This window comes from Saccharopolyspora sp. NPDC045941 (assembly GCF_056431445.1).
The window spans coordinates 1-56,236 of sequence record NZ_JBWKKU010000060.1; the positions used below are offsets into that span (position 1 = coordinate 1).

Consider the following 56,236-nt stretch of genomic DNA (forward strand, 5'->3'; position numbering starts at 1 on the left):
TTTCTCCCACACCTGCTTGTGGGTGTTCCCTTCCGCGATGGTATGTTTTTCTTTCTCTGTTCCTTTTTGGTGGGGGGGGGGGGGGGGGCCCCCCCCCCCCCCCCCCCCACCACCGTCAGCGAGCCGTGAACACGAATCCCTCGTAGCCGTCGGCCTTGATCGCCTCGCAGCGCTCGCGGTAGACGCCCAGTCCTGCCACGTAGGGCATGAACCGGCGCGGCTTGCCCTCGATGTTCGCGCCGAGGTACCAGGAGTTGGCCCGGGGGAACAGCGTGGCGTCCGCGGCCTGCTGGACGTGATCGGTCCACTTCACCGCGGCGTCGTCGCGCACTTCCACCTGGGCCGCCCCGGTCTCGTCGGCGTGCCGGATCAGCTCGGCCAGCCAGTCGACCTGCTGCTCCGCCGTCAGCACCATGTTGGACAGCACCGACGGCGCGCCGGGGCCGTTGACGGTGAAGAGGTTGGGGAAGCCGGGGATCTGCACGCCGAGGTAGGTGACCGGCCCCTCGGCCCACGCGTCCCGGATCCGGTCGCCGCGCGGGCCGGTGATGTCGATCCGGGTGAGCGCACCGGTCATCGCGTCGAACCCGGTGGCGTACACCAGCACGTCCAGTTCGTGGAATCCCGCGCTGGTCTCGATGCCCGCGCCGGTGATCCGCGTGATGGGTTCCCGGCGCAGGTTGACCAGCGCGACCTTGTCCAGGTTGAACGTCTCGAAGTACCCGGAGTCGGTGCAGATCCGCTTGGTCCCGATGGGGTGGTCGGTGGGGATCAGGTCCTCGGCGGTGCGCTGGTCCGCAACGATCTGCCGGATCTTCCGCTCCGCGAACTCGCGCGCGAAGTCGTTCGCCTCGATGTCGGTGAACTGGTCGGGGAAGGTCTTGCCGAACAGCACACCACCGTTGCGCCACCCCGCCTCCAGCGCGGCCTCGCGCTCTTCCGGGGTGCATTCGGCCGCGCGCTTCGGGTGCGGTTGGTGCGGCGATCCGCCGCCGCTCATGCGCGCCTTCGCCCGCCGCGCCGGGTATTCCTCGCGGATGCGGCGCTGGTCGGCGTCGGTGAGCTGCCGGTTCAGCGCGGGCACGCTGTAGTTCGGCGTGCGCTGGAAAACGGTGAGCGAGTCGGCCTCCCCGGCGAGGATCGGCACCGACTGGACCGACGACGAGCCCGTGCCGATGATGCCGACGCGCTTGCCCTGCAGCGACGGGCCGGGCTCCGGCCAGCGCGCGGTGAAGTACGTCTCGCCGGCGAAGGTGTCGGCGCCGGGGATGTCCGGCTTGTTCGGGGCCGACAGCGAGCCGGTGGCGAACAGGACGTACCGCGCGAGGTGCTCGTCCCCGTCCTCGGTGCGCACCGCCCACCGCGACGCGCTCTCGTCGAAGTCCGCGGCCACGACCCGCTTGTTCAACTCGACGTGCGACCGCAGGTCGAACCGGTCCGCGACGTGGTGGATGTAGGAGAGGATCTCCGGCTGGGTCGCGTAGCGCTCGCTCCACACCCAGTCGCGCTGCAGGTCTTCGTCGAACGAGTAGGAGTAGTCGATGCTCTCCACGTCGCAGCGGGCACCGGGATAGCGGTTGAAGAACCACGTGCCGCCGATGTCCTCGCCTGCTTCGAGGCAGATCACGTCGAGCCCGGCTCGCCGGAACGCGTGCACGGCGTACAGACCGGCGAATCCGGCGCCGACGACCAGGACGTCGCGCACCGCGCTGTGAGCTCCGATGGTCAAGACGTTGCTCCTTGCTTCGTAGCTGCGCACAGGTCGTGCCACAGCAGATCGCGGGCCGACCGGGCGGCCTGCAGGGACATGATGGTCAGGAACCCGTGGAACAGGCCCGGATAGTGCCGGTGCGTCACCGGAACCCCGTCCCGGGCCAGCGCGGCCGCGTACGCCCTTCCCTCGTCGGACAGCGGGTCCAGGCCCGCGGTGACGACGACGGCGGGCGGCAGGCCGCGCAAGGTGTCCGCGGCGGGCGGGACGACCTGGTGCCGGGGCCCGGCCACGTCGTCCGCCGGCAGGTACTGGCGCCAGTACCACTCCATGGCGGCCCTGGTGTTCCCGTAACCGGTGCCGTACTCGCGGTAGCTGCCGGTGTCGCACGACGGGTCGAGCACGGGGTAGAGCAGCACTTGGCCGGCCACCGCGGGCCCTCCGCCGTCCCGGGCCATCAGGCAGGCGGCAGCGGCGAGGTTCCCGCCCGCGCTGTCGCCGGCGATCAGCAGCCGGCCCGGGTCGCCACCGAACGCGCGGGCGTTCTCGGCGGCCCAGGTCAGTGCGGCATAGGCGTCGAGGACGGCGGCCGGCGCCTTGTGCTCGGGCGCGAGCCGGTAGTCCACCGAGACCACCACCGACGACGTCCGTCCCGACAGCTCGCGGCAGAACGCGTCGTGCGACTCGATGTCGCAGAACACGAACCCGCCGCCGTGGCAGAAGACGACGACCGGCAACGGTTCGTCACCGCGCCGGTGCGGGAAGTACAGGCGGACGGGCACACCGCCCCCGGGTCCGGGGATCTCGCGGTCTTCGGTGCGCGCCACATCGTCCCGGTTTCGCACCGGTTGCCGCCGCGCCGCGATCGCCGCCCGCGCCTCCGCCCCCGTCATCTCCTCGACCTTCGGGAATCCCGCGTCGAGCGACCGGATGACCGCCGCGACCTCTGCGTCGAACACGTTCGCCTCCTCAGATCGTCTGGCCGCCGTCGATCACGAAGTCCTGCCCGGTGCAGTAGCTGCTCGCGTCGCCGGCCAGGAACGCCACGAGCGCGGACACCTCCGCGGGCGCACCGACCCGCGGGATCGGCTGGTTCGCCACCGCGCCGCCGCCCGCTCTGGTCTCGTCGGAGATCATCGCGGTGTCGATCGCGCCGGGGCAGATGCAGTTGACCCGGATCCCGGACTCGCCGAGCTCCTTGGCCGCCGACTTGCTCGCCCCGCGCAGCCCCCACTTCGAGGCGCCGTAGCCGATCCCACCGGCGAACCCCGTGAGCCCCGCGGTCGAGGCGACGTTGATGATCGAGCCACCCCGGTCGCGCATCAGCGGGAGCACGGCCTGCATCCCGAGGATCGGCCCGACCAGGTTGACGTCCAGCGCCCGCACGAGGTGGTCCTCCTCGAGCGCCGCCAGCGGGGCCAAGCCGTAGAACCCCGCGTTGTTGACGAGCACGTCGACCCGGCCGAACTCGGCCCGAGTGCGCCGCATCGCTTCGTCCCACGCGCTCTTGCTCCGCACGTCCAGTTCCAGTGCGAGGGTCTTCGCGTCGATCTCCGCAGCGACCGCAGCGACCGCGCCCTCATCGAGGTCGGCAAGCACCACGTCGGCCCCGAACCGCGCCAGCGTTCTGGCGTGCTCGGCGCCCTGCCCCTGCGCGGCACCGGTGATGAACGCGACCTTGTCCCGCAAATCCACCAGCTGCTCCGTCACATCCCACATCCCTCATGATCACCGAGCAAGCGCTTGGTGCGGTGGACCATACACTCTCCCGGGGGATGGAGCGAGATCGTCCGACCAATCCACGGCGTCGCCCCGGCTCACTTCCCCACTGCCGTCCAACCTCCGTCGACCGGCAGGCAGACCCCGGTGACGAAAGGAGAGTCCAGGAGCAGGAACTCGATGGCGCGGGCCTGTTCGTCCGGGTCGGCCAGCCGGCCCAGCGGAGTGCGGGCCCGGGTGGCCCCGGTGTCGTAGCCCCGGTCGACCATCTCCTGGACCATGGGGGTCAGCGTGTGCCCGGGCGCGACGGCGTTCACCCGGACGCCGCGATCCGCCCATTCGACCGCGAGGTTCTCGGTGAGCTGCCGGACGGCCGCTTTCGCGACGCCGTAATCGGCCTGGTCGACCCAGCCCCGGTAGGCGGTGGTCGACGCCACGGTCACGATGGACGCGTCCGCGCGGCGGGCATCCATCGCCCGGACCAGCTCGCGGGCCGCCACCAGGGTTCCGACCACGTGCACGTCCAGCACGCGCCGGTACTTCTCCAGGTCGAGGTCGAGCGCAGGCACGAACTCGCCGCGGATCCCGTGGCTGGTGACGAGCCGCGTCGCGATGCCCGCCCGCCGGGCAGCCTCCGCGAGCGCGTCGCGCACCTCGTCCTCCCGGGTCACGTCCACGCAGAACGCCTGGAGCAGCCCGGGGAATTCGTCACCGGCAGGAGCCGCCGGTTGCCGGTCGAGCACGGTGACGTGCAGACCGCGTACCAGCAGCCGCTGGACCACGGCGAGCCCGATCCCGCTGTTTCCGCCCGTGACCACCGCGCGTTCTCGTTGTCCCATCAAACCAACCTAGCAATTGCTTGCTTGATTCGACAGGTGTGCCCGAGGCGGCCGGCGAGAACGCGGGCGCCGGCCTGAGCGCATCGGCGGAACCGACACCGGTGGCCGCCCACCAACGCAGAACCGCGGAGCTGACTGAGACCGTCAGCCCCGCGGGCAACTGCAGCTACAGGTGCGGACCTAGCTCGAGAGGAGGCCGCCGTAGAGGACGTGGAGGTACTGCTTGGCGATGGCCTCCGGCTTGTACTTGCCGCGCGGGCGGTACCAGCGCACGGACGACCAGACGGTGTCGCGGATGAACCGGTAGGTGATGTTCATGTCGACGTCGGCGCGGAAGATCCCGGCCTTCTGCCCGGCGACCAGCAACCGCAGCCAGATCTTCTCGATCTCCCGGCTGAACTCGCCGACGTATTCGAAGCCGGGCTGGCGGGCGAGCGCCACCACCTGGGCCTGGTAGAGCGCGACCGCGTGCGGGGTCGCGGAGATGGCCTCGAAGGACGCGACGATCAGCTCGTCGAGCGCCGCGCGGGGGTCGACGCTGTCCTGCTCGATCTGGCGGAACCGGTCGCGCAGGGCGGACAGGAAGCCCCGCAGGATCTCGTCGAGCATCGCCTCCTTCGAGCTGAAGTGGTGGTAGAGGCTGCCCGAGAGGATGCCCGCCTCGTCGGCGATGTCCCGGACGGTGGTCTCGGCGTACCCTCTCGTGGCGAACAGCGTCGCGGCGATGCTCAGCAGCTGGCTCCGCCGGTCGGAGCCGCTGCCGCCTCCTGCCGAGGCCGCACCGCGCTTGGCCGACCCCGACCGGGTCCTCGTCGCCATCTCGCCTTCCTTCCCGCAGACCGCGAATCCCCCACAACAACAAGCGTTTGGTCGACAGTCTGCCACAGCCGCGCCCGCGCACCCGCCACCGGCCCCCGCGGCACGCCGGTCCCGCACCGCGCAAGGCCTGGTCTGCGGGCGCACCCGCCGCTAGGATCACCTAGCAAGCATTTGGTCGTCTCGAAGGAGAGCGTGGGCACGGTGAACACCCCGATGACGATCCCCCTCCTCGTCGCGGAGGCCGCACGGCGGCATCCCGACCAACCCGCCGTCGTCGACGGGGACATCCGGGTCACCTACGAACAGCTGGCCGGGCTCGTGACCGAGACGGCGCGCGCGTACGCGGCGCGCGGCCTGCGCCGGGGCGACCGCGCGGCCATCTGGGCGCCGAACCGGCTGGAGTTCATCCTCGCGCTCCTGGGCGCGCAGTCCATCGGCGCCATCGTCGTCCCGCTCAACAGCCGCTACCGGGGCCACGAGGCGGCGGCCGTCCTGGCCCGCTCCCGCGCCTCGACGCTCGTCCTCGCCAACGGGTTCCTGGGCATCGACTTCCTCGAGATGCTCCGCACCGCCGCCGCGGAATCGCCTGGTCAGGCCGGGGACGGCCCCATTCTAGGGCTGCCCCACCTGCACACCGTGGTGGACCTGGGCGGGCAGCCCGCCGACGGCGTGCTCAGCTGGCCGGACTTCATCTCCGGCGGCCGCTCGGTGGACCACGACCGGTTCGAGGCGATGGTCGCCGCGGTGACGCCCGACGACATCTGCGACATCATGTTCACCTCGGGCACCACGGGCATCCCCAAGGGCGTGCTCACGGCGCACCGGCAGACGATCGACGTCGCGCGGGTCTGGGCCGAGCGGGCCGAGCTGAGCACGGCCGACCGCTACGCCATCGTCAACCCGTTCTTCCACGGCTTCGGCTACAAGGCCGGCATGATCACCGCGATCACCGCGGGGAGCACGATCTACCCGGTCGCCACCTTCCAGGCCGACGATCTGCTCGAACTCATCCAGGCGGAGCGGATCTCGGTGCTACCCGGCGCGCCGACCCTGTTCACGTCCCTGCTCAACCACCCCCGGCTGGCGGAGTACGACCTCTCGTCGCTGCGGTTCTCCGTCGCCGGGGCCGCGACGGTGCCGAAGTCGCTGTTCCAGCGGATGCGCGACGAGCTGGGTTTCACGTCCGTGAGCCAGGCCTACGGCCTGACCGAGGCGGTCGTGGTGACCCAGTCCCTCCCGGACGACGACCCGGTGCACATCGCGGAGACGACCGGCCCGCCCGTCGACGGGATGGAGCTCCGCATCGTGGACCCCGCGGGCGACGACGTGCCCGCCGGCGACGAGGGCGAGATCCTGATCCGGGGCCGCAACGTCATGCTCGGCTACTTCGAGGACGAGCAGGCCACCGCCGAGACCATCGACGCCGACGGATGGCTCCGCACCGGCGACGTGGGCCGCCTCGACGAGCACGGTTGCCTGCAGGTCACCGACCGGATCAAGGACATGTTCACCGTCGGCGGGTTCAACGTCTACCCGGCCGAGGTGGAGAACGTCCTCGCCACGCACCCGGACGTGTCGGAGTCGGCCGTCGTGGCGAAGCCCGACCCGCGGATGGGCTCGGTCGCCCTCGCGTTCGTGGTGCCGCGCGGCGGGAGCAGGCCGACGGAGGGCTCTCTGATCGAGTACTGCCGGGCCCGGCTCGCGAACTTCAAGGTGCCGAGGGAGATCGTCGTCCGGGACGAGCTGCCGAAGAACGCCAGCGGCAAGATCCTCAAGACCAAGCTCCGCCCCGCGGCGAAGGAAGCGTGACGCGCCGGGTCGGCGGCGGTCACCCGCCGCCGACCCGGCGTCTGAACCCCGCCGACGGCACGAACGCGATTTCACGGGGAATTGCGCCACCCCAGGATGGTTACACCCTTCGCTCCCCATGGCCGCACCGCACCGTTTCCGCAGGTAGTGCGCGATTCCGCGAGAAATGCACCCTCCGCCCGGGGGGACGTCGAACTCCCGCGAAGCCGACAGCGGTGATTTGCACTCGGCGGCTCACCGCGCGCAGGTGAGCGCCGCAGGAATACGGCCACTTCCCATCACTGTCCACATTGGGCATCGCACGCGTGATGCGCGCGGCGATGCCGGAGCGCGCGCCATCGTAACCAGATAAACAAGCAAACGCTAGGTTTGTATTCTCGTCTCGCTCTCGTAGGATTCCGTTATGAGATACGCCGTAATGGCTCCGGTGGCGGCCGGCGTCACCGCCCGGCCCGATTGGATGGGCGAATTCGCCCGGCACGCCGAGGCATGCGGGTTCGAATCGATCGTCGCGGTCGAGCACGCCGTCGTGGTCAGCCGGTACTCCAGCGTCTACCCCTACGCGAGTTCCGGGAAGATGGAGCTGGCCGACGACTGCGACATCCCGGATCCGCTGGACCTGCTGATGTTCCTCGCCGCGCACACGACCCGCATCGAGCTGGCCACGGGCGTGCTCGTGCTGCCCAACCACCATCCGGTGGTGCTGGCCAAGCGAGCGGCCACCATCGACGCGCTCTCCGGCGGCCGGCTGCGCCTGTGCGTCGGCATGGGCTGGATGCGGGAGGAGATCGAGGCGTGCGGGGCCGAGTTCGAGACCCGCGGGCGGCGGGCCGACGAGCAGATCGACGTGCTGCGCAAGCTGTGGGCCGACCGGTCGTCGACCGGTGTCGACCACGACGGCCGGTTCTTCTCCTTCGCCGGGGCGATGACCTACCCGAAGCCGGTCCGGCCCGGCGGGGTCCCCATCGACATCGGCGGGCACAGCCGGGCTGCCGCGCGGCGCGCGGGACGCCGCGGTGACGGCCTGCAGCCGCTCGGTGTCGGCGGCGCCGAGCTGCAGGAGCTCATCGACCTGATGCGGCAGGAGGCCGAAGCGGCGGACCGGGATCCCGACGCGCTGGAGGTCACGCTCGGGCACCTCGTCTCGGCGATCACCACCGAGAAGGCCGAGTCGCTGGCCGCGCGGGGCGCGAGCCGGATCGTACTGCAGCCCACGCCGACCACCGACCTGGCCGCCGTCAAGGACGAACTGTCCGCGTGCGCGCAGCGGGTCGGCCTGGCCGGGCGATGACGCTCACCACGGCCGACCGGGTCGAGCTCGCCGACCTGGTCGCCCGCTACGCGGCCGCCGTGGACGACCGCGCGTTCGCCGTGGCTGCGGCCCTGTTCACCGAGGGCGCCGTGCTGGCGATGCCGTCCCCGCCCGCCGAACTCGGCCCGTCCGATGTCCACAGTGGCCGATCGGCGATCGCCGGCGCCCTGCGCGCCGTCGAGGCTTTCGAACTCACCCAGCACGCGATCGTCGGCCAGGTCTTCGACGGCGACGGGCGGACCGCGACCGGCCGCATCGCGTGCATCGCCCACCACCTGGGCAAGCGGTCGTCGGGCGAGCCGATCAACCTCGTGTGGCACCTGCGCTACGCCGACGGCTACCGCAGGCAGGACGGCGCGTGGCGGTTCGCGCGCCGGGAGCTGTCCATCGACTGGATCGAGACCCGAACACCACGCCGCTCGCGCGTCCCCTCCTGGAGCGAAGATGACTGACCGACCACGGATCTGCGTCGTGACCGGAGGTGCGCTGGGCATCGGCGGCGCCATCAGCCGCCGGTTCGCCCGTGCCGGGGATCTCGTCGTGCTCAACGACGTGGACGGCGACGCCGCCCGCGCCGCGCAACTGGAGATCGAGGCCGCCGGCGGTCGCTGCGTGGTCGTCGTCGGCGACATCACCGACGACGACGTGGTGGCCGAGACCGCCGGGGCGGCGCTGTCCGCGGGAGACGGCCGGGTCGACGTGCTGGTCAACAACGTCGGGGACTTCCGCCCGACGTCGTGGACGTTCGTGCGGTCGACGCCGGAGCAGTGGCGCCGGCTCTACGAGCTGAACCTGCACCACGTGTTCACCATGACCCACGCGCTGCTGCCGGCGATGATCGAGCAGCGTCGCGGTGCCATCGTGAACAACTCGACCGTCGAGGCCTTCCGCGGCATTCCGGGCAAGGCCGCCTACTCGGCGTTCAACGCCGGGGTCTCGGCGTTCACGAAGAGCCTGGCGGTGGAGGTCGGGCAGCACGGCGTCAGGGTGAACGCCATCGCGCCCGATCTCGCGGACACCCCGCAGACCCCCGCCGCCGCGATGCTGCGTGACCGCGATCCCGAGCTGATCCGGACCTGGGTCCCGCTCGGCCGCTTTGGCGACGCGGACGACTACGCCGCGGCCGTGCAGTTCCTCGCCTCGGACGAGGCCTGCTACATCACCGGCCACACCCTGCCGGTCGACGGAGGCACGCTCGCCGCCTCGGGCTGGTACGGCCGCGCCGACGGCAAGGGCTGGACCAACTTCCCGAACAATCCTTAGGCACCACAACGGAAAGGGCGATCGTGACGGATTTCCAGGACAGGCGCGGCGTCGCGGTGGTGACCGGCGGGACCGGCGGTCTCGGCACCGCGATCTGCCGGATGCTCGCCGAACGCGGCGCCAGCGTCGCCCTGACCTACCGCAGCGACCAGCGGGCCGCCGAGCGCCTGGTCGCGGAGCTCGGCGGGGTGACCGCAGCGGACCGGCTCGACCTCACCGATGCCGAGCAGAGCAAGGTCTACCTGGACAGCGTCGTCGAACGCTTCGGCGCGATCCACACGCTCGTCCACGCGGCAGGTCCGCTGATCCCGCAGGTCCACCTCTCCAAGGTCGAACCGGCCGACTTCGCCAAGCACCTCGCCGCCGAGGCCGAGGCGTTCTTCAACGTCGTGCACGCCGCGCTGCCCGCGCTGCGCGCCAGCCGGGGCTCGATCGTCGCGATCACCACCGCGGCCACCCACCGCTACCCGGTCCGCGACGGGCTGTCCGCGGGCCCCAAGGGCGCCGTCGAGGCGACGGCCCGAGCTCTCGCCGCCGAGGAGGGCCGGTTCGGGATCCGCGTGAACTGCGTCGGCCCCGGCATGCTGACCGACGGCATGGCCGCCGAGCTGATGGCCAGCGGCGACCTCGACGAGCGGGCGCTGGAGGTCACCAAGCGCAACATCCCGCTGCGCGCCTTCGGCAGCGCCCAGGACATCGCGGAAGCCGCGTGCTTCCTCGCGTCGGACCGCGCGAAGTTCATCACCGGGCAGAAGCTCGACGTGGACGGCGGATACGGCGTCTGACCACCGACTACCCCTTCGAGGAGCACCCGTGCCGAACACCGCTCAGCCCACCATCGACCTCGGTTTCACCCCTGGAGACGTCCTGCTGGTCAGCGGCGCCGGGAGCGGGATCGGCGGGGCCGTCGCCCTCCGCGCCGCGGAGCTGGGGCTCGCCGTCGCCGCCTGGGATCTCGACGAGAGCGCCGTCGCCGCCACCGTCGACCGGATCACCGCGTCCGGCGGCAAGGCCCTCGCGGTCACGGCCGACGTCTCCGCGCCGGCCGAGGTCGAGCGGGGCTTCGCCGAGAGCCGTCGCCTCGGTGACATCCGCTACCTGGTGAACAACGCCGGGCCTTCCTCCGCCGGGAACCTCGACTTCGACGAGGGCGTCCGGATCGCGGTCGGCAGCGTCCGGTTGATGACCGAGACCTGGCTCGCCCGGCGGGGTCCCCGAGGGTGCCGCGCTGGTGAACGTCTCGTCGCTGGCCGGCAACCTCATCGGCACGGACTCGCCCTGGTACTGCGCCGCCAAGGCGGGGATCGCCGGCTACACCAGGCATCTCGCCACCTACCGGAACGCCGAGGTGCGCAGCAACGCGGTCGCCCCGGGCATGACCGATACCCCGCGGCTGCGGGGCTTCGTGCAAAGCGAGGTCGGGCAGCGGTCGTTGGAGAAGAACCCGATGAAGCGGATGGCGACCGGTGACGACATCGCGTGGGCCGCGCTGTTCCTGCTCTGCCCGCTCGCCTCCTACATCAACGGCGTCCTGCTGCCGGTGGACGGCGGCTGGACGGTGACCCAGTGACCGATCCGCTGACCGAACTGCTGGACGGGCAGCGGATCCGCGAGGTCGTGCTGCGCTACTGCCGCGGGATCGACCGGCTCGACTTCGACCTGGTGCGCTCGGCCTACCACCCCGGCGGCATCGACCACCACACCGGATTCGACGGCACGGTGGACGAATACGTCGAGTGGGTGCGTCCCCTGCTCGGCGGCTTCACCGGCACCACGCACATCGTCGGCAACCACCTCTGCGAGCTGCACGGTGACCAGGCGGTCGCCGAGACCTACGGGACCGCCGTCCACTGGGGATCGCCGGAATCCGATCCGCGGCGCAACTTCATCAGCGGCTTCCGCTACGTCGATCACATGGCCAAGCGCGACGGGCGGTGGGCGATCGTCGAGCGGTTCGCGGTGCGCGAGTGGACGCACTCGACGGTGGGCGCACAACTCGCCCCGGAAGGCGACGGACCGCGCGGGAGCCGGGACGCGGACGATCCGTACTACGTGCTGGCCCGGCGCATCCAGGAGGGCTGACGCCGGACGGCGCATCGGCATCACACGCGTCTTTAGGCTGCAGGCGTGAACCTCGACGAGTTGGTCAACAAGGTCGAAGCCGTGTCGGCGAACTACGCGCGCAAGTACGGCGTCGAACGGGACGCGACGTGGTTCCTGCTGAAGCTCCACGAAGAGCTCGGCGAGCTGACGCAGGCGTTCCTCATGATGACCGGACAAGCGCGGGACAAGGGGAAGAGCCCGGAAGAGCTGGGGACCGACTTCCGCGCGGAGGTGGCCGACGTGCTGTGCCAGGTGCTGCTCCTCGCCCACCACCACGACGTCGATCTGGCAGCGGAGATCGCACGAAAGTGGCTGGTGTGGAACCCCGCACCCCCGTCCTGATCAAGGGCCGCCGCGGCTTCGGCGGGCCGTGGCGTCATTACCATCACCGTCACGCCCGGGCGTTGGCTCGGGGTTGGGATACCTTGGACCGGCTGGTCGTCGACGACCACTGCGTGGTCACCGAGGGGTACCTGAAGCAGATCTACCCGGGTTCGTACGCCGCCCAGAGCGGAATCCCGGTCGACGACGAGTCGGCCGACTACCTCGTCGTCCACCGGCAACTGATCTTGTGGCCGGTGGACGAGAACGGCCTCGTGCAAAGCGAGGACTCCTACAGCACCGGACCCGCCAGCGTCACCAAGCTGTCGTTCGACCAGCTGCCGCAGGAGTACATCGATCTCGTGCACCCCGCCAGCGACCGAGCCGCGCTCCTGAGAGTCCCGGCACCGCCCGCACGTGAGGCCGGGGCAGTCCGCCTCGGTCCCGCGGCCGGCAGGACGGTCAGATCTCCATCCCTCCCGCAACCAGCGCCGGACCCGGTACGGCAGCCGATTGTCGGGGTGCGCTCGTAGGCTCCTGAACATGACCACAAAGCCGGTCGACGATCCACGTCCGCTCTTCGCCCGGTCACTGGACCAGACCGAGCAACAGATCGCGGCGGTACGCCCCGACGAGCTGAGCAACCGAACTCCCTGCGCCGACTACGACGTTCGCGCCCTTCTCGGGCATGTGGTCGCTGTGCTGCACAAGCTCGCCCGCGTCGGCGCCGGAGTCGACGCGCGCGATGTCCCGGACGTGATCGTCGGCATCGACGATGACGGCTGGTCCGGCGCATTCACCCGGGCCCGTGGCGAGGCCGAGCGGGTCTGGGCCGACGACGAGAAGCTCGACCGCATGGTCACCCTGCCGTGGGCCACGCTGCCTGGCCGGACCGCTCTCGACGCCTACACCCACGAGTTCACGGTCCATTCCTGGGACCTCGCGCACGCCACTGATCGGCTCGCCGAACTCGATCCCGACCTCGCCGCACAGGCACTCGAAGCATTCCCGAAGTTCGCGCCGCCGGAGGCGCGCAGCGGACAGGGCCCATTCGGGCCGGTCGTGCCAGCGCCCGACGATGCCGACGTTTACACGCGACTCGCCTCCTACCTGGGCCGCCGGCCATAGTCGGCAGCGGCGATGATGGGCGGGCCCAGTCCGTCGCCGCGATCGAAGTACGCAGATCCGGTATTGGGCGCACTCGACTGCTCGGGCAGTTTGGTTCCTCCTCATCGAAGATCCGCACTGGCGCCGACCGTGCGAGGTTCTTCCCGTCGGTCGATCACCTGAGCGGGCGCGCACCAGCCCGGCATTTCGTCGGGGTTGTTCAGCATTCGCCAGATTCGGTCGCGCGAGAACGGTGTCTCGCGCGGGCGGATGCCGACCGCTCGGCGGATGGCGTTGCCCAGGGCCGCCGGAACGGGGTTGAACGGGCTCTCGCTCATCGACTTCGCCCCGAACGGCCCGAGGTCGTCGAAGGTCTTGGCGAAGTGCACCTCGGTCTCCGGGACGTCGGCCACCTGCGGGATCCGGTAGGTGGCGCAGCACCGGGGTCAGCAGATTCCCCTGGACCCGGACCGCGGCCGCCATGCACCTGCACGTCAACACCGTCCACTACCGGATCGAACGGGTCGAAGCTCTCACCGGTCGCCGGGTGGCGAACCTGCACGACCGGATCGACCTGCAGGCCGCCCTCATCCTCCACCGGCAGTCGGACACGACCAGCCCGTAGGGGGGCTTCCGCAGATGCGGAACGGAACCATCCGATGATCACGGACGCGGCCGCACCTCCCTGGCGGGGAATCAGTGCGGGGTGCGGGCGATGAGGGCGGCTCGCAGGTGCGCCGCGTCCGTTGGGTCCGCGGGGTTCAGGCCCGTGAGTTCGGCGACCTTGCGCATCCGGTAATCGACCGTGTTCGGGTGGACGTGCAGTCTGCGGGCGGTGCGGCGCCGGTTCAGGCCCGTGCCGAGGTGGGTGCACAGCGTTTCCAGCAGGTCTGGTTCGTCCTCGATCGCGCGGAGCTTTCCCGCCAGCACGTCGCGGGCCGGGCCGGGGCGGGTGAGCTGGTAGTCCAGCGCTAGTTCGTCGAGCGTGTAGATCCCCGGTGGACGCCCGGCCACCGCGAGCCGGCGCAACTCGTGCGCGGTCCGCGCGGCTTCGGGGATACCGGGGACGGACGCCGGTACCGCGCCCACCGTCACGTCGGCGCCCGCAGCCGCGCCCGCGGCCAGGACCAGGTCGTGGACGCGCCGGTCCGGATCGGCCGCGTCGTCGCGGGCCAGCAGCACCACCCCGCCGTGCTTGTTGAGCCGGGACAGCAGCGGTTGCGGCGACCGGCGTTCCAGTTCCGCGCGGAACCGGCGGAGCTTCCGCCACCGCGCCACGTCCGCGTTGGTACCCGGCGCGGACTCGTCCGGATGCGCGGCGATCTCCACGTCGAGCACCGCGTAGCTGCCGGCCAACCGGATCCCCAGCCGGGCCGCCGCGTCGATCGAATCGCCCCCGGTCAGCAACGCCGCCAGCAGGTCTTGCTTCGCGGCGTGCGCATCGGCCAGGAAGGTGTCCCGCTCCTGGAAGTACACGGACGAGGCCACCGAGGTGATCTCGCGCAGGTAGCGGAGCACGAGGTCCACCACCCCGACCAGGGCGTGCATGTCCTCCGGCCGGGCCTGCGCGCTGAAGTGCTCCCACGCCACCCGGACACCCACGTTGTGCGCGTTGAGCACCGCCTCGATCGGCACGCCCTCTTCGGCCCGGTGCAGGATGTCCTCGCGCAGGTCGGTCAGCGACTTCGGGTCGGGGGCGCCGCCGTTGCGCAACATCCGCCCGACCATCGCCATGCCCCGCTCGATGATCCGGGTGATGTCCCCGCGCAGCTCCTCCTCCGGCAGTTCGGCGTACGCGGGCAACTCGGCGATCACCTGCGCGAGCACGGCGGGCACCAGCGCGGGCGCGGCGGCGGCGAGCACCTGGTGGAGCGGTTCGCCGCGCCAGCGGAGTTCGACCGCGTTGGATTCGATCACAACGATGACCTCCCAAGACTGGAGAACTCACCACCACCACTCCCCTCGTGCGGGGTCCAGCATGGTGACCAGAACCTTACCCAGAGGTAACTTGCGGTCGGCCGCACGTCGTCAGGGAAGATCGAACGGCAACAGGGGATGCTATGAACTCTCGCGGGAACGGCCGGATCAGCCGGCGCTCCGTGCTCATCACCGGCGGTGCGGCCGCAGTGAGCGCGGCCTTGCCCACAGCTGCCGCAGCCGCCGCACCGCACCCCGCCTCGGGTGCCGATGCCGACGCGATCGTCGTGGGCGGCGGCCTGGCAGGGCTGGTGGCCACCGCGGAGCTGGCGGCCGCGGGCCGCAAGGTCCTGCTCCTGGACCAGGAACCCGAAGCCAGCCTCGGCGGGCAGGCGTTCTGGTCGCTCGGCGGGCTGTTCTTCATCGACTCCGCGGAGCAGCGGCTGGCGGGGATCCGCGACTCGCTGGAACTGGCCCGCGCGGACTGGTTCGGCAACGCCGGTTTCGACCGCGGCACCGAGGACCCGCTGGGCGAGGACTACTGGGCTGCCCGCTGGGCCGAGGCGTACCTGGAATTCGCCGTGACGGAGAAGCGGTCCTGGCTGCACGGGATGGGTGTGCGGTGGGTGCCCATCGTCGGCTGGGCCGAGCGGGGCGGCCAGCTCGCGGACGGGCCGGGCAATTCGGTCCCCCGCTTCCACCTCACGCTCGGCACCGGCCCCGGCGTCATGGAGCCGTTCGAGAAGAAGGTGCGCGAGGCCGCCGCGCAGGGCCTGGTCTCCTTCCGGTTCCGCCACCAGGTGGACGAGCTCACGATCACCAACGGCGTCGTCGACGGCGTGCGGGGCGGTGTCCTGGAGCCCAGCGACGCGCCACGCGGCACGCCGAGTTCCCGCACCAGGGTCGGCGATTTCGAACTGCACGCGCCGGTGGTGATCGTCACCTCCGGCGGGATCGGCGGCAACCAGGACCTCGTCCGGCAGAACTGGCCGGACCGGCTGGGCGCACCGCCGAAGCGCATGGTGACCGGCGTGCCGGCCCACGTGGACGGCCGGATGCTGGCCATCAGCGAGCGGGCCGGTGCCCGGCTGGTCAACCGCGACCGCATGTGGCACTACACGGAGGGACTGGCCAACCACAGCCCGATCTGGCCCGACCACGGCATCCGGGTGCTCGCCGCGCCGTCCTCGCTGTGGTTCGACGCGCGCGGCCGCCGGTTCCCGAATCCCGGCATCCCGAGCTACGACACCCTCGGAACGCTCAAGCTGATCAAGGACACCGGCTACGACTACTCGTGGTTCGTGCTGAACCAGCGGATCATCGACAAGGAGTTCGTCCTCTCCGGTTCCGAGCAGAACCCGGAACTGACCAGGAAGGACCTGGCGGGCTACCTGGCGAGCAGGCTGCTGAACTCGACTCCGCCACCGGTCAAGGCGTTCCAGGACCGGGGCGAGGACTTCGTCGTCGCGCGAACCCTGCCGGAGCTGGTGGCCGGGATGAACCGGCTGGCCGGTGCGGACCTCGTGGATCCCGGCGACCTGGAGCGCCAGATCGCCATGCGGGACCGCCAGGTGGACAACAACTTCACCAAGGACGAACAGATCATGGGGATCCGCAACTCGCTGGCCTACTCCGGCGATCTCCTCGCGCGCACCACGCCCCTGCACAAGATCCTGGACCCGGACGCCGGTCCGCTGATCGCCATCAGGATGAACATCCTGACGCGCAAGACGCTCGGCGGCCTCCAGACCGACCTGTCCGGCCGGGTCCTGGACGCGCGAGCCGTCCCGATCCCCGGGCTGTACGCCGCGGGCGAGGTATCGGGCTTCGGCGGCGGCGGGGTCCACGGCTACCGCGCGCTGGAGGGCACTTTCCTCGGCGGCTGCCTGTTCTCCGGCCGCCAAGCGGGCCGGGCCGCAGCCGCGGCAACGGCCTGACCTGCGGAAGCCGAGGTCCCGGGCTCAGGAACCGGGACCTCAGCTATAGATCGGCCTTTTCGGCGTGTGCAACGCACACGCACGTACGTCGGCGACTCTTTCGAACAGCAGGGCTCCGCCACTTCCGCATGTTACGAGACGAACACCGCACGATGCTTGCACAAAGCTTGCCGACGTGGAACAGTCACTGTGCTCGTCAGTTGAGGCTAGGGGTAGGGGCGATCGGTTCGATTCCGACGTGGCTCTGCTTCTTTCTCGCCATCGTTGTTCTCGTGCTTGTAAGGTCTGCAAGTCTGGTCCTAGGAAACAAAAAGCCAGGTGACCACGAGAAGAAGAGCGATGGGGGCGGTTTTATGAGCAAGGTCCGCAGAACGATGTCTGTTGTACTGGAGACGACGTGGGCGGTTGGCGGGAGCATCCTGGCTGGCGTACCACCCCTGACCTGAACTGACGAGCTCGCCAGCTTCTTCCCAACCGCGCGCCCGGCGGAGCTGCTCTTTGCGAAGCACCGCTTAGACGAAGGAATCGGCCCCAGGTGCACAACTGTAGACCCGATCCTTGGCTCGAGCGTCGCGCTCGATCCATGCTTTGCCCTCTGCCGCAATTCCTTCGAGCACGTGCAGCGCGTGAGCGAACCCGGTGGAGTCGAGACTGATCTTTGCGAGTCCGGGTTCGTCCTCGGCGGGCTGTTCGATGTTCCGCTCGGGCTCGGAGACTTCGATGATGCGGGAGGGGCCGTTAGTCAGGGTGAGTTCCAACGTGTAGTCGTACTCCGCCGACTTGATCACGTGTAGCGAGGACACCGCGTCGAAGCGAAAATTACCGCGCTTGTGCCCTCGGAACGAGACGTGTTCGAAGTCGAGTTGCGTGGCGAGCTCGCGGACACCGTCCTTCGTGATCAAGAACAGGTGGAGATCATACTTGGAATAGCGCCAGGGCCCGCCCTTGACACGTGCTCGCTTGCAGGTTTTCGCCGGAGTTTGCACGATGGCGTAGGCAATGATGTCACGCCATGCGAGCCTGTAGTGCCGCAGCGCTTCGTCGACGAGTTTGACCTTGTCCGCTTCCAGCCATGCCTCCATCTCGCTCTCGGCCGGGCATATGGACTCCAGCTTGTCCTTCCATCGCCGGTACTCTGCTTCCCGAGCCTCCAGAGCACGTGCACATTCCCGCGTTTCATCCGCGAATCGCCGGTGTTCGGTGAAGATGTACAACCAGCGGGCCGTGGCGATTCGTCCACTCACAAACGCCAGGATCACGGCGCCCCATGCAGCGAGCGGTCCCGTGCGCATCGCTGCCTCGACGATGGCCGCCGCCGCAAAAGCCGTGATCGCAACGGCGACGAGACACGAGGCCTTTGTGGACAATGACGTCTTGTACTGCGTGCGATACGCGAAAAGCACCCCATTTTTCCAGTCCTTCCTGACCTCACGAATCAGGTACCGGATCAGCCACGTGACCCGGCCGACGGGGATCCTGCTCTCACGGTAGATCTCAACTATCTCGTCACGCAGCAAACGGCGAGTGCTTCTCGTTTCCCCGAGCCAGACGACGGGATCCATGTCGCTCGGTGCGTACTTGTACGAGTAGTACCGGAAATACTCATCGACCCGTTTGGCGAACCCAGGTTCCAGGTCGTCGCGGTCATCGAGACGGGCGAAGTGAGCTTGATCTTTGTCCTTGACTCGTTGCGCACGGTACCGCCACTCGAACCCGGTCTTGGCAGCGACACATCCGGCTGCCAAAGCAGCCAGGTAAGCGATTACCGGTACCGGTTCCGGGTTCTGCATGAGAACCCAGCCGAGGTATCCGACGGCGAGAGAGAGGAATCCCGTTGATATGACGGCGCGGGCGTAATCACCGGGCGTAGCGGCGTTCTCCGCAGCTCGCCGGACGCGCGCGGGGATCGGGCTGGGTTGAAAGTACGCCCACACGCGGCCAGGTCGATCTCCGCTGAGCTGCCCTTGACGAGCGGCGCGGCAGGTCTCCACCCAGAAGCTGTCTTTCATACCGCCGGTCAAGACGAGACCACAGTGGCGCACGATCTTGTCACGCAGCCGCGGCTGCAATGCTTTCAGCTTTTCCAGCGCCGACCCAGGATTTCCCTCAGCGCGGTCGAGATGATCGAGCAGCTCGCCAATCGCTTCCAAAGCGAGTTTCCACTCGCTGTCCCGGTACTTGGCGAGGTGCCTCGGTAGTTCTTCCAGTCCAGTTCGTTCGTCAGGAGAGAGGTCGCGATACGACCGCTTGCTGAGCATGGCCAACACCCAGTGGAACCGCACCTCTGCGGTGTCGTGCCCTCTTGCCATGGCGTCTGCGATCAGCTCGCGAGCGCGCAAGGGCACACCGTCCCTCAGGTAGCGCACACCGATCTGGTACTTCTGTTCAGGGGGATCGTCGGGAAGCACTTGGTACACCGTGGAGTTGTGCACCTGCTCGGCCTGGATGCCCACGGCGGAGCCGGGCTTGGCGGTGTTGTTCGTGGTCGCCTTGTGCTCGCTCATGACAGTCCATTCACCGCCGTGATTAACGTCGCGACCTTTGCCGCCACCTCAGCGGTCTCCTCGATCAATCCCCGGAGCCGCTTGAGCGCGACAACGAACTTGCCCTTGCCCTCGGTTGTGTTCTCTTTCAGCGCCTTCTCAGCGATGTCGAGTTCGTCTTCCGCCGCCGCATAGGTGGCGCCGTCAAGCTTGCCGACCGAACGCGCCCGCGCCAACTCATCACGGACGGCAGCCAGCTCAACGACGAGATCAACCGAGTCCGGCACCGGCGACACCGTACCTATCGAGACGACACTGTTGGTCACCTCCCTGGCCTGGATACCGACTGGCCCGTTCGCGATGTTGGTGGTGCCGTCACCGGCGCTGGCCCTGTGGCTTCGGTACATGGGAACTTGCTCCCGCTCCTTGATCAGCGACTCGGCGAGGCGAGCGGCGAAGGCCGCCGCGCTGTCCGCAGCCAGCGGCTGCCACCGTCCGTCGTCGTCGGTGTTCTTGGTTCCATCTGCTCTATCGCTGATACCCCGCACGACGGCCACCGGGGAACCGTTGAGATGCCCGGCCTGAGCTACGCCGGCAGATTCCATCTCGATCGCGAGCGCATCGTTGTAATGATCACGGATCCACTCCGCCTCGTAGGAGATCCTAGAGTTGTGCACGATCTCGCCTGCCGCGATTGCGCCAAAGTGGACCTTCGGTCGATGCTGTGCCGAAGACACGCCCTCCGCCCAGTCACCGATCCTGGCGACGTGGGACGCGAGCTGACTGATCCCGTGCTCCGCCTCCCAGACCCGGGGCCGAGCTTTGAGCCCGTCATCTTCACTGGTTCCGCCGTGGTAGGCGTACACGTGCGTGGCCACCACCACGTCGCCCAGCGGCGTCGCATCCCAAAGAGCTCCAGCAACACCGACGAACAGCACGGCAGCCGGTTCGAATTCCTGGATCGCCCGCTCGGCCAGTACTGCCGCGGGCTGATTTCCTTTACCCGTCAGCGCAAGTGCCAACCGGCAGCTCGTACCGCGCAAGCTGCCGACCTCGAAGCGGGTGCCCCGTTCATGCAGGCATACCTGCGGATCGACCAGTCTGCGGCGCACCGCTTCGTACTCGAGGTTCAAGGCGGTGAGCACCACCACCAGGTTCTCCGTCATCGCGCTCCCTCACTCGTCGATGATTCGGGCCGGACCAACGGCGGGTGCAACGCTGCCGCCGACCCTGCCCGGAACAACCGCGCGGGCCTGCCCTTCGTGGTCCTGCGCTCCTCCCCCGCTGACTCGATGAACCCTGGAACCTTCTGGACCTTCCGATAGAAGTTCCGCGGATCCAGCTCGACACCCCACACGGCTTCGTAGACCTGCTGCAGCTCCGCGATCGTGAAAGGCTCACCGCAGAACGCGGTCGCCAACGCCGAATGCTCAAGTTTGCCCCGCGCCCGCTCCACCCCATCGGCCACGATCTGACGATGGTCGAAGGCCAAATCCAAACGGCCGGACAAGACCTCCTCAACCGGCTCCCAGCCAGCGCTTGCCGCATCAGTGCCGGCGACCGGCTCCGGAAGCCCTGGAGCGATCGCCAGATACGCCACCGAGATCACCCGGCCACGCGGATCACGGTCAGGAGCTCCGTAGGCACCCAACTGCTCCAAGTGCAGCTGGACGCCATCCAGAGCCGCCTCCTCGCTCAACTCGCGATGAGCAGCATCCAGAACGTCCTCGCCGGCATTGTTCAGAAAACCACCCGGGAGAGCCCGCGCCCCCCGATACGGCTCGACGCCGCGCTCCACGAGCAGCACACGAAGCCCTGCCTCTCGCAGCGTGAGGATTACGAGGTCAACCGTGACCAGAACCTCCGGCGGCGTCCACAACTCTTCGACCACGCCGGGAACAGTACCTTATTGTCAGTTCGACAGGAACCCTTTTGGTCCGCGACCGCATCGGCGTTCCTGACCTACTCGGCGACTGCCGCGTACGGTTCTCGCGGACCAGTCGGGACACCATGCGCTCGACCTGGGCGCCCTGTTATCGGCGTAATCCAGAGCACCGGCGCGGAGGCACACTGCAACCCGGGGCGAGCCGAACGCGACGCCTCGGTCACGCGCTCCAGTTGACCGGCTTGTCGGCCGGGGCGTCGGCCGCCGGACAGAGACCTTCGATATGGGTCGGGCGGGCGGTTTTGGGCTGCGGGTAGGCTCGGCGGAGATCTCTACGAGCTGCGGAGTTGAGCCTCCCCCGATGGCGAAGTCCAAGCGCAGGCGCGATCCGGATGAGCAGCCGCGCCCCCAGGTGAAGCCCGTTGTCTGGGTTTGGGCCGTGCTCGGTGTTCTCGCGCTGGCGCTGGCAGCCGTGGCGGTCCCCGTCAACGCCGTGGTGCTCGGGATGCCGTTGATGTTGGCGTTCTTGCTCAGCATCGCCCAGGCTGGATCGATCGGCCTAGCGCCCTTCTACCCGCGGTCGGCGACCGCCATCTCCTGTTCGGCCGTGTTCCTGCTCGCGATGGCGGCCCGCAGCGACGATCCCGCGGCCATCTGGCCGGTCTCGGTGACGACGCTGATCGGTCACGGGCTGCTGATCAGCGTGCTCGGCGTGCACCAGGCGTGGCCGGCCGGCCTGCGATGCTGGCTCGGTGGCGTCGCGGCAGCTGTCGGGGCTGCCGTGCTCGTGCCGCAGAGCGTGCCGGCGAATGCCGTGGCGGGAAACCTCATCGTGTTCGGCGCGGTCACCGGTGGCGTGTTCGGCGGGGCGCTGGTGGTGCGGCAGTGGCGGCAGATCTCCTCGCAGCTCGTGCAGGAACGCAGGCTCAGCGCCGATGAACACGCCAAGCGCGTGATAGCCGAGGAGAAGACGCGGATCGCCCGCGAACTGCACGACGTGATCGCGCACAGCATGTCGCTGATCAACGTGCAAGCGACCACGGCGCAGTACCGGCACGCGAACCTCGACCCGCGTCTCATCGCGGAGTTCGACGAGATGGCGGCGGCGTCCCGGCAGGCGTTGGGCGAGATGCGCAGCGTACTGGGCGTGCTGCGCAACGGCCAGACCGGCGGCGAGCTGGTTCCGCAACCGGGTTTGGCCCGCATTCCGGAGCTGATCGACAGCGCAGGCCGCGCGGGCGTGGACGTTTCCGCGCACGGCACGGAGTTGCTGGAAGACGGGACGGGCAGCGAGATCGCGGGCATCGCGGCGTTCCGCATCGTGCAGGAAGCGCTGAGCAACGTGACCAGGCACGCCCCCGGCGCGCGCACCGAGGTGCATTTCGCCCGCTCCGGCGGTGAGCTGACGATCACCGTGCGCAACAGCGCCCCGGACCGGGCGGTGACCCCGGTTCAGGGCGGCGGGCACGGTCTCGTCGGCATGCAGGAGCGGGCCGCGATCGTCGGCGGGAACGTCCACTTCAGACATCTCGATGACGGCGGCTACGAAGTACGCGCGGTTCTCCCGCTGCACACGGCCGGAAACGATTCGCAGGAGCGGGAAGACCAATGAGGTTTCTTCATCCTGGTCGGCGACCGTGACCGCGGCGCATGACCTGCTGCGACCGTGCAAGCTGTCGCCAAGCGCCAAAGGCGCTTTCGGGCCCACCTACGCAACCGGCACCGCCGCGGGTTCTCAGAGGTTTCCTGGCGAGGACGGCCCCTCCGCCGTGTATTGGTCATACATCAGGAGGGGCACCCGCAGTCCAGGGAACCTCTGAGGTTCCGCTACCCGCACCGCCACTCAAAACGAGGATGAAAAAGACCAATGACCATCAAGGTGATCGTCGTCGACGACCAGGCCATGGTGCGCGCCGGGTTCGCCGCCCTGCTCGACGCCCAGCCCGACATGGAGGTGGTCGGCGAGGCGGAGAACGGCGCGCGCGCAATCGAGATCAGCCACGCCCGCCACCCGGACGTCGTCGTGATGGACGTGCGGATGCCGGTGCTCAACGGGATCGACACGACGCGGCAGCTGATGCACCCGCCCGCGAGCGTCGGGCACGTGCCCCGCGTGCTGATGCTGACGACCTTCGACATCGACGACTACGTGTACGAGGCGATCCGGGCGGGGGCCAGCGGCTTCCTGCTCAAGGACGCGCTGCCCGCCGACCTGGTTTCGGCGGTGCGCGTGGTCGCCGGCGGCGAGGCGCTGCTGGCACCGACGGTCACGCGCCGGATGATCGAGCACTTCGCCCGGTCCGCCCCGCCGCGCCAGAAGACCGCACCGCGGCTGGCGGCGCTCACCGAACGGGAGCGCGAGGTGCTGCTCCTCGTCGCGCAAGGGCTTTCGAACAACGAGATCGCCGGCGCGTTGTTCATCACCGAGCAGACCGTGAAGAGCCACGTCAGCCGCATCATCGGCAAGCTCGGGGTCCGCGACCGGGTGCAGGCCGTCATCGCCGCCTACGAATGCGGCCTGGTCTCCGCCACCGGCACGTGATGGGCCCAGTACCGGGGAGGTAGTGGGCGCCCCACCCACTACCGCGGTAGGGGTCCTGAATGCGCTCCCGGGACGGACGCGATCAGGCCGCCGAATTCATACGCTTTTCCGGTCCGGAATTCGTCCGGACTCATTCACGGGAGAAGCGACAGTGGCCAATCTGCGCACACCTTTTGCACCGGCACCGGCACCGGCACCGGCGCCGCCCGTCGGCCCAGGACCATCCCGCGACCGGGTCCTCGACCTGGTCCGGTCGGCCTGCCTGGTGGTGGTCGTCGTCCTGCACGCCATGATGGCGGGCATCGAGGTCAGCGCGTCGGGCATCCAGATCACGAACGCCCTGGAGAACCAGCGGTGGTTCACCCCGGTCTCCTGGATCATCCAGGTGATGCCGTTGTTCTTCGTCGTCGGCGGATTCGCGGGCATCACGCAGTGGCGCCGAATGCGCGACGCCGGTGCGGCGCCGGCCGATTTCGTCCGGACCCGCCTCGCCCGGCTCGCGCGGCCCGCGCTGGTCGCGTTCTCGGCGATCGCAGCCGCGCTGGCGCTGGCGAGCGCGGCTGGGGTCTCGCCGGACCTGCTCGCACAGGTCGGGTTCCGGATGGGCCAGCCGATGTGGTTCATCGGCGTCTACCTGGGGACGTCCGCGCTGGTCCCGCTGATGAGCCGGCTGCACGAGCGAGCGCCGCGGGCAACGCTTGCGCTGCTCGTCGCGTTCTCGCTCGGCGTCGACGTGCTGTCGATCGCCACCGCTTCGCCGCAGATCGGGTTCGTCAACCTCGCGTTCGTCTGGCTGGCCATCCAGCAGATCGGGTTCTGGTACGCCGACGGCTGGTTCCGGTTCCGGTCGAACAGCGTGCTGCTGGGTGTGGCGCTCGGCGCGTTCGCGTTGCTGCTGACCAATACGACCACCGGTCCCTACCCAGCCGACATGCTGGCCAACCTCAACCCGCCGACCATCAACCTGATGCTGCTCGGCGTCGTCCAGGTGTGCCTGCTGTCGCTCGTCACCGCTCGCCTGGCGGTCCTCATGGGACGGCCGGGCCTGCGCGCCTCCGTCGACCTGATCGGCAAGCATTCGCTGACCATCTACCTCTGGCACATGCCCGCCGTGGTGCTGCTCGCCGCCGTGCTGCTGGTGCTGGGATTCCCCTGGCCGGAGCCGCTCGGCGCCGCGTGGTGGCTGACCCGGGGCCCGTGGTTGGCCGGGATCGCGCTGGTCCTCATCCCGCTCGCCGGCCGCCTGGGCCGATTCGAGCGCGGGACCGCCGGGCCTCCTCGTCGCACGCCCGGGCTCGCCGCGGCCGGTGTGGTCATCGCCATCGCGGCCATCGTCACGGTGCTGGTCGCGGGATTCACCACCGTTTCGGCAACGACCGCCGCGCTCCTGCTCCTGGTAGCGCTGCGCCTGCAACACTCCTCGAAGCGTTCACCGGTCGTCAGGAACGCGCATGAGCGCGTGCGCGACCGCGATCAGACCGACGCCACCGGACACGTCCATTGTGGACTCGCGCTCGACGTTCCGGCAGCCGGAGGAGTCGGCACTGTCCAATTGCGACGCGGATCCCCGGGACGTGAAAGCCGCTGCAGCGGTTGACCTGCCCGGGTCCGATCACGGTGATCAGCGACTTCCCTGCCGGGCCCGCAGGTAGTCCGTCACGAGCCCTTCGAGTTCCGGCCGCTGCCCCTCCCAGCCCGCCGCGAGCGAGCCCGGGGTGCGCACGAGCGAGCGCTGCTGCCGGCCCGTTCGCCTCGTGTGGATCACCGTGCCGGTGACCGACGATCCGTCGTCGGCCGGGCCGATGACGTCGAGGTGGTCGTCGAGGATCTCCTCGACATCACCGTTGAGCAGCACCTGCCCGGCGTGCAGCAGCATGAGGTGATCGCACACGTCGCGCAGCTCGCCGAGAAAGTGCGAGGACAGCACCACCGTCATCCCGCGCTCGGCGACATCGGTCATCACCAGCCGGAGGAAGTCCTCGCGGGCGAGCGGATCGAGATCCGACATCGGCTCGTCGAGCAGCAGCAGCTTCGGCAGCCGGCCGAGGCAGAGTGCGAGCGCGAGCTGGGTGCGCATGCCCTGCGACAACGAACTGACGCGGCTGCTGCGATCCATCTCCGGGTGCGCGGCCAGGGCCTCCTCCACCCGCTCCGGCGACCACCGCTGGTTCACGGCGCCCACCGTCCGGATCATCTCCGCGATGGTGAAGTCCTTGTACAGCGGGCGGTGCTGCGGCAGGTACGCCGCGTCCGGGTGCAGGCGGCCGCGCACCTCGTCACCGAACACCCGCACCTGCCCGGCAGACGGCCGGATCAGTCCGGCCGCCAGCCCGAGGAAGGTGCTCTTGCCCCCGCCGTTCGCGCCGACCAGCCCGATCACCTTTCCCTCGGGCAGTTCGACGGTGCAGTCCCGGAGCGCCTGCTTCCGGCCGTAGCTCTTGGACAGCCCGGTGGTGCGCAACGCGCTCATGATGCGTTCGGCCCCTCAACGTGGAAATGCTCGTCTCGGACGGCAGTGTAGAGCGCGTCGACGGCCTCCACGGCGAGACCACCGCTCTTCGCGCGGCTCATCCAGTCCTCCAGATCGCGTCGCAGCGGCGCTTCGACGGCGGTCAGCTCGCTCGCCAGCGAACGCGTCACGAAGGTTCCCACCCCTCGCCGGGCCTCGACCAGATCTTCGCGCTCGAGTTCGCGGTACGCCTTGAGCACCGTGTTCGGATTGACCGCCGTCGCCTCCACCACCTCACGCGCAGTGGGCAGCCGGTCACCGGGCCCCAGCAGGCCCAGCCGCATGGCCTGCTTGACCTGCTGGATGATCTGGACGTACGTGGAGACCCCGGAACGACGGTCGATCCGGAACTCGATCATACGGCCCAGCATAATCCGCCCCGCTCATCCGAGCGCGGAACCCGGCGCCGCCGGATCAGTGCTGCCGTTGCAGCGTCCACGCGGTTCCCACCAGCAGCAAGACCGCGACGAGGCCGAACACGGCGAACTCGGCCAGCTGCAGACCCGGCGCCGCGGACGGGTAGATCACGTCGGCGAAGCTCCCGGTCAGACCCTTCTCCGCGTAGCAGGCACCGAAGTCCACACCGATCGGGCAGGAGGTCACGTCCGACGACTCGGGGCGCAGGAGCTGCCCGCCTTTGCCGAGGAAACCGGAGTCCAGCACCATGGCCCCGGGCTCACTGGGCGTCGCGCTGATCGTCGGGTCCGACGTGGTGAGGCGCTGCACCGGCAAGAAGTTCGGGGCGACGTTGGTCACCACGACGCGCAGTACGACCAGCGTGCCGAGCGTGGTGGACAAGGCCATCAGCGAACGCCGCATGGCCGCGCCCAGCAGCGCACCCAGGGCGAAGCTGAACAGCAGGTGCACGACCGGCATCGGCCCGGTGCTGTCGAAGCTCAGCCACTGGAACGGGCCGCTCCGCAACGGGCCCAGCAGCCCGGCGGCCGCCACCCACCGGGCGACGAGCAACTGGAGCACCACCACCACGACGGCGGACGGCAGCAGCAGCACCGCCACCTTGGTGATCATCCAGCGGAGCCGGCTGACGGACTGGGTGAAGGCGAGCACGTGGGTGCCGTGCTCGATCTCCCGGGCGAACAACGGCGCGGCGAAGAACGCACCCAGCAGCACCGGGAGCGCGAAGACCACCCCCTGTCCGACCTTGATCAGATCGAACCACTCCTTCTGGAACTCCACCCGCATCTGCGCGCAGTCGGGGGTCTTCTCGCGGATCGACAGGCACGCCTGCAGGCCGTACTCCTCGATGTCACCGGTCATGCTGGCGTGCAGCACCAGCACGGTCGCGCTGCCGAGCAGCAGCAGGGCGGCCAGGGTGATCAGCTGTGCGCGATGTTGCCGCCAGGCGACCCAGATCATGCCGCCACCTCCGCGTTGTAGTCGTTGTTGCGCATGTAGGCCAGCGCGATGTCGTTCAGCCGGGGCGTGTGCTCCCGCCACCCGGATGCTGCCACCGGCTCGCGGCGCTTGGTGATCAGGATCTGCTCCTGCCCGGAGTGCACGCTGTCGACGACGTCACCCGGCGCAACGGGCAGCTGCCCGGCTCCCCGCAGAACGCGGTGCCGGGCAACGAGATCGGCGACCGACCCATCCAACCGCACCTGGCCGCTGCCCAGCAGCACCAGGTGGTCGCAGACCGCTTCGAGTTCTTCCAGCACGTGCGAGGACAGCAGGATCCCGATGCCGTGCTGCCGGGATTCCTCCTGCAGCGTGCGCAGAGTCGCCTGCCGAGCCAGCGGGTCCAGCTCGGCCAGGGGCTCATCGAGCATCAGCAGCCTGGGGCGCTTCCCCAGCGCCAGCGCGAGCGCCACCCTGGTGCGCTGCCCGCCGGAGAGCTTGCCGACCTTGGCGTCGAACGGCACCTCCGCCGACCGGACGAGCTGCTCCGCGTACGCCTGGTCCCAGCGGGTGTTCATCCGCTCGGCGAAGCGCAGCGTCTCCGACACGGTCAGGCCGGTGTAGAGCGGCTTCTGCTGGGTCACGTAGGCCACTTCCTCGGGCGCACCGGTTCCGCTGGGCCGCCGCTCGAACACCTCGATGTCGCCCTCGGTCGGCTTGAGCAGACCGGCGGTCAGACCCATCAGAGTGCTCTTGCCCGCCCCGTTGTGGCCGACCAGCGCGACCACCCGGTTCGGGGGCAACGACAGCGAACAACCGCGCAGCGCCCACCCGCGGCGATATCTCTTGCCCAGCTGGTGCGTCCGCACCGCGGGCACCTCTCCTGCATTCATGGTCGCCCTTCCCGGTCAAATAATCATTTCACCAGTTATCTAGTGAAAAAGTACACCAGGCGGGAGCGCGTTGTTCGCCGAACCGCCGAATCCCCGACCGGTCCCCGCGGATCGGAAGCGGCAATCCCCTTCGCCACCAGCGGGATCGACGTCCGTGGGGGAAAACCCTCCGCTGCGCGCACCGGCGGGCGCGGCTGCCGGACGGCCCAGAATCGTTGCGCGGCCGGGACGTCTCCCCCAGCGCCCCGGTCGCGTCATTCCTGGACACCGCGCGGCCGGCTCTCCAGCGCACCGCAGGCGGTGGCAGTCGCCGATGGGCGGCTGCCGATCTGGTGACGTCGGCCGACGGCGGGCAGACCTTCACCGCGCGAGCCCCGTTGAGCTGATCGCGGGAACGCCGCAGGCGTTCACGTGCGCACGGGGCGGACCCGTATCCTCGGCCGCAGGAGCAGGAGGTTCGGCATGCAGGGTCTGGGAGAGCTCGAAGGCGCCGTGATGGACGTGCTGTGGCAGTCCGCGGAGCCGATGACCGTTCGCGAAGTCCTCGCGGAACTCAACAACACGCGCGATCTCGCGTACACGACGGTCATGACCGTGCTCGACAACCTCCACAAGAAGGGGTGGGTCGAGCGGGAGCTGCACAACCGCGCATACCTCTACACCCCGGCCGAAGCCCGCGAAGCGGCAGCGGCCCGGGCCATGCGCGAGCTGCTCGAATCCAGCGGTGATCCGGAGGCCGTCCTGCTGCACTTCGCCCAGTCCGCGTCCGAAGACGAAACGGCCGCCCTGCGGCGGGGCCTGCGGCGGCGGTCCCGGCGATGATCCTCGCGTTCGCCCTGCTCCTCGGCGTCGGCATCGTCGTCGGCTACTCCCCCGGCCTGCTGGACCGGATGATGGCGCGGCGAATCGATCCCCAGGTCGTGCTGGCGACCTGGGTTGCGCTGGTGGCGACGACGTTCCTCACGGTCGTAGCCGCCCTGGTCGTGGTCCTGCTGCCCGCCCACGGGCCCACATCCCTGCTCATGGAGTTGGTCCACCACTGCCTGACCGCCGTGCAGCACGGTGCGCTCCCGCAGTTCCACGCGGTGACGGCACTGCTGCTCGTGCTCGGTCTCGCCAGCGTGCTGCTGCTCGTCAGCGTCAGGCTGATGCACCACGTTCGGCGGCAACGCCGGATGCACCAGCGGCAGCTCGAACTGCTGCGGGTCGCCGCGCAGGCCGAGGCCGGCCCGTTCCCCACCATGTGGCTGCCGCACCCGAAGCCCCTGGCCTACAGCGTTGCCGGAACGCCGGCATTCGTGGTCGCCACCGACGGCGTCCGGGAAGAACTCTGCGCGGACGACGCCGCCGCAGTCATCGAGCACGAACGCGCCCACCTCCACGGGCGCCACCACATGCTGGTCGGCCTGGCCGAAGCCCTCGCTCGTTCGGCACCGTGGATCCCGCTGATGCGCCACTCCCCCGCCCTGGTGCGCACGGCCGTCGAACTGGCCGCCGATCGCGCCGCGGCGCGCCTGCACGGTGCCGGCTCCGTGCGCTCGGCCCTGCTGATCATGTCGGGTTGCCACGGCGGTCCGGCCACTCCCCAGCACGCCCTGGGCATGGCCGACAGCGCCGTCGCCCTCCGCCTGCACCACCTCGAATTCCTGGGGCCCTGCGCACCACGAGCCAGGCGCGCGCTGGCCTCCGGCATGGCAGGGCTGACCGCCGCACTCCTCCCGGCGCTCGCGGGCCTGGGCATCCTCGCCAGCCTCGCGATGATCACGTGCCCCATCCTGTTCGAGATGTGAGCCGCACCGGCGGAACCCGCGATTTCTCAAGCCTGGTAGGACATCGTCGTCATCATGCCGGCTTCGCCGTGGTAGGCGTTGTGGCAGTGGATCATCCACTGGCCGGGGTTGTCCGCCTGGAAGTCCACCTCCAGCGTCTCCATCGGGAGCACGATCGAGGTGTCCTTCCGCGGCCCGGCACCCCGCCCGGTCACCACTTGGTACGTGTGCCCGTGCAGGTGCATCGGGTGGAACATCATCGTCCTGTTCACGAAGCGCAGCCGGACGCGCTCGCCCTGGCCGACCGGAAGTGGCCGGCGCTCCTCGAAGGTCTTGCCGTTGATCGTCCACCGGTACGGGACCGACATGTCCATCCCCAGCTCCAGCGCGTGCGTGCGGTCCGGCCCCCGCGCCGGTAGCCGGACCGGCTCCGCAGCGACGAGAGACCCTGCGGTGAGGGGCCGGCCGTCCAGCTCCGCCGGACGCACGTCGGGCGCCGGGGGCGTCCCGGATCCCGTGCGCACCAAGGCGAGCCCTTGCCCCTGCTTGCCCTCCGCGGACGCCACGAGCGGGAAGACGCCATCGCCCGCGGTGATCACGGCGTCGTAGCGCTCACCCATGCCGATCAGCAGCGAGTCGGTCTCCACCGGCTGCACCGGGAATCCGTCGGTGTGGGTGATCACCATCCGGTGGCCGCCGAGCGCCACGCGGAACGCGGTGTCCGACGCCGCGTTGATGATGCGCAACCGCAGCCGCTGACCTGGCCGGGCGCCGATCGTGCTCGGCGCGGTCGGCACCCGCCCGTTGATCAGGTAGTGCGGGTAGTCCACATCGCCGGTGTCCGACCCCAGCGGGCCCGCGTTTCCGTGATCCATACCGCCCATGCCCGGCATCCCGCCGTGGTCCATGCCGCTCATCTGCATGCCCTTGGCCGCCAGCTCGGCTAGCTTCGCATCGGGGTCTCCGGCAACGCCGTCCAGCCAGTCGTCGAGGACGACGACCGCCTCGGCGTCGTACCGCCCGGGCTCGTCGGGATCCTCGACGATCAGCGGCGCGTAGAGCCCGCGGTCGAGCTGCACGCCGACGTGCGGGTGGAAGAAGTAGGTCCCCGGGTCCGGCACGGTGAACTCGTAGTCGAACTTCGTGCCGGGCCGCACGGCTTCCTGGGTCACGCCGGGCACGCCGTCCATGTCGTTGCGCATCGCAATGCCGTGCCAGTGGACGGAGGTGTCCTGCGGGAGCTCGTTGACCAGGCTCGCCCGGAGCACATCGCCTCGCCGGAGCCGGATCTCCCCGCCAGGCAGCCGGTCATCGAAGGTCCAGGTCGCCACCTCGGGACCGCCGAGGTCCACAATGCTCGGTCGCGCACGCAGGTCCACGTTCACGATTCGCGCGTTCGCCGCGCGACGCGCGCGCTCGGATTCCAGCACCTGCGGGCCTGTCGGCGAGACCGGTGCCGGTGCAGCGGGGGTCGAGCAGGCCTGCGCCACGCCGACGGCGGCAAGCCCTGCTCCTAATCCCAGAAAACCCCGCCTGCTCAGGCCACGGGGGCGAAGCACGCCGCCGGGCGAATTCCCACCAACACCACCACCATCATCGATGCGCATTGCGACCTTCCGGAACCACGAGCAGACAACTACTAAGATGGATAGTACATATCGGCCCGGGAGGGCCGACCCGCTCGAAGCCGGCCGCCGTGCGTCCCGTCACATCCCGCCCAATCGGGTACCCCCCGGGGTATGGTCGGCACAGGAGGAGAGAGACATGCAGATGAAACCCGAACTCCTGGGCGACGCCCTGGTCCGCCTTCGGCGCGCGCAGGGCCAGCTGGCCGGCGTCATCGAGGCGATCGAAGAAGGCGACGACTGCGCGGCGGTGCTGACCCAGCTGGCCGCCGTTTCCCGCGCCCTGGACCGCGCCGGTTTCAAGATCGTGGCCAGCGGCATGCGGTACTGCCAGCAGGCGCGGGACAACGGGGACGAACCCCCGATGACCGAGCAGGAGCTCGAACGACTCTTCCTCGCCCTCGCCTGACAACCGGCGCGACCTCGCCCAGCGCACAGGTGCGCCAAACCATACCCCCCGGGGTATCGGAGGTGAATCGAAGTGACAGCAGCGCCCTCACGACTCGCCGGGCTCCGCGTCGAGGTCGTCGAAACCTCGTCGCTGGGCGACCGCAGCTACCTGGCCACCGACGGGCGGCGCGCGGTGGTGATCGACCCCCAGCGCGACGTGGACCGCATCATCGCCCTCGCCGGCCGGCTGGGCACGCGGATCGCGCTGGTCCTGGAAACCCACGTCCACAACGACTACGTCTCCGGCGGCCTGGAGCTCGCCCGGCTGACGGGAGCCGAGTACGGCATCGCCGCGGCCGACGACGCGCCGTTCACCCACCGCCCGCTGCGCGACGGCGACCTGCTGGACGTCGCCGACGGTTTCCGGGTGCGCGTCGTGGCCACGCCCGGCCACACCTTCCACCACCTCTCGTACGTGCTGGAGAGCGACGGCGCACCGGTCGGCGTGTTCACCGGCGGATCCCTGCTCTACGGCACGACCGGGCGCACCGATCTGCTCGGCGAGCAGCACAGCGAAGAACTCGCCCGGCACCAGCACAGGTCGGCCCGGAAGCTCGCCGACCTGCTGCCGGAGGGCACCCAGATCTGGCCCACGCACGGATTCGGCAGCTTCTGCTCGGCGACCCAGGCCGACGGCGACTCGTCGACGATCGGCGAGCAGCGTTCGGCGAACCCGGCGTTCTCGCTGGCCGAGCAGGACTTCGTCGACACCACCCTGGCCGGTTTGGACGCCTACCCCGCCTACTACGCGCACATGGGGACGCGCAACATCGCCGGCCCCGAGCCGCTGGACCTGCGCGCACCCGCCCAAGCGACGCCGGCAGACCTGGCCGAACGCTTGCGGCGCGGTGAATGGGTCATCGACCTGCGGTCCCGCAAGGCCTACGTCGACACGCACCTGGCGGGCACGATCAGCCTCGGCCTGGACGGGCCGATGGCCACCTGGCTGGGCTGGATGATCGACTGGGGCGCGCCGATCACGCTCGTCGGGGAGTCGAGCGAGCAGGTCGCCGACGCGCAGCGGGAGCTCGCCCGCATCGGCATCGACCACTTCGCCGCCGCCGCGACCGGGCAGCCCGCGGAGCTGGCCGCCGACGAGTCCCAGCTGGTGAGCACCCCGACCGCCACGTTCGCCGAACTGGCCGCCGCGTTGGCAGGCGCACCCGCCGAGCTCCCGAGCACCGACGTCGTGCTGGACGTCCGGACCAACAACGAATGGCGCGCCTCGCACGTCGAAGGCGCCGTGCACATCCCGCTCTACGAGCTGGCGGACCGGCTGCCGGAGATCCCGGCCGGATCGGTGTGGGTGCACTGCGGCAGCGGGTACCGGGCGACCGCCGCGGCGTCGCTGCTGGAATCCGCTGGGCGGACCGCCGTCATCGTGGACGACGCGTTCGCCGCCGCGGGCCCGGCCGGGGTTCCCCTGGTCACCGCGGCATGACGACACATCTCGGCAGAAGGAGGACCATGACCGGCCCATTATCATCCACTGTGGACGTTTCCCGCGCTCGCGCGCTGCTCGAAAGCGAGCCCCGGGCGCGGCTGATCGACGTGCGCACGCCCGGCGAGTTCGCCGCCGCGCACATCCCCGGCTCCTACAACGTGCCGCTCGACCTGCTGCGGGAAGCCGACCTGGCAGCCGGGCACGAAGACCCGCTGGTGCTGGTGTGCGGTTCCGGCGTCCGGGCCGAGGACGCCCGCACCCTGCTCGCCGCCGCCGGGCTGGGCCGGCCGACCGTCCTGGCCGGCGGCATCAACGCGTGGGACCAGCAGGGCGCCCCGGTCGCGCGCGGAACCGGCAAGTGGGCGATGGAACGCCAGGTGCGACTGGTCGCCGGATCGCTGGTGCTGACCGGTGTCCTGGGCAGCGTCGTCGCCCCGAAGATGAAGTGGCTGGCCGGATTCATCGGCGGCGGGCTGACGTTCTCCGCGCTGAGCAACACCTGCGCGATGGCGCGGGTGCTCTCGCTGCTGCCGTACAACCGGACCCCGGCGCAGGACGCGCCGATGCTGCTCGCGGCGCTGACCGCGGACGACGCACCGGCCCGCTGAAGCGATGCTGCCTGCCGTCGTCTTCGGCGTCGTGATCGGCCTTTCGGTGGGCCTGCTCGGCGCCGGTGGTTCCATCCTGGCGGTCCCGGCGCTCGTCTACGGCGTCGGGCAGCCGCTGAGCACCGCGATCCCGACCGCGTTGGTGGTGGTGGCCGCGTCGTCGATCGGCGGGTTGTCGTCCCGGACCCGGCTGCGCGCAGTGCAGTGGCCGGTGGCGCTGGTGTTCGGCGCCGCCGGCCTGCCGGGGACCTTCGCAGGCACGGCGCTCGGCCGGGAGTTCCCGCAGCGCAGGCTGCTGTTGGCCTTCGCCGCGCTCATGGTCGTCGTGGCCGTGCGCATGTTCACCGGCAACGACGAGCACACGGGCGCGTGCCGGATGCCGGATGGCGGTATCGATCACCGCCGCTGCCTGCCGAAGTCGGCAGCGGCCGGAGCCGGCGTCGGCGTGCTCACCGGGCTGTTCGGCGTCGGCGGCGGCTTCATCGTCGTCCCGGCGCTGTCCGTGCTGCTCGGCCTGGCCGCGCCGCAAGCCGTGGCCACCTCCCTGGTGGTGGTGCTGATCAACGCGAGCAGCGGGCTGCTCGCGCACATCGGCACCGCGGGCAGCATCGAGGTGGGCGTGCTGATCGCGTTCGCCGGCACTGCGATGCTCGTGTCGGTGGCCGCAGGCAGGTTCGCGGCTCGCCTCCCGGCAACCACCGTCCGCCGCGCGTTCGCCTGCGTCGTGCTGGCCGTCGCGCTGGGAGTGGGCATCTCGTCCGGACTCGGCTGAGGGCCGAGCACGGCACCCGGAGCGGGCTTCACAGCGATGCGGCGCTTTTCGTCCGTGGAACCTCGTCGGCGACTACGAGCAGCTGCGTCGTTCGGCGGACGGGCGATGAACCGTCCGTTGTCGGGCAGGAGCAGGTCTCGCCGAACGGGAGCGCGCGGATCAGGCCGCGGGCTTGCGGGCGACGAGCCTCTCGACGATCCCCAGCTTGAAACGATCATGCTGCTCGATGCTGAACCCGGCGGCCTGCACGTGCTTGATGGGGCGACGCCGGAAGTTCTCCCCGCCCACCGGGATCGTGACGACTTCCAGCAACCGCTGCACAACCCGAGCCGGCCACGACGTGCTCACCACGTGGTCGGCCAGGAGCAACCGTCCGCCCGGCCGCAGAACACGCTTCATCTCCCCGACGGCCACCCGATCGTCCGGAATCGCGCACAGGGAGAACGTGCAGACCACGGTGTCGAACGAGGCGTCCGGGAACTCGAGCCGCTGGGCATCGCCGATGCCCAGCGCGACCTCCCGGCCCGCCTCTTCCGCACGACGGCGCGCGTGGTCGAGCATGCCCGGGCTCAGATCGACCCCGGTGAGCCGCACGTCGTCGGAGTACCAGCCGAGGTTCAGCCCGGTACCGATGGCGACTTCGAGGACCTCCCCTTCGGCTTGCCCGCACAGCCACTGCCTCGTGTCGCCGAAGAACTTCCGATCCATGAACCCCATCTGGCGGTCGTAACCGCGGGAGTGCCGGTCCCAATAGCGCCGCAGCCGATCGAGGTTCGCCTTGCCCGGCATGACAGTCTCCGTCCCGGTCGCACTTGAGCACCGCACTGACACGGCCAAACTACTTCCAACGACCGGGCAGCGCCCACAGGACGACCACGACGAGGTCGTACCCGATCTCCATCCGGGCCGGCGCGAGTTCGCGCGCCCGATCTCCGGAATCCACATCGGACGCACATGGAGCACCGCCTGGACGACCGGGTCAGGTGGGCAGCGTAAAGCGGGCAACCGAACCACTCAGCCACGAGATCAACTCGTTCTACACTACTATGGATCTTAGTAGATACCCCGCTGCCCGGATCAGCCGGCGGGGGCAACCCGTCCGATCGAACAGTCCTCCGCAGACTTGACCCACATACCCCATGGGGGTATAAATCCAATGTCGCCAATACAGCTACCCCCTAGGGGTAGAAGCGACGAACCGGACGACATGACACCGAGGAGCCCCTGATGGCCGAGTCCACCTACACCGTTGTCGGCATGACCTGCGGGCACTGCGTGCAGTCGGTGACCGAGGAGGTCGGCAAGATCGGCGGCGTCTCCGACGTGGCCGTCGACCTGCCCACCGGCTCCGTCACCGTGACCAGCGCCGACGCGATCAGCGACGCCGACGTGCGGGCCGCCGTCGAAGAGGCCGGCTACGAGCTGGCCCCCAGCTGACCTCCACCCCCGACCGGGCCGGGCTCCCGGCCCGGCCACCAGCACAGCGAGGAATCATGAACACAGCAGGCAAGCTCTCCGCCTACGGTGCGGCGCTCGCCCTGGTCGCCGGTGGCGCCTGGGCGACCGGTACCGCCGTCGGTCCCTTCACCGCCATGTCCGCCCCGAGCGGTCACGGCGACATGCCCGGCGGTGAGGTCGCCGGGCACGGGGACACCCACAGCGGCACCGTCGCGGAGACCACCCTGCCCGGCGGACTGACGTCGTCCAGGGGCGGCTACACCCTCGCGCCCACCGACACGACGCAGGCCACCGGCACCACCGAGCCCTTCTCCTTCCGCATCCTCGGCCCGGACGGCAACGCGGTCACCGGGTTCGACGTCGAGCACGACAAGCGGATGCACCTCATCGTGGTGCGCCGCGACACCGCGGGATTCCAGCACCTGCACCCGGAGATGGCCGCGGACGGCACCTGGACCGTCCCGCTGGACCTGCCCGAAGCCGGCAGCTACCGGGTCTTCGCCGACTTCACCCCGACCGGCGCCGCTCCGGCCACCCTCGGCACCGACATCGCCGCCGGCGGGGCCTTCGAACCGCGCGACTTCGCTCCTTCCCGGGTCGCAGAGGTCGACGGCTACCAGGTCCGGCTGGACGGTGAGCTCGTCCCCGGCCAGGCCTCCCCCGTCCGGCTCGCGGTCACCAAGGACGGCCGGCCCGTCACCGACCTGCAGCCGTACCTGTCCGCCTACGGACACCTGGTGGCACTGCGCGAAGGCGACCTGGCCTACCTGCACGTGCACCCCGAGGGAACGCCCGGCGACGGCAGGACGGCACCCGGCCCGGAGATCGACTTCGTCGCGGAAGTGCCCACCGCTGGTACCTACCGGCTGTTCCTGGACTTCCAGCACAACGGCGTCGTGCGCACCGCGGAGTTCACCGTGGACGCCGCGGGCGGCACCACCCCGGAAACCCAGCGCGGTGACGGCCACGCCGGCCACGACGGCTGACCGAAGAGATTGAGCAGCGAGGAGAGAACGGCATGACCGCCACGGAACGACCCCCGCAAGTCACCAGCGAACTCGAACTCTCGATCTCCGGCATGACGTGCTCCTCGTGCGCGGCGCGCATCGAGCGCAAGCTGAACAAGCTCGACGGCGTCGCGGCGACCGTCAACTACGCCACCGAGAAGGCGAAGGTCAGCGTCCCGGAAGGCATCGACCCGCAACAGCTCATCGCGGAGGTCGAGGCCGCGGGGTACGGCGCGACCCTGCCCAGGACCGACCAGGACAGCGGCCCGGCGACCGAGCGGGACGACGAGGAAGCCGACTCGACCCGAACCCTGCGGCAGCGGCTGATCACATCGGTCGTGCTGTCCGTGCCCGTGATCGCGCTGGCGATGGTCCCGGCCCTGCAGTTCACCTACTGGCAGTGGATCTCGCTGACGCTGGCCGCACCGGTGCTGGTGTGGGGCGCCTGGCCGTTCCACAAGGCGGCGTGGACGAACCTGCGCCACGGCGCGGCCACGATGGACACCCTGGTCTCCATGGGCACCATCGCGGCGTTCCTGTGGTCCCTGTACGCGCTGCTGTTCGGCACCGCGGGCACGCCCGGCATGACGCACCCCTTCGAGCTGACCATCCAGCGCACCGATGGCGCGGGCTCGATCTACCTGGAGGTCGCGGCAGGGGTGACGACGTTCATCCTGGCCGGGCGCTACTTCGAGGCGCGGTCGAAGCGGCGCGCAGGTGCGGCGTTGCGGGCTTTGCTGGAGCTCGGTGCGAAGGACGTCGCGGTGCTCCGCGACGGCCGCGAAGTCCGCATCCCCACCGGCGAACTCGCCGTCGGGGACCGGTTCGTCGTCCGGCCCGGCGAGAAGATCGCCACCGACGGCGTGATCGAAGAGGGCAGCTCGGCGGTCGACGCCAGCATGCTCACCGGCGAATCCGTCCCGGTCGAGGTCGGTCCCGGCGACAACGTCGTCGGTGCCACCGTCAACGCCGGCGGTCGGCTGGTGGTGCGGGCGACCCGGGTGGGTTCGGACACCCAGCTCGCCCAGATGGCCAAGCTGGTCGAGGACGCGCAGACCGGCAAGGCCGCCGTGCAGCGGCTCGCGGACCGGATCTCGGCGGTGTTCGTGCCGATCGTGATCGCGCTGTCGGTGGGAACGCTGGCGTTCTGGCTGGGCTCGGGCACCGGACTGGCGGCCGCGTTCACCGCCGCCGTCGCGGTGCTGATCATCGCCTGCCCGTGCGCCCTGGGCCTGGCCACCCCGACCGCGCTGCTGGTCGGCACCGGCCGCGGCGCGCAGCTCGGCATCCTGATCAAGGGCCCGGAAGTGCTGGAGTCCACCCGGCGCATCGACACCGTCGTCCTGGACAAGACCGGCACCGTCACCACCGGCCAGATGGAACTGATCGACGTCCACCTCACCGCCGGCACCGACCGCGACGAGGTCCTGCGGACCGCCGGGGCGCTGGAGAACGCCTCCGAACACCCCATCGCCCGCGCCATCGCACGCGGCGCGGAGCGGGCGGTGGGCGAGCTGCCCGCAGCGGAGGACTTCACCAACGTGGAAGGCCTGGGCGTGCAGGGCATCGTCGACGGGCACGCGGTGCTGGTCGGCCGCTCGGCGCTGCTGGCGGAGTGGAGCCAGCCGCTGACCGCGGAGCTCGCCGCGGCGAAGGCCGCTGCGGAAGCAGAAGGCCGCACCGCGGTGGCGGTCGCCTGGGACGGGCTGGCCCGGGCGGTGCTGGTCGTCGCCGACACGGTCAAGCCCACCTCGGCGCAGGCCATCGCGCAGCTGCGGGAGCTCGGCCTGACGCCGGTGCTGCTCACTGGCGACAACGAGGCCGTCGCCAAGTCCGTGGCCGAGCAGGTCGGCATCGACGAGGTCATCGCCGAGGTGCTGCCGAAGGACAAGGTCGACGTGGTCACGCGCCTGCAGGGCGAGGGCAAGGTCGTGGCGATGGTCGGCGACGGCGTCAACGACGCCGCGGCCCTGGCCAAGGCCGACCTCGGCCTGGCCATGGGCACCGGCACCGACGTCGCCATCGAGGCCAGCGACCTGACGCTGGTCCGCGGCGACCTCCGCGCCGCCGTCGACGCGATCCGGTTGTCCCGCCGCACCCTGCGCACCATCAAGGGCAACCTGTTCTGGGCCTTCGCCTACAACGTGGCCGCCCTCCCGCTGGCCGCAGCGGGACTGCTGAACCCGATGATCGCCGGGGCGGCGATGGCGTTCAGCTCGGTGTTCGTGGTCAGCAACAGCCTGCGGCTGCGCGGCTTCCGCAGCACCGCGGGAGACCCGGCCGACCTCGCCCCGGTCATCGACCGGCGGGAACCGGTGGCCGCGCGCGACTGACCGCCGGAGCAGAACGGGCCATCACGCAGGGCGTGGTGGCCCGTTCACCTTTTCCGGCCCGACAGACACGTCAAAGCCGCCGGCCTTGCCTTGCGCGGAGCCTGGAATGCTGGCCCGTGAGGCGCCGCACGCCAAGGGACGTCTCGTCCTCGTCCGCCACGACCGGAAGAAGGAATCACCCATGAGCAGCACCGTCGCCACTCACCAGGCCGGCGCCCCGGCGAAGGCGGATTCCACCGAGTACGACGTCGTGGTGCTCGGAGCCGGGCCCGTGGGCGAGAACGTCGCCGACCGCACCCGAGCGGCCGGTCTCTCCACCGCGATCGTCGAGAGCGAGCTGATCGGCGGCGAATGCTCGTACTGGGCCTGCATGCCCAGCAAGGCACTGCTGCGCCCGGCCATCGCCCGGGCCGACGCCCGCCGGGTGCCCGGACTGCGCCAACTGGTCCGAGGCGATCTCGACGCCGCCGCGGTCCTCGCCCACCGGGACTACTACGCCTCGCACTGGAAGGACGACGGCCAGGTCGGGTGGCTGGAGAACATCGGCGCCGACATCTACCGCGGCCACGGCCGCTTCTCCGGACCACGCGCGGTGACCGTGACCGGCCCGGACGGCGAGCAGCACACCCTCATCGCCCGGCACGCCGTCGCCGTCTGCACCGGCAGCCGAGCCCAGCTGCCCGACCTGCCCGGACTCGCCGACGTACGCCCCTGGACCAGCCGCGAAGCCACCAGCTCCCCAGCCGTTCCCCGCCGCCTGGTCGTGGTCGGCGGCGGCGTGGTCGCCACCGAGCTGGCCACGGCCTGGCAAGCACTCGGCTCGCAGGTCACCGTCCTGGTGCGCGGCAAGGGCCTGCTGCCCCGCATGGAATCCTTCGCCGGCGAGCTCGTCGCCGAGGCACTTTCCGCGGCAGGCGTGGAGATTCGCACCGGCACCTCCGTCGCCTCCGTGGCGCGCGAGAACGGCACGGTCGTCGTGACCACCGACACCGGCGACCGCGTCGAGGCCGACGAAATCCTCTTCGCCACCGGACGCGCACCGCGCACCGACGACATCGGCCTGGAAACGGTAGGCGTGGAGCCAGGATCCTGGCTGTCCGTGGACGACAGCCTCCTCGTCACCGGCACCGACTGGCTCTACGCCGTCGGCGACGTCAACCACCGCGCGCTCCTCACCCACCAGGGCAAGTACCAGGCCCGGATCGCGGGCGCCGCCATCGCCGCCCGAGCCCAGGGCACGCCCCTGCTCGAACCCGACCCCTGGGGCGCGCACGCCGCGACCGCCGACCACGCCGCCGTCCCGCAGGTCGTCTTCACCGACCCGGAGGCCGCGGCCGCCGGCCTCACCTTCGCCGAGGCCCAGCAGGCCGGACACCGCGCCCGCGCCGTCGACGTCGAGTTCTCCGCTGTCGCCGGGGCGGGCTTGTACGCCGACGGCTACCGGGGCCGGGCCCGCATGGTCGTCGACCTCGACGACGAAACCCTCCTCGGCGTCACCTTCGTCGGGCCCGGTGTCGGCGAACTCATCCACTCGGCCACCATCGCCATCGTCGGGCAGATCCCGGTCAGCCGCCTGTGGCACGCCGTACCGTCGTATCCGACGATCAGCGAGGTGTGGCTCCGGTTCTTGGAGGCCTACCGGGGCTGACCGCACGATCCGGGAGCGGTGCTCCTGCACTTCGCCCAGTCCGCCTCCGACGAGGAGTCGGAAGCACTGCGCCGGGGGCTGCGACGACGATCTCGCCCCGGGAAATGAACGAACCCGTTGGGACGAGGCGGTGTTCGCCGGAGCACGTTGCCCGAGTTCGGCGGTCAGTTGGGCGCCGGGAGCGGTTGCGCACCGCGCTCGGCGAGCAGCTGCTTCATGACTTCGATCTCGGTGCCTTGCGCGTTTAGCATCTGCTGAGCGAGGTTGCGCACCTGCGGCAGCTCCGCACGCTCCGCAGCCTCGCTCATCATAGGTGCCCCGCCCTGGTGGTGCCGCACCATGAGCTGGAGGAAGAACGCGTCGAACTCGGCTCCCGCCAGGCCGCGCAGCTTCGCCAGTTCCTCCGCCGAAGCCATCCCCGGCATCGCCGCGGTCGCCTGCGATCCCTGCCCGTGCCGGTCGTGCGACGGCATCTGGCGCATCCACGTCATGTACCCGCCGAGCGGCAATTCAGGCTGGTTCCACAGGCCGAGCCAGCCCTTCATGCGTCCGGCCTGCTCCAGCTGCGATGTCTCGATGTCGAAGGCCAATTGCCTGATCCTCGGATCCACGCTGCGTTCGCGCGCGATGTTCGCCATCTGGACGCCCTGGAGGTGGTGCGCGCTCATGTCCTGCGCGAAGCCCACGTCCACCGATTCGGCGGCCTTCGCCTCCCTGCGATCCGGCGTCGCGACGAACAGCGCCCCCGCGGCGATCAGCAGCCCGACCGCCAGCAGGACACCGGCGGTGAGGACGAGCTTCAGCGGGCGGGATATGCCGTGTTCCCCGGTCATCGCGCTCCCATCCAGTTCCCTTGCCCCGCACCGGTCCCGTTCCCGGCCGCCATGGGCACGGCGTCGGCGCCCAGCGGATTCGGGTCGAAGGGCGGCGGCGCGTCGGGATCGAACTGGCCGGCACCGAGGGCGTCGCAGGACGCCCCGACCTCGGGGTGGGTGTACTGGTTGGTGCGGGTCGCCCGGATGAACTGGTCGACGCGCGGGTCGTCGGCGCGGTCGACCTTGAGCTGACGTCCCCACGACTGCAGCGAGATCGGCTTGTCCAGTCCCGGGTACGGCGACATCGTCAGGTACTGCTGTCCTTGGACCTTCTCCCGGAGGGCGGCAACACCCGCGCCATCAACGCTTTCCGGGTTGTAGGTGATCCACACCGCACCGTGTTCGAGGGAGTGGATGAAGTTCTCCGTCCGGACCGGGCTTTCGTAGACCACGCCGTTGCACGACGCCCAGGCCCCGTCGTGCGGACCGCCGTAAGGCGGGCTGGCGTCGTAGTTGACGCGCTGAGCCGGCGTCACGTGCTTCCCCGCCTCGTAATCCTGGGCCACGACACCGGGAATCTTCCGCGCCGGGTCCCGGTTCGTCTCCGACGGCGTCCACTCGGCGACGGCAGCCTCGCGCTCCGCCTTGGCCGAGTACTGCACGTAGACGTACCCGAAGATGGAGCCGGCGAAGACGACGACAACCGCCACCGCCGCGACCATGACCCAGGAGACGGATCTGCGCCGCACCGCGGCGACGCTGTTCTTCCCGGGCTTCTTCCCACTCATCATTCTCGACCGCCTCGAGTCCGTCATTTCCAGCTTCGACAGTGGTTTTCGGCCATCCGGAAGCGGGGCGGCAACGCGCCGAGCGCCCCGGCAGCTCACCCGACGATGCGCCGCGCGCCGATGTAGTGGCCGTCGCCCTTCGCCGACCGCACGTCCACCAGCTGACCTTCGGTGGGGGCGTCGATCATCTTCCCGCCGCCGACGTACATGCCGACGTGGTGAATCTTCGAGGGATTGCCGCTGCCGTCGTCGAAGAAGATCAGGTCTCCCGGCTGCAACTGGTCCTTCGACACCGGCCGCCCCACGCCCCACTGGGCCCGGCTGTTGCCCGGAATGGTGATCCCGGCCTGCTTGTACGCCCAGTAGGTCAGGCCGGAGCAGTCGAACGTGCCGGGCCCCTTTGAGCCCCAGACGTACTCGGATCCCCGTTTCGACAGGGCCGCCTGCAGGGCGGTGTTCGCCGCACCGGGCGGCCCGAGGTAGCTGCCGGAGTCGACCGGCCCCTTCAGACCGGCCTTCTCCTCGGAGCTCAGCTCGTACATCGCCTCGCGCAGGTCGCCGACCTGCTTGTCCAGTTCCCGCTTCCGGTTTCGCACGTCCTCCAGGAGCCTGGCCGCCGTATCGGCGGCCTCCTGCGCTCGCAGCTCGGCCGACTCGGCCGTGCCACGAGCCTCGGCGGCGCCGGCGGAGGCGCGGGCGTAGCTGCTCAGGACTTCGCCGTTGTCCGCGGCCATCACCTCGAGGGCGGTGGCACGGTCGAGGAACGCGTCGGGATTCTCGCTGGCGAGCAAGGCCGAGAGCCCGTTCAGCCGCGAACCGCGATATGCCGCGCCCGAGAGCTCGTCGACCCGGCCCTGCAGGCGCGCTTCATCCGTCCGGCTCTGCTGCTCAACGCTCCTGGCCGCAGCCACTTGCGCCTTCGCGGCGTCGAGTTCGGCCCGCTTCCTGTCGAGTTCGTCCTGAGCGACAAGAACGTCCTCGTTCGCCTTGCCCGCGTCTTCGCTCAGCTGCTTGTAACGCCTCATCTCGGGGGAACCACTTCCCGGATCCGACGGCTGCGCAACTGCGGGCAAGGCCACCGACACTGCCGCCACGGCCACCGCGGAGGCCGAGATCGCACTCCGCATCGAACGCTTCAACTGGCGCAAAGCCACGCTGGACCGCTCTCCTTCGTCTCTACGAGCTCTCGCCGGCGGTCGGTCGGACGCATGGCCTCAGCCGCCCGGAGAGCCTGCACTGGTGTCGTCGATGTGGGCTCCCCGCAACCCGGGAGCGAAACCTACTCGACGACCGAACACTTGTCTACTACTCACACTAGTACCCGATCTACTAGCTCACCTAGTAGACGATCTATAGTGGCCTACCGGAGCTCCGGTGCGCGACGCCCCGGGTACCGGAAGGCACTGCTCGGCCGCTCACGCGGTGGGGTTCACGGTCAGGAGGCAAGATTGACGACAGTTGCACCGCAGCCGGTCGCTACGCGGCCCTACCCGAAACGCACGACGCCCGGGCCCCATCTGCGAACGAGACCTCGGAGGCCGAGGTCTCGTTCGCATTTCCCGGACTTTCCTCGACCGACGACGGGGCGCCCGAGGCCGATCCACGACGACGAGCTTCGGCCTACCCATCCCCGAGTATCCACTATAGACATATTCCAGCAGTCACCCGATCGCGTTGCCACGCAAGAAAGAACACGTCATCGGCGTGCCATCGCCAAGACCAACCCCGCCTAGCTGCGCCCGGCAGCACGCGCTACAGTTGTCACTGTGCGAACCCAACCGTTCACGGTCCGCCACATCGGCGGCGCTTGGTTGTGCATCGTGCTTTTCGCGTTGACCGCGTTCCTCGCCACGCACGTGGTGGTCGGACTCGCCCCAGCGCACCCGGCCGGCGTCCACGCGGGCGCCAACGCTTCGAGCCCCCCGAGCCAGGACTGCGACCAGTCCCCGGGCGACGACGGCACCGAGCAGCATGGCCCGGGCGACTTGCATTGCGGGCTTTCCGCACGGGACATCTCGCCGGTCCCGGCTCTCGTCGCAGCGACGACGGACCCGGTGGCGTGGCCGTCCTTCCTCCGCGGCGACCGCGGGTGGGTTTCGCTCACGAGTTCCTCGCACCCGGCACTGCCGCCGAGCGGGCGTCAGATCCTCGCTTCCTCGTGCACCTCGCGAACGTGATCAGCGCTCGCCTTCCACGCTGATCACGTTCACCGTGCCTCTTCCCAGCGCGACCGGGAATCCTCCGGTCACGCCGGTCCGGCACGCCTTCCTGCCCTGCGCATGTACGCGCAGCGATCCGAGGGACACGAATGGATACCCTGCTCCCACCCGCGCGAACCGATGTCGCTCTCGCCCAACTGGCGAGGATTTCCGCTGCTCCCGGCACATCGAACACCATCGACACGACGATCGGGAACACCCCCGTGCTGTGGATCGACCGGCCGTTCAACCGAGCGGGCTGCGGCTTCTGGGCGAAACTGGAATGCCACAACCCGGGCGGCATGAAAGTCCGTCCCGCACTGCACATGATCGAACGGGCCCGCCAGCGCGGTGAGCTGGCGTCCGGCGGCGCGATCGTCGAGTCGACCAGCGGCACCCTGGGCCTGGGCCTGGCGTTGGCCGGCATCAGGTACGAGCATCCGGTCACCCTGGTGACCGATCCGGGCATGGAGCCGATCATGCACCGGATGCTGCGGGCCTACGGGGCCCGTGTCGACGTGGTGGACGAACCGCACCCCACCGGTGGCTGGCAGCAGGCGCGCCGCGATCGCGTGGCCGAGCTCCTCGCGGAGAATCCCGGCTCGTTCGGCCCAGATCAGTACAACAACCCCGACAACGTGGACGGATACGCGTCGCTGGCGCTGGAACTGGTGACCCAGCTCCGCAGGCTCGACGTCCTGGTGTGCTCCGTCGGAACCGGTGGTCATTCGGCGGGCGTCAGCCGGGTGTTGCGGACGTTCTTCCCCGAGCTGCGCGTCGTGGGCGTCGACACCATCGGGTCGACGATCTTCGGACAACCAGCGCGCCAGCGCCTCATGCGCGGCCTCGGTTCGAGCATCTACCCGCGGAACATCGACTACGACTCGTTCGACGAGGTGCACTGGGTCGGCCCGAGCGAAGCCGTGTGGTCGGCCCGAAAGCTCGCGGCCGCCACCTACGCCAGCGGCGGCTGGAGCGTCGGCGCGGTGGCGCTCGTCGCCGGCTGGGTCGCCCGCACGGCGGGGCCGGACACCCGCATCGCGGCGGTCTTCCCGGATGGACCACAGCGATACTTCGACACCGTGTACAGCGACGAATACTGCGCTCGGCACGGTCTTCTCGGGACGACTCCGCCGGAAGATCCGGACTTGATCGATCACCCGGGACAACGCGAAGTGACCCGGTGGACGAGGTGCGAGCACGTCTCGAACCCGACCGAAGGCGCACCCGTCGGAGGTGGGCGTTGATCCGGACGGTCCGCCAGTTCCGGTCCTTCAGCCGGCCGGTCCAGCTGCTCGTCATCAACCAGTTCACCATCAACCTCGGCTTCTACATGCTCATCCCCTACCTGGCCGCGCACCTGTCCGACGGGCTGGGCCTGGCGACCTGGCTGGTGGGGCTCATCCTCGGGGTCCGCAACTTCTCGCAGCAGGGCATGTTCCTGATCGGCGGCACCCTCGCCGACCGCCTGGGCTACAAGCCGCTCATCATCGCCGGCTGCCTGCTGCGGACGGCGGGATTCGCGCTGCTGGGCGTCGTGGACTCGGTGCCGGCGCTGGTGCTCGCCTCGGCTGCGACCGGCTTCGCCGGAGCCTTGTTCAACCCGGCCGTGCGCGCCTACCTCTCGCACGATTCCGGTGACCGGCGAGTCGAGGCGTTCGCGCTGTTCAACGTCTTCTACCAGGCAGGCATCCTGTTGGGGCCGCTGGTGGGGATGGTGCTGACCGGCGTGGCGTTCCAGCTCACCTGCTTCGTCTCCGCAGCGGTCTTCGCGGCCCTGACGATCCTGCAAGCCCGCGCCCTGCCACAGCGCAAGGCGCAGCGAACGGACTCGGCTGCGGATACCGAGCAATCGGTCCTCGCGGACTGGCGAACGGCATTCTCCAACAGGTCGTTCGTCATGTTCTCCATCGCGATGATCGGCAGCTATGTGCTGTCGTTCCAGGTCTATCTGGCCTTGCCCCTGGAGGCGCGGCGGCTGGCAGGGGAAGGCCTACCCGGGACGGCAACCGTGGCAGCGCTCTTCGCGGTGTCGGGAATCCTGGCTATCGCCGGGCAAGTGCGGATCACGGCGTGGTGCAAGCGGCGATGGGAACCCGGCCGATGCCTCGTGGTCGGCCTGCTGTTGATGAGCGCGGCGTTCCTCCCGCCTTTGATCACCGCAGGCTCGCCGGGCGCGGCGGAAAGCCTTTCCCCGGCCGGAATCCTTGTTCGAGCGATCCCGCTGCTGCTGTCGGCGGCACTCCTCGCGCTCGGCCAGGTGATCGTGTTCCCCTTCGAGATGGAGACGATCGTGACGCTGGCGGGCAACCGGCTCGTCGCGACCTACTACGGGCTCTACAACACGGTCTGCGGCGTGGGCATCATGGCCGGCAATCTCCTGACCGGCAGTGCACTGGACATCGCCCGATCCTCCGGGCTCGCCATGCTGCCCTGGCTTGGCATGGCGGTCATCGGCCTGTGTTGCGCCGCCGGAATCAGCACTCTCGAACGGACCAGCCGCCTGAGCGCGGTCCCGCAACCCGCGCAGAGCTGACCGGCGTTCCGGGGAGGCCGCTGGAGACGCCATGGCTCCGGCGGCCTCCCGCATCAGGACGGCCGCTCGGCGTCACCCCCGAGTCGGCCTGCACCCGGATCCGAACAACACCGCAGCGCCACCCAATGCCACCAACGTCCACTCCGGCACGCTGCCCAACTGCGTTGCAAGCGTGGTCCCGGAGCGGATCGGGGCCTGCACCACGAGATGCTCAGCGGTGAACTGCCGGACCGCTTCGCCGGTGTGATCCCGGTCGAAGGCGCCGACTACTCCCCCGGCTTCTACCTCGACTGGTGGCAGCACCCGCACGCCAACGCCGCACAGGTCTGCGCCAGCGGCGTGTGGGACCTGATGGCGCCGCAGTCGCCCGAGGCCGACCGCTGGAAGACCTGGTTCTACTACTCCCAGGGGTCCGAAGCGTTCAAGGGCGACCTGCACTACTACTCGGTCGACCACGACCTGCGCGACCGGCTCGGCGACATCGACGGTGACCAGTGCCCCGTCGTGATGCTCACCGGCGAGTACGACTACCTCACCACTCCCGCCGACAGCGCGCGGACGGCCCGTCAGATCAAGAACGGCACCTTCATCGAGATGCCGGAGATCGGGCACTTCCCGATGAGCGAGAACCACGAGCGATTCCGCGTGCACCTGCTCGAAGCGCTCAACATCCTGCAGCGCTCCAGGTCCGCGTCCGCCTGAGGGACGTGCGGCCGGCGGAATCTGCCCCTTCCGCCGGCCGCATCTCCGGCAGCGCGCATCAATGCGGGCCGGTGGCTCCGTACTCGTGGTCGCCCCTGATGAGGGCCCCCGTGGCGAAGCGTTGTCCGGTGAAGGCCTTGAGCTCGGGGCGGTTCGGGGCGCCGGTGAGGAGCCAGCGAGCGAGCTCTGCGCCGATCGCCGGGGCCTTGCCGAATCCCGAGCCGCTCCAACCCGCCGCCAGGTGGAGCCCCGGCACCTCGCACGGCCCGAGGACCGGGCGGCCGTCCGGGGTGATGTCCAGCGCGCAGGTGCGTCCGATCCGGTACGGGGCCTCGGCCATCGCCGGGATCCGGCGGCCGAGCCGCACCAGGCCCTCCGCGACGAAGTCCGCGTCGGGCACGCCGAAATCGGCGTCGGGGTCGTCCAGCCATTCGCGCTCCGGCGCGTGCCGCCCGACCAGGGTGCACCGGTCTGCCGTCGCGCGCAGGTAGATGTCGTTGGCCACGTCCGTCATCGTCAGGTGGGTCGGGAGGTCATACGGGCGCTCGTAGAGCATCACCTGGATGCGCGCCGAGCGGATCGGCAGCCGCAGGCCGACGGTCGCGGCCAGACGAGGCGTCCACGCACCGGTCGCGAGCACCACGAAATCGGCCCGCCGCGCACCGTCCTCGGTGCGGACCCCGACGACCTGCCCGGACTCCTCCAGCAGCGCCGACACCCGCGACCGCTCGAAGCGCGCACCGCACCGTCGAGCGGCCTGCTGCAGGCTGATCGTGGTGGCAGCCGGATCGGCGTACCCGCTGCGTTCCTCATAGGACACGACGCTGATCGCTTCGGTCGAGATACCGGGTTCCAACTCGCGCAGCTCTTCCGGCGTCAGCAGCTCGTCGGGCATCCCGTGTGCCTTGAGCATGGCGACGTTGGCCCGGACCGCTTCGGCATCGCGGTCATCGGCCAGGTAGGCGAATCCGGTGCGGGTGAAGCCGCAGGCACCGCCGACCCGGGTCGCCCACGACTCGTAGTACTGCGTCAGGCTTTCCCAGGCGAGATCGGCTTCCACGGCGGTCGCGTGGTGGTCCCGGATGATCGCCCCGGACCGCGACGTTTGGCCGCCGAAGCCTCCCGTCGGGTCGAGCACCACCACGTTCGCGCCGCTTTCGGCCAGGTGGAAGGCGATGCTGGAACCCACCACACCGGCACCGACGACGATGACATCAACCATTGCGCGTCCCTCCGGAATCGTCTGCTCCGGACATGCTGGCCCGCAGCTCCTGCGTCGAATAGCCGCTTTCGACGGCCCAGTAGTAGGCGATCAGACCGAGCACTGCCGCGACGGCGCTGTCCCACGGGAACGGCAGCAGCGGTACGGCCGCAGTTCCGTATGCGCCGTAGTAGGAAACCAGGTACAGCACCAAGGTCAGCGCGACCGCCCAGTTGGAGGACCGGATCTCGCGACGCCCCTCCGGGCTGCTGATCCGCCACAACAGGAAGGTGAAGCCGGCGACCTCCGCGGTGGACAACGACCAGAACGCGATGAACGGCAGGCTGTCCGTGCCGAGGGGGCCGATCACCTGGGTGGCGATCCAGACGACCGCGAATCCGGCGCCGAGCCACGTGGCACCGGCCAGGGGCATCCGGCCTTGGCGTGGCCCCTGGTACAGCGCGTAGATCGGCAACGCGATCAGCACGGTGGCCACCACGCCCTGCAGGACCTCGTAACCGGACCAGTACAGGATCATGCTCGCCGCGAGAAAACCGAGCGGGGAGAACAACTTCGACGCCCGCAGGAAGAACGGTCGCGGCGCATCGGGGGCGACCCGGCGCATCACCTGCAGTTGCGGCGCGGCGGCGAGGTAGGTGATCACGGCGGTCGAGGACGTGTAGCCGATCAGCTTGTACCAGCCGGGGAAGGGCAGGAAGAACGCGCACCCGGCGACCAGGCAGGCGACCATGCCCAGCCACGGCACCCGGGTCCGCTCACCGACGCGGGCGAACGCCCGCGGCATGCTGCCGTGCAGCGCCATCCCGTACAGGGTGCGAGCGGTGTCGCCCATGTAGATCCAGCCGGTGCCTGCCGGCGAGATCGCGGCATCGACCAGCAAGAACACGCCGAACGCGCCGAGCAGTGCGACGCCGGTGGACTCCAGCGCCGAATAGAGCGGCTGATCCGCCCAGCGACTGGATTCCAGCCCGCTCCAGTCGCCCGGGGCGACGCCCAGCGAGCCCCAGTCGAGGGCGCCGATGAAGGCCACCTGCAGCAGCACGAAGATGACCGCGCAGATGGCCACCGATCCGACCGTGGCGATGAAGATGTCGCGCTGCGGGTTCCGCGCCTCGCCGCCGAAGTTCACGCCCTCGCGGAAGCCCTGGAAGGCGAACACGATGCCGGAAACCGCGATGGCGTTGAACACCGCGCCCCAGCCCTGCGGCGCGAAACCGCCGTGGCCGGCGAGGTTCGAGCTGTCGAAGACGGTGAACAGCAGCACGAACGTCAGCACCGGGATGATCAGCTTCCACCAGCTCACCCACTGGTTGAACCGGCCGAAGAACCGGATGCCGAAGACGTTGACGCAGAAGAACAGCAGCATCACCACGACCGCCAGCACGCGTCCGGTCCCGGTCAGCGTGGAACCGTCGTCGCCGTGGCTGGTGAGCTCGATGCCGGTCCACGTCGCGACGTAACCGGCGGCGTACTGCACGACCGCCAGCGCCTCGATGGCCACCGTGGTGACGCCACCCAGCAGCATCGACCAGCTCAGCAGGAAGCCGAGGTAGCCGCCGTGCGTCAGGTACGGGTAGCGGGCGACACCGCCGCTGCGCGGCAGCATCGAGCCGGTCTCCGCGTAGTTCAAGGCGAGGAAGGAGATCAGAACTGCGGTGAGCACCCACGACACGATCACCGCCGGGCCCGCGACGGCACCGGCGGACAGCACCGCGAACAGCCAGCCGGATCCGATGATGGAACCGATCGAGATGAACAGCAGCTGCTGGACGGACAGATCGCGCCGGAGCTTCGAATCACTGTGCTGGAAGTCGTCGATCTCGGCCATTCGCACCCCCGAACTGGTCGCTCCTGCACACCGGAAGATCGCCGGGCGTCCAGCAGTATGCTCCGCGCGGTCGACCGGCCGACAGAGATCGGGCGCAGCGGATTTCCCGCCTGAGCAAAAGCCGTTCTGGCCGTCAAATCGTCCACTTCGGACTTATCGGATCCGCGGCTGAGCGTGTTCGCCTATCACCCGAGAAGAGGTACCGCTCTCCAAAGTGGAACGAGGCGAACACGCTCACCAGGCGCGTGGCGCGTCCTGGCTGCGGAAGCCTGTCGAGTCGGTGCATGGGCACTGCGAATGGCGGACGCAGAATCAGCCACCAGCCAAACCCGGCCGGGTCAGCCATGCGCCATGCCTGGCGGGCGGCGGCGAGCGTCGCACCGCGCCAAGGCGCAACAGGCGGCACATGAGCCGGTTCCGATCGGCACGGTTCGCCGAGCCGTCAGGACATCACGGTGCCTGGGTGATTTCGCCGCAGTGCAGGGCGCGGTCCGCCGTCGGGGTCGCCCAACCGCGGAGTGTTGCGGGGATTGCCGATCGGAATGCGCTCTCGGCCGTGGCGGTGCCGAGCGCTCCTGCCAGTTCGAGGGTCACAAGTCCGTGCAGGGTCACCCAGAACGAGAGCGCGATAGCTGTTGCGTCGCCAGTGAGCATGGACGCCGCCAAGGCGCGATCTATGGCGTGCAGGAGCGGTCGGACGGGGTCGCCGGTTCCGACCGCGCCCGACGGGTCGAAGGTCTGCACGCCACCGAACAACACCATGTAGAGGTGGGTGTGCTCGCGTCCCCAGCGCCGGTATGTGGCGGCGAGAGCGTAGAGGTCGGCGAGAGGGTCGTCGGAGGTCGGCACTGCCGCCAGGTCGCGGAACAGCCCTGCGACCGCCCTGTTGCGCACCTCGTCGATCAGTGCGTCTTTGTTGCCGAACAACGTGTACACCGCCGCCGTCGCAGTTCCGGCGGCGGAAGCCAGGGCGCGGACAGTGATCGACTCACGTGGACGGGTTGCGAACAGCTCGGTGGCTGACTCGACAAGACGCTCTCTCACGGTGTCGTCGTTCGTTCTCGGCCTACCCACGGTGACCAGTCTAGCTCGCGTGCTAACGTCGTTTTGAAACTTAGTTTGGAAACTCTCGCAGGGACCCGTGATGCCAAAACTCCTCATCCGTATTGCCCGCTTCACCGGTCGCCTGGGACTGGCCTTGGGCGCCGTCGTGGGACTGGTCGGCCTGTTCCTGGCGCTGCTCGTCCTGACAGATGGCGCGGGCTCGGGGCTCGTGGCCTGGCTGACGACCCTCGGAGTCGGGGCCGCCGTCGCGATATGGCGGGGCCGCCGCCGTGCGGGGCCGCGCAAACTCGTGCCGCTCCCACCGGTGGTCATCGCGGTAGCGCTGACGGCGTCGGTCTGCATCCCGAGCGTGCCAACCGACCGGCGATTCCCAGCCGACCTGCCGTTCGTGGCGACGCAGAAGTGGAGTCTGGCCACGGGAAGCCGGGTCGCGGTGTACCACTACCCGCCCGCCCCGGGCAGTCCCCGCCGTGCAACGCCCCTCGTGTACCTCCACGGCGGACCCGTCCGCAGCATCTCGGTGCTCGATCACCGTTTCCTGCAGCTCTTGGCACGACAGGGCTACGACGTCTACGCCTACGAGCAAGCCGGCGGTGGACGAAGCGAGCTGCTTCCCATGGATCAGTACAACCCCTCCAGATCGGTCCGCGACCTCGGAGCATTCATCGACCACCTGGACAAGGGCCGGGTCGACGTCCTCGGATTCTCCGCAGGAGGGGGCATACTCACCCGGGCCCTGGCCGAGCCGGACGTCGCCGCCCGCGTGCACAAAGCGATCATCGCCGAGCCTGGCCCGATGGACGGCCCCACAGCGCAGATCGCCGGGCAACAAGGGCGGCCGACCGCGCGCGGCATCGCTCCGGCCCCGAGCGGTCCACGTTCCACGAATGTCCCCAGGTATGCCGTCGCGCTCGGCCTCATGCGACTTGGGCTCCTCTCGCCCGATACCGGGCTGATCGGGCAGGCCGAAGGCGACAACGCCTTCACAGCCGCCGACCTCGGCAGCGACACCGCATCCGCTTACTGCGCACAGGATGCTGACCGCATCCCCACCGAGGACACGGCCGAGAACTTCTCCTTCAGCCCCGCCCCGAGCATGCAGTTCCAGCAGACGATCAAGGAATCATCCTCGATTGCTGCGCAACTTGGGCGCTCCGACATCCCCGCAATGCTGATGATCGCCGAGTGCTCTTCGCAGATTCGTCAATGGGCGACCACCATTCTGGCCAACGATCCCGCCATCGAGCGAACCCAGTACATGCCCGGTGTCGGACACCACATGTGGAACGGCCTCGACGACAACGACGAACGAGCCTACGCCGTCGTCAACGCATTCCTGCAAAGCGAGCCGGCACCCTTGCCGAACTACCCGACCCGCAGTGAAATCCCCGCATTCCTCCACGACCAAAGCTGACTGTCCAGTCCAACACGGGACGTCGATCGCCGGCTGTCTGGCGTTGCAGCGCCAGACAGCCGGCGATCTTTGTCGGCCTCGGTCGTGGTTATGGGATCGGCAGCGGGTTCGACGTCCCGACGCGCGATGCCTCCGCTTCGCGGACGGTTTCACCGGCGTCTTGCTGGAGGATGAAGCCCTCCCGGAGGTTCCGCTTCGTCACGTCGCGCACCGCTCGGACGTAGGCGTCGTGGGTCGGGTACAGCGAAGCGATCTTCTCCGCGGTGAAGGGCTGGTGCGATCCGTACAGTCGGCAGAGTTCCTGCCCCGAATTCTCGCCGGTGTTGGTCGCGATCGGCGCGTCGACTTCGGCCAGCCGGATGCCGCCGAAAGCGAGCCCGTTCTCGTCGCGCGGGATCGCCATCCCGGTCGGCGTGGGCGTCGTCCGGATCGGCTGCGCGGTGGGCGGCTGCTTGTCGTGGCGAACCCAGTCGACGAGGTGGTGATACCCGGCATTGAGCACGTTCTTGGTGTCGACGTGGCTCAGCGGCGGCCGGTCGCAGGTGAACGAGAAGGGCTTCAGGGCGTCGCGCGCGACGCCCTGCATGCGATTCATCATGAACCAGTAGTCGACGTGCGAATCACCCGCGATCTCCCAAGAGCGGAAGACCCCGGAATCCGCCTGGTGCGGTACCCGGTTCAGGAAGACCTCGGTCTCGGTGCTGATGCGCAGCAGCTTCGTGGGAATGTCGGTCCGGAACGGTCCACCGCTGCCCACGAAGAGCATGAAGCCGTCGTACACCTGGGCCAGCGGCTGGATCGAGTTGTAGTACAGCGCCAGCCGCGACGCCGACTGCGACTGCCCGACCGCCAGCACGGTGGCCGGTCGCAGTCCGCCGAGCACGGCCGGGTTGGTTCGAACAGCCTGTCCGGCCTGGGAGAAGATGTCGTAGGACAGCGAGTCATCGGTGATCGTGCCACCTGCGGTGACGTCGAGCGTGCCGTAGCGGGCCGGGCTCCACGCGGTCAGGCCGTAGGGCTCTTGCTGCACGCCGACGCGTTGCGCCGACACGCCCACGTAGGCATAGCCTTCGCGGGTCAGGTAGTCACGAGATTCCTGCCAGTGGACGTCGAGGTTGTACCCCGAGGTCACGTTGACCCATTCGACGACCACGATGCCGTTGAACTTCGCGGGGTTGTCCGGGCGCCGGACGATCATCCGGGTCTTGTACGAATTGCCGGTGGACAATGCGACGCCGTCGGCCATCGGCGGCGTGTCGTAGCGCGTCGCCTTTCCTCCGAAGAAGTACTCCTCCTCGACGTAACCGCGCTGGGACAGGTCGAAGCCGGGCTCCGCCGCCAGTTGCGGGTAGTTGTGCGTGAGGTCGGTACCAGGCGGCATCGCCACCGGGACCGGGCCGGTGATGGTCGGCGTCGGCACTTGCTTCGCCGTCGCGACCGGACCAGCCGTGGTCGGTGGCGCTTGCTCCGCCGCCGCAGCCGGTCCAGCCGTGGTCGGCGGCTCGGCAGCCGACGCCACTGTGGACAGAAGCGCGGCGGCCGTGAGGGCGCTCAGAAACGCGACTGGAAGCGTCCTGCGCTTGGTGGGGAGGAATCTCTCCATCGAGTTCTCAGTTCTCCATGTGTGTGTCGAGTTCTCACCGGACAAGTGGTGCCGGTGATCTCTTCTTGCTCTGGCGAAGTCCCCTAGTCGAGCACCCGGCCCTTGGTTTCCGGGAGCAGCCAGATGAACAGGACGGTCAGCGCCGTGCAGACCAGCAGGACCGCGACGATGGCGCTGCCCAGCCCCATGCCTTCCGATGCCCAGCCGATCAGCGCCGGGCTGAACGCCGCGACACCGCGGCCGACGTTGTAGGTGATGCCCGCCCCGGTCCCGCGCACCCGCGCCGGGAACAGTTCGGTGAACAATGCCCCCTTGCCCGATGCCTGGGCCGAGATGAAGAACCCGACCACGGCCGCGAGCAGCAGGTTGTACCAGAGCGCCTTCACCGGAACGGCCATGAACAGGAATCCGAAAACCGCCGTGCCC

Annotated in this window: 53 protein-coding genes and 2 pseudogenes (1 of these 55 cut by a window edge); 31 read left to right on the forward strand and 24 right to left on the reverse strand. The window is 69.5% G+C overall.

Annotated features, from left to right (window positions below; genetic code table 11):
- Positions 1-115: 115 nt before the first annotated feature.
- The 5 genes from AC07FN_RS34990 to AC07FN_RS35010 all read right to left on the reverse strand — a co-directional run bounded on the left by AC07FN_RS34990 (position 116) and on the right by AC07FN_RS35010 (position 5,088).
- On the reverse strand, positions 116-1,729 hold the full coding sequence (locus AC07FN_RS34990) for a flavin-containing monooxygenase (protein WP_478399480.1): 1,614 nt from the start codon (positions 1,727-1,729) through the stop codon (positions 116-118).
- Positions 1,726-2,670, reverse strand: a complete 945-nt coding sequence (locus AC07FN_RS34995; protein WP_478399481.1) for an alpha/beta hydrolase — start codon at positions 2,668-2,670, stop codon at positions 1,726-1,728. The genes AC07FN_RS34990 and AC07FN_RS34995 overlap by 4 nt, the downstream gene beginning before the upstream one ends.
- A 10-nt stretch (positions 2,671-2,680) precedes the next feature.
- Positions 2,681-3,421, reverse strand: a complete 741-nt coding sequence (locus AC07FN_RS35000) for an SDR family NAD(P)-dependent oxidoreductase (protein WP_478399482.1) — start codon at positions 3,419-3,421, stop codon at positions 2,681-2,683.
- A 107-nt stretch (positions 3,422-3,528) separates the two neighbouring features.
- Complete coding sequence (locus tag AC07FN_RS35005) at positions 3,529-4,269, reverse strand: SDR family NAD(P)-dependent oxidoreductase (protein ID WP_478399483.1); 741 nt, start codon at positions 4,267-4,269, stop codon at positions 3,529-3,531.
- Positions 4,270-4,449: 180 nt separating this feature from the next.
- Complete coding sequence (locus tag AC07FN_RS35010) at positions 4,450-5,088, reverse strand: TetR/AcrR family transcriptional regulator (RefSeq protein WP_478399484.1); 639 nt, start codon at positions 5,086-5,088, stop codon at positions 4,450-4,452.
- Between the two features lie 192 nt (positions 5,089-5,280).
- Between AC07FN_RS35010 and AC07FN_RS35015 the strand changes: the two genes are divergently transcribed.
- The 11 genes and pseudogenes from AC07FN_RS35015 (at position 5,281) to AC07FN_RS35065 (ending at position 13,024) form a co-directional block, all read left to right on the forward strand.
- Positions 5,281-6,897: an AMP-binding protein gene (locus AC07FN_RS35015; RefSeq protein ID WP_478399485.1), complete on the forward strand. Its 1,617-nt coding sequence runs from the start codon at positions 5,281-5,283 to the stop codon at positions 6,895-6,897.
- 403 nt (positions 6,898-7,300) lie between these two features.
- Positions 7,301-8,188, forward strand: coding sequence for an LLM class F420-dependent oxidoreductase (locus tag AC07FN_RS35020; protein WP_478399486.1), 888 nt, complete (start codon positions 7,301-7,303; stop codon positions 8,186-8,188).
- Positions 8,185-8,661, forward strand: coding sequence for a nuclear transport factor 2 family protein (locus AC07FN_RS35025; protein ID WP_478399487.1), 477 nt, complete (start codon positions 8,185-8,187; stop codon positions 8,659-8,661). The genes AC07FN_RS35020 and AC07FN_RS35025 overlap by 4 nt, the downstream gene beginning before the upstream one ends.
- Positions 8,654-9,472 carry an SDR family NAD(P)-dependent oxidoreductase gene (locus tag AC07FN_RS35030; RefSeq protein WP_478399488.1) on the forward strand — a complete coding sequence of 273 codons (819 nt, stop codon included), beginning with the start codon at positions 8,654-8,656 and terminating at the stop codon, positions 9,470-9,472. The genes AC07FN_RS35025 and AC07FN_RS35030 overlap by 8 nt, the downstream gene beginning before the upstream one ends.
- 23 nt (positions 9,473-9,495) lie before the next feature.
- The gene (locus AC07FN_RS35035; RefSeq protein WP_478399489.1) at positions 9,496-10,257 is read left to right on the forward strand and encodes an SDR family NAD(P)-dependent oxidoreductase; all 762 of its coding nucleotides are present in this window, start codon (positions 9,496-9,498) and stop codon (positions 10,255-10,257) included.
- Positions 10,258-10,285: 28 nt separating this feature from the next.
- Positions 10,286-10,543: pseudogene (locus AC07FN_RS35040) on the forward strand (SDR family NAD(P)-dependent oxidoreductase); the annotation flags it as partial.
- Positions 10,544-10,703: 160 nt separating this feature from the next.
- The gene (locus tag AC07FN_RS35045; RefSeq protein ID WP_478399490.1) at positions 10,704-11,042 is read left to right on the forward strand and encodes an SDR family NAD(P)-dependent oxidoreductase; all 339 of its coding nucleotides are present in this window, start codon (positions 10,704-10,706) and stop codon (positions 11,040-11,042) included.
- Positions 11,039-11,554, forward strand: a complete 516-nt coding sequence (locus AC07FN_RS35050) for a nuclear transport factor 2 family protein (RefSeq protein ID WP_478399491.1) — start codon at positions 11,039-11,041, stop codon at positions 11,552-11,554. Before AC07FN_RS35045 ends, AC07FN_RS35050 begins: the two co-directional genes overlap by 4 nt.
- 45 nt (positions 11,555-11,599) lie before the next feature.
- Positions 11,600-11,917, forward strand: coding sequence for a hypothetical protein (locus tag AC07FN_RS35055; protein WP_478399492.1), 318 nt, complete (start codon positions 11,600-11,602; stop codon positions 11,915-11,917).
- Positions 11,918-12,000: 83 nt separating this feature from the next.
- The gene (locus tag AC07FN_RS35060) at positions 12,001-12,429 is read left to right on the forward strand and encodes a hypothetical protein (RefSeq protein WP_478399493.1); all 429 of its coding nucleotides are present in this window, start codon (positions 12,001-12,003) and stop codon (positions 12,427-12,429) included.
- 10 nt (positions 12,430-12,439) lie between these two features.
- Complete coding sequence (locus tag AC07FN_RS35065; RefSeq protein WP_478399494.1) at positions 12,440-13,024, forward strand: TIGR03086 family metal-binding protein; 585 nt, start codon at positions 12,440-12,442, stop codon at positions 13,022-13,024.
- A 101-nt stretch (positions 13,025-13,125) separates the two neighbouring features.
- Here the strand turns inward: AC07FN_RS35065 and AC07FN_RS35070 are convergent, their stop codons facing one another.
- Positions 13,126-13,416 (reverse strand): hypothetical protein, encoded by a 291-nt coding sequence (locus AC07FN_RS35070; protein ID WP_478399495.1) that lies wholly within the window; start codon positions 13,414-13,416, stop codon positions 13,126-13,128.
- Positions 13,417-13,475: 59 nt separating this feature from the next.
- Between AC07FN_RS35070 and AC07FN_RS35075 the strand changes: the two are divergent.
- Positions 13,476-13,628: pseudogene (locus AC07FN_RS35075) on the forward strand (helix-turn-helix domain-containing protein); the annotation flags it as partial.
- A gap of 71 nt (positions 13,629-13,699) precedes the next feature.
- On the opposite strand, the gene AC07FN_RS35080 reads toward AC07FN_RS35075, so the two are convergent.
- A complete protein-coding gene (locus AC07FN_RS35080) occupies positions 13,700-14,920 on the reverse strand; it encodes a PucR family transcriptional regulator (protein WP_478399496.1) in 1,221 nt (406 codons plus the stop codon).
- A gap of 143 nt (positions 14,921-15,063) precedes the next feature.
- Between AC07FN_RS35080 and AC07FN_RS35085 the strand changes: the two genes are divergently transcribed.
- Positions 15,064-16,857, forward strand: a complete 1,794-nt coding sequence (locus tag AC07FN_RS35085) for an FAD-binding dehydrogenase (protein ID WP_478399497.1) — start codon at positions 15,064-15,066, stop codon at positions 16,855-16,857.
- A 512-nt stretch (positions 16,858-17,369) separates the two neighbouring features.
- Here AC07FN_RS35085 and AC07FN_RS35090 read toward each other — a convergent pair.
- From AC07FN_RS35090 to AC07FN_RS35100, 3 genes are read right to left on the reverse strand one after another with little or no spacing between them, the layout of a single operon-like run.
- Positions 17,370-19,361, reverse strand: coding sequence for a hypothetical protein (locus AC07FN_RS35090; protein ID WP_478399498.1), 1,992 nt, complete (start codon positions 19,359-19,361; stop codon positions 17,370-17,372).
- Positions 19,358-20,506, reverse strand: coding sequence for a 5'-methylthioadenosine/S-adenosylhomocysteine nucleosidase family protein (locus AC07FN_RS35095; RefSeq protein ID WP_478399499.1), 1,149 nt, complete (start codon positions 20,504-20,506; stop codon positions 19,358-19,360). The genes AC07FN_RS35090 and AC07FN_RS35095 overlap by 4 nt, the downstream gene beginning before the upstream one ends.
- The gene (locus AC07FN_RS35100; RefSeq protein ID WP_478399500.1) at positions 20,503-21,231 is read right to left on the reverse strand and encodes an NUDIX hydrolase; all 729 of its coding nucleotides are present in this window, start codon (positions 21,229-21,231) and stop codon (positions 20,503-20,505) included. Before AC07FN_RS35100 ends, AC07FN_RS35095 begins: the two co-directional genes overlap by 4 nt.
- A 355-nt stretch (positions 21,232-21,586) precedes the next feature.
- On the opposite strand from AC07FN_RS35100, the gene AC07FN_RS35105 reads away from it, so the two are divergent.
- The 3 genes from AC07FN_RS35105 to AC07FN_RS35115 all read left to right on the forward strand — a co-directional run bounded on the left by AC07FN_RS35105 (position 21,587) and on the right by AC07FN_RS35115 (position 25,364).
- Positions 21,587-22,837 carry a sensor histidine kinase gene (locus AC07FN_RS35105; protein WP_478399501.1) on the forward strand — a complete coding sequence of 417 codons (1,251 nt, stop codon included), beginning with the start codon at positions 21,587-21,589 and terminating at the stop codon, positions 22,835-22,837.
- A gap of 255 nt (positions 22,838-23,092) precedes the next feature.
- The gene (locus tag AC07FN_RS35110; protein ID WP_478399502.1) at positions 23,093-23,767 is read left to right on the forward strand and encodes a response regulator; all 675 of its coding nucleotides are present in this window, start codon (positions 23,093-23,095) and stop codon (positions 23,765-23,767) included.
- 151 nt (positions 23,768-23,918) lie between these two features.
- A complete protein-coding gene (locus AC07FN_RS35115; RefSeq protein ID WP_478399503.1) occupies positions 23,919-25,364 on the forward strand; it encodes an acyltransferase family protein in 1,446 nt (481 codons plus the stop codon).
- Positions 25,365-25,388: 24 nt separating this feature from the next.
- Here AC07FN_RS35115 and AC07FN_RS35120 read toward each other — a convergent pair whose 3' ends face one another.
- The 4 genes from AC07FN_RS35120 to AC07FN_RS35135 are packed head-to-tail and all read right to left on the reverse strand — an operon-like array spanning position 25,389 to position 28,501.
- Positions 25,389-26,237, reverse strand: a complete 849-nt coding sequence (locus tag AC07FN_RS35120; RefSeq protein WP_478399504.1) for an ABC transporter ATP-binding protein — start codon at positions 26,235-26,237, stop codon at positions 25,389-25,391.
- Positions 26,234-26,635 (reverse strand): GntR family transcriptional regulator, encoded by a 402-nt coding sequence (locus tag AC07FN_RS35125; RefSeq protein WP_478399505.1) that lies wholly within the window; start codon positions 26,633-26,635, stop codon positions 26,234-26,236. The genes AC07FN_RS35120 and AC07FN_RS35125 overlap by 4 nt, the downstream gene beginning before the upstream one ends.
- 55 nt (positions 26,636-26,690) lie before the next feature.
- Positions 26,691-27,653: a hypothetical protein gene (locus AC07FN_RS35130; RefSeq protein ID WP_478399506.1), complete on the reverse strand. Its 963-nt coding sequence runs from the start codon at positions 27,651-27,653 to the stop codon at positions 26,691-26,693.
- Positions 27,650-28,501 (reverse strand): ABC transporter ATP-binding protein, encoded by an 852-nt coding sequence (locus AC07FN_RS35135; RefSeq protein ID WP_478399507.1) that lies wholly within the window; start codon positions 28,499-28,501, stop codon positions 27,650-27,652. Before AC07FN_RS35135 ends, AC07FN_RS35130 begins: the two co-directional genes overlap by 4 nt.
- A gap of 486 nt (positions 28,502-28,987) precedes the next feature.
- Here AC07FN_RS35135 and AC07FN_RS35140 point away from each other — a divergent pair, with 486 nt between their 5' ends.
- Both AC07FN_RS35140 and AC07FN_RS35145 read left to right on the forward strand, forming a co-directional pair.
- Positions 28,988-29,347, forward strand: coding sequence for a BlaI/MecI/CopY family transcriptional regulator (locus tag AC07FN_RS35140; RefSeq protein WP_452614378.1), 360 nt, complete (start codon positions 28,988-28,990; stop codon positions 29,345-29,347).
- The gene (locus AC07FN_RS35145; RefSeq protein ID WP_478399508.1) at positions 29,344-30,315 is read left to right on the forward strand and encodes a M56 family metallopeptidase; all 972 of its coding nucleotides are present in this window, start codon (positions 29,344-29,346) and stop codon (positions 30,313-30,315) included. Before AC07FN_RS35140 ends, AC07FN_RS35145 begins: the two co-directional genes overlap by 4 nt.
- Positions 30,316-30,341: 26 nt before the next feature.
- Here AC07FN_RS35145 and AC07FN_RS35150 read toward each other — a convergent pair whose 3' ends face one another.
- The gene (locus AC07FN_RS35150) at positions 30,342-31,679 is read right to left on the reverse strand and encodes a multicopper oxidase family protein (RefSeq protein WP_478399509.1); all 1,338 of its coding nucleotides are present in this window, start codon (positions 31,677-31,679) and stop codon (positions 30,342-30,344) included.
- 379 nt (positions 31,680-32,058) lie between these two features.
- Here AC07FN_RS35150 and AC07FN_RS35155 point away from each other — a divergent pair, with 379 nt between their 5' ends.
- The 4 genes from AC07FN_RS35155 (at position 32,059) to AC07FN_RS35170 (ending at position 35,193) form a co-directional block, all read left to right on the forward strand.
- The gene (locus AC07FN_RS35155; RefSeq protein WP_093266475.1) at positions 32,059-32,328 is read left to right on the forward strand and encodes a metal-sensitive transcriptional regulator; all 270 of its coding nucleotides are present in this window, start codon (positions 32,059-32,061) and stop codon (positions 32,326-32,328) included.
- A 72-nt stretch (positions 32,329-32,400) separates the two neighbouring features.
- Complete coding sequence (locus tag AC07FN_RS35160) at positions 32,401-33,810, forward strand: MBL fold metallo-hydrolase (protein ID WP_478399510.1); 1,410 nt, start codon at positions 32,401-32,403, stop codon at positions 33,808-33,810.
- Positions 33,811-33,836: 26 nt separating this feature from the next.
- Positions 33,837-34,421, forward strand: a complete 585-nt coding sequence (locus AC07FN_RS35165) for a rhodanese-like domain-containing protein (protein WP_478399511.1) — start codon at positions 33,837-33,839, stop codon at positions 34,419-34,421.
- A 4-nt stretch (positions 34,422-34,425) separates the two neighbouring features.
- Entirely contained in the window at positions 34,426-35,193 is a 768-nt protein-coding gene (locus AC07FN_RS35170) for a sulfite exporter TauE/SafE family protein (protein ID WP_478399512.1), read from the forward strand.
- A 159-nt stretch (positions 35,194-35,352) separates the two neighbouring features.
- Here AC07FN_RS35170 and AC07FN_RS35175 read toward each other — a convergent pair whose 3' ends face one another.
- Positions 35,353-35,982: a class I SAM-dependent methyltransferase gene (locus AC07FN_RS35175; protein ID WP_478399513.1), complete on the reverse strand. Its 630-nt coding sequence runs from the start codon at positions 35,980-35,982 to the stop codon at positions 35,353-35,355.
- A gap of 438 nt (positions 35,983-36,420) precedes the next feature.
- Between AC07FN_RS35175 and AC07FN_RS35180 the strand changes: the two genes are divergently transcribed.
- The 4 genes from AC07FN_RS35180 (at position 36,421) to AC07FN_RS35195 (ending at position 41,639) form a co-directional block, all read left to right on the forward strand.
- Positions 36,421-36,630, forward strand: coding sequence for a heavy-metal-associated domain-containing protein (locus AC07FN_RS35180; RefSeq protein ID WP_452614371.1), 210 nt, complete (start codon positions 36,421-36,423; stop codon positions 36,628-36,630).
- A 56-nt stretch (positions 36,631-36,686) separates the two neighbouring features.
- On the forward strand, positions 36,687-37,637 hold the full coding sequence (locus AC07FN_RS35185) for a hypothetical protein (protein ID WP_478399514.1): 951 nt from the start codon (positions 36,687-36,689) through the stop codon (positions 37,635-37,637).
- A 32-nt stretch (positions 37,638-37,669) separates the two neighbouring features.
- On the forward strand, positions 37,670-39,991 hold the full coding sequence (locus tag AC07FN_RS35190) for a heavy metal translocating P-type ATPase (RefSeq protein WP_478399515.1): 2,322 nt from the start codon (positions 37,670-37,672) through the stop codon (positions 39,989-39,991).
- A 181-nt stretch (positions 39,992-40,172) separates the two neighbouring features.
- On the forward strand, positions 40,173-41,639 hold the full coding sequence (locus AC07FN_RS35195; RefSeq protein WP_478399516.1) for a dihydrolipoyl dehydrogenase family protein: 1,467 nt from the start codon (positions 40,173-40,175) through the stop codon (positions 41,637-41,639).
- A gap of 164 nt (positions 41,640-41,803) precedes the next feature.
- Here the strand turns inward: AC07FN_RS35195 and AC07FN_RS35200 are convergent, their stop codons facing one another.
- From AC07FN_RS35200 to AC07FN_RS35210, 3 genes are all read right to left on the reverse strand, one after another.
- Positions 41,804-42,472, reverse strand: a complete 669-nt coding sequence (locus AC07FN_RS35200) for a DUF305 domain-containing protein (protein ID WP_478399517.1) — start codon at positions 42,470-42,472, stop codon at positions 41,804-41,806.
- Entirely contained in the window at positions 42,469-43,245 is a 777-nt protein-coding gene (locus AC07FN_RS35205; RefSeq protein ID WP_478399518.1) for a DUF3105 domain-containing protein, read from the reverse strand. Before AC07FN_RS35205 ends, AC07FN_RS35200 begins: the two co-directional genes overlap by 4 nt.
- Before the next feature lie 92 nt (positions 43,246-43,337).
- Complete coding sequence (locus AC07FN_RS35210) at positions 43,338-44,267, reverse strand: C40 family peptidase (protein WP_478399519.1); 930 nt, start codon at positions 44,265-44,267, stop codon at positions 43,338-43,340.
- A gap of 741 nt (positions 44,268-45,008) precedes the next feature.
- Here AC07FN_RS35210 and AC07FN_RS35215 point away from each other — a divergent pair.
- The 4 genes from AC07FN_RS35215 (at position 45,009) to AC07FN_RS35230 (ending at position 48,678) form a co-directional block, all read left to right on the forward strand.
- Positions 45,009-45,419, forward strand: coding sequence for a hypothetical protein (locus tag AC07FN_RS35215; protein ID WP_478399520.1), 411 nt, complete (start codon positions 45,009-45,011; stop codon positions 45,417-45,419).
- A gap of 131 nt (positions 45,420-45,550) precedes the next feature.
- Positions 45,551-46,687 carry a PLP-dependent cysteine synthase family protein gene (locus tag AC07FN_RS35220; protein WP_478399521.1) on the forward strand — a complete coding sequence of 379 codons (1,137 nt, stop codon included), beginning with the start codon at positions 45,551-45,553 and terminating at the stop codon, positions 46,685-46,687.
- The gene (locus AC07FN_RS35225) at positions 46,684-47,976 is read left to right on the forward strand and encodes an MDR family MFS transporter (RefSeq protein WP_478399522.1); all 1,293 of its coding nucleotides are present in this window, start codon (positions 46,684-46,686) and stop codon (positions 47,974-47,976) included. The genes AC07FN_RS35220 and AC07FN_RS35225 overlap by 4 nt, the downstream gene beginning before the upstream one ends.
- A gap of 207 nt (positions 47,977-48,183) precedes the next feature.
- Complete coding sequence (locus AC07FN_RS35230) at positions 48,184-48,678, forward strand: alpha/beta fold hydrolase (RefSeq protein WP_478399523.1); 495 nt, start codon at positions 48,184-48,186, stop codon at positions 48,676-48,678.
- Positions 48,679-48,736: 58 nt separating this feature from the next.
- Here the strand turns inward: AC07FN_RS35230 and AC07FN_RS35235 are convergent, their stop codons facing one another.
- From AC07FN_RS35235 to AC07FN_RS35245, 3 genes are all read right to left on the reverse strand, one after another.
- On the reverse strand, positions 48,737-49,900 hold the full coding sequence (locus AC07FN_RS35235; RefSeq protein WP_478399524.1) for an NAD(P)/FAD-dependent oxidoreductase: 1,164 nt from the start codon (positions 49,898-49,900) through the stop codon (positions 48,737-48,739).
- Positions 49,893-51,728, reverse strand: a complete 1,836-nt coding sequence (locus AC07FN_RS35240; RefSeq protein WP_478399525.1) for an APC family permease — start codon at positions 51,726-51,728, stop codon at positions 49,893-49,895. The genes AC07FN_RS35235 and AC07FN_RS35240 overlap by 8 nt, the downstream gene beginning before the upstream one ends.
- Before the next feature lie 450 nt (positions 51,729-52,178).
- Positions 52,179-52,889 carry a TetR-like C-terminal domain-containing protein gene (locus AC07FN_RS35245; protein WP_478399526.1) on the reverse strand — a complete coding sequence of 237 codons (711 nt, stop codon included), beginning with the start codon at positions 52,887-52,889 and terminating at the stop codon, positions 52,179-52,181.
- On the opposite strand from AC07FN_RS35245, the gene AC07FN_RS35250 reads away from it, so the two are divergent.
- A complete protein-coding gene (locus AC07FN_RS35250; RefSeq protein ID WP_478399527.1) occupies positions 52,873-54,207 on the forward strand; it encodes an alpha/beta hydrolase in 1,335 nt (444 codons plus the stop codon). The two genes, AC07FN_RS35245 and AC07FN_RS35250, sit on opposite strands and share 17 nt — an antisense overlap.
- Before the next feature lie 88 nt (positions 54,208-54,295).
- On the opposite strand, the gene AC07FN_RS35255 is transcribed toward AC07FN_RS35250, so the two are convergent.
- A complete protein-coding gene (locus AC07FN_RS35255; protein WP_478399528.1) occupies positions 54,296-55,810 on the reverse strand; it encodes an alpha/beta hydrolase domain-containing protein in 1,515 nt (504 codons plus the stop codon).
- Positions 55,811-55,893: 83 nt separating this feature from the next.
- Positions 55,894-56,236, reverse strand: partial view of an MFS transporter gene (locus AC07FN_RS35260; RefSeq protein WP_478399529.1) — the final stretch only. 893 nt of this gene lie beyond the right edge of the window; the window shows 343 of its 1,236 coding nt (coding positions 894-1,236); its start codon lies beyond the right edge, outside the window — the gene reads right to left on this strand; the stop codon is at positions 55,894-55,896.

What these genes read in the sequence shown, in the direction of transcription:
- AC07FN_RS35255 (WP_478399528.1), bottom strand. Translation starts at nt 55,810, where the DNA reads ATGGAGAGATTCCTCCCCACCAAGCGCAGGACGCTTCCAGTCGCGTTT.
- AC07FN_RS35165 (WP_478399511.1), top strand. Translation starts at nt 33,837, where the DNA reads ATGACCGGCCCATTATCATCCACTGTGGACGTTTCCCGCGCTCGCGCG.
- AC07FN_RS35210 (WP_478399519.1), bottom strand. Translation starts at nt 44,267, where the DNA reads ATGAGGCGTTACAAGCAGCTGAGCGAAGACGCGGGCAAGGCGAACGAG.
- AC07FN_RS35005 (WP_478399483.1), bottom strand. Translation starts at nt 4,269, where the DNA reads ATGGGACAACGAGAACGCGCGGTGGTCACGGGCGGAAACAGCGGGATC.
- AC07FN_RS35180 (WP_452614371.1), top strand. Translation starts at nt 36,421, where the DNA reads ATGGCCGAGTCCACCTACACCGTTGTCGGCATGACCTGCGGGCACTGC.
- AC07FN_RS35240 (WP_478399525.1), bottom strand. Translation starts at nt 51,728, where the DNA reads ATGGCCGAGATCGACGACTTCCAGCACAGTGATTCGAAGCTCCGGCGC.
- AC07FN_RS35130 (WP_478399506.1), bottom strand. Translation starts at nt 27,653, where the DNA reads ATGATCTGGGTCGCCTGGCGGCAACATCGCGCACAGCTGATCACCCTG.
- AC07FN_RS35085 (WP_478399497.1), top strand. Translation starts at nt 15,064, where the DNA reads ATGAACTCTCGCGGGAACGGCCGGATCAGCCGGCGCTCCGTGCTCATC.
- AC07FN_RS35025 (WP_478399487.1), top strand. Translation starts at nt 8,185, where the DNA reads ATGACGCTCACCACGGCCGACCGGGTCGAGCTCGCCGACCTGGTCGCC.
- AC07FN_RS35120 (WP_478399504.1), bottom strand. Translation starts at nt 26,237, where the DNA reads ATGAGCGCGTTGCGCACCACCGGGCTGTCCAAGAGCTACGGCCGGAAG.
- AC07FN_RS35170 (WP_478399512.1), top strand. Translation starts at nt 34,426, where the DNA reads ATGCTGCCTGCCGTCGTCTTCGGCGTCGTGATCGGCCTTTCGGTGGGC.
- AC07FN_RS35185 (WP_478399514.1), top strand. Translation starts at nt 36,687, where the DNA reads ATGAACACAGCAGGCAAGCTCTCCGCCTACGGTGCGGCGCTCGCCCTG.
- AC07FN_RS35195 (WP_478399516.1), top strand. Translation starts at nt 40,173, where the DNA reads ATGAGCAGCACCGTCGCCACTCACCAGGCCGGCGCCCCGGCGAAGGCG.
- AC07FN_RS35020 (WP_478399486.1), top strand. Translation starts at nt 7,301, where the DNA reads ATGAGATACGCCGTAATGGCTCCGGTGGCGGCCGGCGTCACCGCCCGG.
- AC07FN_RS35095 (WP_478399499.1), bottom strand. Translation starts at nt 20,506, where the DNA reads ATGACGGAGAACCTGGTGGTGGTGCTCACCGCCTTGAACCTCGAGTAC.
- AC07FN_RS35105 (WP_478399501.1), top strand. Translation starts at nt 21,587, where the DNA reads ATGGCGAAGTCCAAGCGCAGGCGCGATCCGGATGAGCAGCCGCGCCCC.
- AC07FN_RS35140 (WP_452614378.1), top strand. Translation starts at nt 28,988, where the DNA reads ATGCAGGGTCTGGGAGAGCTCGAAGGCGCCGTGATGGACGTGCTGTGG.
- AC07FN_RS35090 (WP_478399498.1), bottom strand. Translation starts at nt 19,361, where the DNA reads ATGAGCGAGCACAAGGCGACCACGAACAACACCGCCAAGCCCGGCTCC.
- AC07FN_RS35145 (WP_478399508.1), top strand. Translation starts at nt 29,344, where the DNA reads ATGATCCTCGCGTTCGCCCTGCTCCTCGGCGTCGGCATCGTCGTCGGC.
- AC07FN_RS35205 (WP_478399518.1), bottom strand. Translation starts at nt 43,245, where the DNA reads ATGATGAGTGGGAAGAAGCCCGGGAAGAACAGCGTCGCCGCGGTGCGG.
- AC07FN_RS35175 (WP_478399513.1), bottom strand. Translation starts at nt 35,982, where the DNA reads ATGCCGGGCAAGGCGAACCTCGATCGGCTGCGGCGCTATTGGGACCGG.
- AC07FN_RS35250 (WP_478399527.1), top strand. Translation starts at nt 52,873, where the DNA reads ATGCCAAAACTCCTCATCCGTATTGCCCGCTTCACCGGTCGCCTGGGA.
- AC07FN_RS35200 (WP_478399517.1), bottom strand. Translation starts at nt 42,472, where the DNA reads ATGACCGGGGAACACGGCATATCCCGCCCGCTGAAGCTCGTCCTCACC.
- AC07FN_RS35190 (WP_478399515.1), top strand. Translation starts at nt 37,670, where the DNA reads ATGACCGCCACGGAACGACCCCCGCAAGTCACCAGCGAACTCGAACTC.
- AC07FN_RS35125 (WP_478399505.1), bottom strand. Translation starts at nt 26,635, where the DNA reads ATGATCGAGTTCCGGATCGACCGTCGTTCCGGGGTCTCCACGTACGTC.
- AC07FN_RS35220 (WP_478399521.1), top strand. Translation starts at nt 45,551, where the DNA reads ATGGATACCCTGCTCCCACCCGCGCGAACCGATGTCGCTCTCGCCCAA.
- AC07FN_RS35235 (WP_478399524.1), bottom strand. Translation starts at nt 49,900, where the DNA reads ATGGTTGATGTCATCGTCGTCGGTGCCGGTGTGGTGGGTTCCAGCATC.
- AC07FN_RS35010 (WP_478399484.1), bottom strand. Translation starts at nt 5,088, where the DNA reads ATGGCGACGAGGACCCGGTCGGGGTCGGCCAAGCGCGGTGCGGCCTCG.
- AC07FN_RS35230 (WP_478399523.1), top strand. Translation starts at nt 48,184, where the DNA reads ATGCTCAGCGGTGAACTGCCGGACCGCTTCGCCGGTGTGATCCCGGTC.
- AC07FN_RS35245 (WP_478399526.1), bottom strand. Translation starts at nt 52,889, where the DNA reads ATGAGGAGTTTTGGCATCACGGGTCCCTGCGAGAGTTTCCAAACTAAG.
- AC07FN_RS35155 (WP_093266475.1), top strand. Translation starts at nt 32,059, where the DNA reads ATGCAGATGAAACCCGAACTCCTGGGCGACGCCCTGGTCCGCCTTCGG.
- AC07FN_RS35065 (WP_478399494.1), top strand. Translation starts at nt 12,440, where the DNA reads ATGACCACAAAGCCGGTCGACGATCCACGTCCGCTCTTCGCCCGGTCA.
- AC07FN_RS35030 (WP_478399488.1), top strand. Translation starts at nt 8,654, where the DNA reads ATGACTGACCGACCACGGATCTGCGTCGTGACCGGAGGTGCGCTGGGC.
- AC07FN_RS35110 (WP_478399502.1), top strand. Translation starts at nt 23,093, where the DNA reads ATGACCATCAAGGTGATCGTCGTCGACGACCAGGCCATGGTGCGCGCC.